This window comes from Afipia broomeae ATCC 49717 (assembly GCF_000314675.2).
Lineage (GTDB): Bacteria > Pseudomonadota > Alphaproteobacteria > Rhizobiales > Xanthobacteraceae > Afipia > Afipia broomeae.
Genome location: NZ_KB375284.1, coordinates 564,753 through 620,779 on the forward strand (window position 1 = coordinate 564,753; position 56,027 = coordinate 620,779).

Below are 56,027 nucleotides of genomic sequence, written 5' to 3' on the forward strand. Positions count from 1 at the left end.
GCAACAAGGTGCCCTGATGCTCTCGCCGCGTGGGGCTTGTTGGCTCGACGGCGCCGCAACAAGAGAAAAAAGTCCGAGGCGTCTCTATCCACCTTGATCCAATGCGAAGAGTCTCAACTCACAAGGGCGCGGACGGCCTCGCGTTCCTCAATCAGCTCTGCAACGGTTCGATCCAGCATCACGCGAGCATATCCACGGATCTTCAAGTCTGCCACGCGGGCATATTGCCCCTCGGCGCAAATGGCTGGACTGCCGCAAAAGAGACCTTCGGGAATTCCGTAAGAGCCGTCCGAGCATAGTCCCATCGAGACCCAGTCGCCGCCGCTGCCATTGATCCAGTCGCGCATGTGATCGATAGCGGCATTCGCCGCCGACGCCGCGGAGGAGGCGCCGCGCGCTTCGATGACGGCCGTCCCACGGCGGGCGACCTGTGGGATCAGTGTCTTGTGATACCAGTCATGGTCAGCGACGATGTCGGCAAGCGGTCGGCCGGCGACTGTCGCATGAGACCAATCCACGAACATGGTCGGTGAGTGATTGCCCCATACGACCAGTCCTTTGATCTCCTCCAGCCCGACCAGCGCTTTTCGCGCGAGCTGGGCCAGCGCGCGGTTATGATCGAGGCGGATCATCGATGTGATATTCTCGGAAGGAAATTCAGGCGCGTGCTCGCTCAGGATCATTGCATTGGTGTTTGCCGGATTGCCAACCACCAGCACCTTCGCGTCCAGTTTGGCGACGTCGTTCAGGGCCCGCCCTTGCAGTCTGAAGATCTCGGCGTTGGTGGCAAGCAGGTCGCGCCTTTCCATCCCCTTGGACCGCGGACGCGAACCCACCAGAATCGCAGCATCGATGTCGCGGAACGCAAGTCTCGCATCGTCGGTCACGGCGACGTCCGCAAGCAGGGGAAACGCGCCGTCCTCAAGTTCCATCACGACGCCGCGAAGCGCCGGCTGAACCTGGGGAAGGTCGAGCAGCCGCAGAGATATGGGCTGGCGCGGGCCGTAGAGCTCTCCCCTGGCAATGCGGAATAGCAGGGAATAACAGATCTGTCCCGCAGCTCCTGTCACGGCGATCTGTTTTACGTGCCCGGTCATCAGTTTACTCCTTCCCATGGTCAGGTCTGGTCTCAAATTCCCGCCCAAACGGCGCACAGGATGATGGCAGTGCCGCCGATTGCGAGCGCCACCGGCATCATGGCGATCTGCATCATGGCCTCGCGGCCGGTTATCCGTCCGGTGGCAATCTCAACCTCGCCGTCAAGAAACTCTCGAACGCTGCGATCCTGCTGGCGTTCGGGGGTCATGTTTCGCCCCATGACGGCGCCGCCGACGAGCAGCCCGAAATACATCACGCTGAGCACGAAAATGACCGCGAGGATCAGGGATGTCTCGCCGCCGGCAAAAGCAAGCCACGCGGCAACACCCAGCCAGGCATAGGCAAGAAGCGGGATCGCGATCGCGATGGGATGGACGCGCGTCGCCGGTAGCAGATAGGGGGTCGGATCCGTCTTTGCATATTCGGGGGTCCCGACCGATGCGGTTCGTGGTGTTTCAGCCGGGAAAGTTGTTGTCGTTCGAAGTGCAATGGTAGCCATGATCGGTCTCCTTCCGAGGGCAGCGGCTCTCGCGAGCCGCTGCGTTTCGTTCTTGGGAGAAGATGGATGAGTCCGATCAATCGATCCAACGCATTAGTTTCGTCGTTCCGTTCGGCAAAAGCGAACGATTAGCAACTATTGGAGTTTCTGAACTTGCACAATTGCGCCCGGCTTGGCGCCCGCGCCCTCCGCAATCACAAGATATCGCCGCGCAGAGGCATCGCCGGTCTCGACAGACGTGCGCAGCGGGCCAACCGCATTGACGATCGCCGCGCCGGCGGGATTGCTCATGAAATTGGCGAGCGGCTCAAGAGCGCCCTGTCCCTCGGCGTCACGCGAAAGGGCCAGAACATAGGGCTTCTTCGGCTCCAGGCCGGTCGCCGCCGCCTGGAGAACCTGAACGAGCCCCTGGTCAAACAGCGAAACCTGGGTCACACCCTTTCCATTGATCCCGGTCAAGACCAGTTGCGTCGGCTTGTTGGCTGCGGCGAGCGGCTGGAGGTTGGCGCGGCCATCGCCCTTCTCGACCGCGTTGGGAACATAGGCGACGCCCTGCGGCGCCTGACCTATCGGGATCGTGGCGATCACTTTGTTGGTCGCCGTATCGATGACTGTGGCAGCGTCGGCATTCTCGAGACCAACATAGACGCGGCTGCCATCCCCCGACGGCCACAAGCCGTGTGGCAGCGACCCGACCGGGATGGTCGCAACCTGCTTGTAGTCCGAGGTGTCGAATACCTTGATTTCGTTCAGGCCGCCAATCGTGACATAGGCGAATTGGCCCTTGGGATTGCGAACAATGTTGACATGATTGGTGATCGGTCCCGTATCGATGACCTTGAACACGGAGAACGGAGGCTTGGCGTCAAACACCATGACCTTGCCGACATCCTTCAGGGTCAGCCAAACTTGGCGCCCGTCGGGCGTGGCTGCGATGTCCGGGCAAAACGGACTTTCCTGCTTGACCCGTCCGACGATCTCCTTGGTCGCCGTGTCGATGACGACCGTTTCAGGGCTGAAACTCGAGCAGACATAGCCATAGCGTCCGTCAGGAGAAAAGATCGTCATGCCCGGACCGTTCGGAACCGTGATCCGGCCGGTTTCGGTGAAGCTCTGTCCGTCGAGAACCGAGATATAGTTTTCCCCGCGAACGCTCACCCAGACTTCCTTGCCGTCCGGGCGGAAGAACGCTTCGTGCGGCGAGCGCCCAACATAGGTCACGTGTTTGACCGCATTCGACTCGGTATCGATAAAGCTGACCGAATTGGAGCCGATCGAGATGACGGCGAGGGTCTTGTGATCGGGGGAGAAGCCCATGCCGTGGACGAGGAGTTGCCCGCGATAAAGCGGGCTCAAATTGGCCGGGGTCTGCTCGCCCAGCTTGATCACACCGAGAACCTCGTTGGTGGAGGGATCGACAACCGAGACGGTGTTGGAGAATTGGTCGGAGGTGTAGAACCGGTCGCGGCTGCTGACCGCGATGTCGGGCGCTTCGGCGGATCCGGGCGCCTGACCGGCAAAGGCCGGGATCGCGGTCGACGCCAGAATGGCAAGTGTGAGAAGTGACTTCATGACCGTTTCCTTCGTTTTAGGATTGAGTTTTGGGAATGGTGCGATCAGGGCTTTGCGGTCGATGCTGAGGTCGGCTCGCTGAGGATCTTCCGCATCACCGCAATTTCTTGACGCTGTTCGACGATGATTCCCTGCGCCAGCCGACGCAGCCGTTCATCCGTACCGAAGCGGAGCTCGATCTCGGCCATATCGATCGCGCCCTGATGATGAGGAATCATCATCGCCGCGAAATCGCGGTCCGGATTGCCCGTCGGTTTTACGGCCATCATGGCGTCGTGCATTCTCGCCATCGCGGCATCCATTACGGCGCTGAAGGTTGTTTCGTCTGCATGTGAGGTCGCGCCATGCTGGTGTAAGTCGGCAGCAGCAGCCCCGGCAATGGCGCTCGCCGCGACAAGGCCGAGGAGAAATGTTCGAATTGGTTTCATGCCAGTGTCTCCTTTGAACGAGAGGGAGACAGTGCCGGCACGCGATTATTCCCTCGCGCGCAATCTTCGTGAACACGAGACCGTGAGCGGGAAGGAGATTTTTTGCTCGGTCATGGAATATGCCGGCGGCGGAGCTGTCTCTAGAGCGTCAACCCCGTTCAAGGAGAACTCTTCATGCGCCTACCCACTCTCGCCGTTGCGGCCGCAGCCCTGGCAATCGCCGCATCCCCGGCCTTTGCCGGTCCCGCTGAAGACATGGCCAAGGCCCGAATCGCCAGCATCGCCAAGGGCGACGTCGCGGCGGTCGTCGGCGCCTATGCGCCGTCCGCCACCCTTCACTGGGTCGGCGGACCTCTCGACGGGACATACGCGAGCCCCGACAAGCTCAAGGAGGTCTGGACGAAGTTTGCCGGAGCGCAGGGCGATCAGAAAACCACGATTGCGGCGCTCAGTGAGGCGGCGAATCCCAAAGGAGCCACCGTGACCGCCGATGTGGTCTTTACGGGCAAGAATACCGTGAAGGTGCGGTATATTCTTCTTTACAGGGACGGGAAACTCGCTGACGAGATCTGGCAGGTCAATCCGAACGCGAGCTACTGACCCCGATTCACGATGATCTGTTCGGCGAGGTATGCCGTGCCGGCGTCCTCGCCGAATGGATGAGGAGCTCAAGGGTTGGACGAGATCGCCAAGCTGATCGAACCGCAGATTCCTGCCTTGCGCAGGTACGCCTACGCGCTCGTCCGTGACCATGACGCCGCCGACGACCTGGTGCAGGACTGTCTTGAGCGGGCCGTGTCGCGCTGGTATCTGCGCCGCGACGACGGTCACCTGCGGGCCTGGCTGTTCACGATGCTTCGAAATCTCTACATCAATTCCTATCATCGACAGAAGCGTCGGGGCACTCGCGTTCGTCTCGACGAGTCGATAATGCCGAGCGTGGCACCAAACCAGACCGATCAGCTGGAGATGAACGACGTTCTATCGGCGCTCGAAAGGCTGCCCGAGGATCATAAGTCGATCCTTCTGCTGATCGGGGTCGAGGACCTGTCCTATGAGGAGACGGCGAGAGTGCTTTCGGTGCCGGTCGGCACCGTCATGTCTCGCCTGTCTCGTGCGCGACAAGGACTGCGCGCATTGCTGAGCGGTTCGCGCGTAACCCCGCTTCGGAGGGTCAAATGACGAATACGCCCCTTCCGATCGGCGAAGACGATCTGCAGGCCTATGTCGACGACCGCCAGAGCGAGGTCCGGCGATCAGAAGTCGATGCCTACCTTGCGGATCATCCGGAACTCGCGGCCCGGCTGGCGGAGGACCGTGATCAGCGCGAGACGCTGCGCCGTCAGCTTGCAGGCAAATTTACCGAGCCAATCCCGTCCCGCTTGAGGGTCGCTAATATCCGCCTTTCGCGTCGGCACAAACGCGGCGTTTGGCTGCGAAACGGTATCGCGGCCGCCTTCTTACTGACCCTGGGTGGCGGGGCGGGATGGATTGCGCGGGGCACGGCGCCCGTTGAGATGCCACCGACGGTCGCCGTTACCCGCGACGCCGTTGCCGCCTACCGCACCTTTGTCGTCGAGGTGAACCATCCCGTCGAGGTGCGTGCGTCGGACGAAGCTCACCTCGTCCAATGGTTGTCAAAGCGGCTGGGGCGGCCGCTTCGTGTTCCGGATCTTTCAAGGTTCGGCTTTCGTCTGATGGGCGGCCGGGTCCTCCCGGCGGCGAGCGAAGCTGCGGCGATGCTGATGTATGACGATGACAACGGCACGCGTCTGACCGTTTATGTGCGCGCCGCGGCGACTGGGGAGACCGCTTTCCGGTTCTGGAAAGAAGGCGACGTTTCTACCTTCGCCTGGCTTGACCAGGGCTACGGATTTGCGGTTTCGGCAGCTTCGGATCGCGACCGTTTGTTCCCGATCGCCGAGGCGGTTTATAAGACCCTCGATGGTGGGGTCTCTGTTCCGCGGCGAGACGGGTGATGGCCAATCGTTCGACACAGGCGAACAAAACGACAAAAACAATGCGTTGGATCGATTGATCCGCTCGTGTGATTGCTCCCGGGCCATTAGGGGACAACACAATGACCGCACTCGCTCGACAGCAATATGAAGACCAACCGGAACTGCTGCCACCGGGCCGCCTTCATCCTCACAGGATCGAAGGTAAGCCGCCGCGCGCAGCCTCGGTCTGGCCGGGGCTTTTCTTGACCGCCGCGGTCGCCGGAGCCGCGTTCGCTCTTCGGCAGGTGCCAGGCGTTGCCGCTTTCAGCCCGATGATCCTGGCGATCCTGATCGGGATCTTCTTTAACAATGTCGTCGGCACGCCGGTGCGCGCGAAAAGCGGAGTGACCTTCTCGCTGCGCAAGATCCTGCGTCTCGCCATCATCCTGCTCGGGCTCCAGTTGACCGCAACGCAGGTGGCGGAAGTCGGCTCGACCGGCATCGCTGTCATTGTGCTGACTCTGATTGCAACCTTTGTCTTCACGACGTGGCTTGGCCGGCTAATCGGGGTGGAGCGCAAGCTCGCGCAGCTGATCGCGGCCGGCACGTCTATCTGCGGCGCGTCGGCGGTTATTGCCACCAATACGGTCACTCAGGCTCATGACGAGGACGTTGCCTACGCCGTCGCCTGCGTCACGGTTTTTGGTTCGATCGCGATGTTTGTCTATCCGCTGTTGCCGGCGCTGCTCCATCTCAACCCACACGGCTACGGTCTGTGGGCGGGCGCGTCGATACACGAGATCGCGCAAGTCGTCGCCGCGGCATTCCAGGACGGCAAGCAGGCCGGTGATTTCGGCACGATCGCCAAATTGTCGCGCGTCATGATGCTGGCGCCGGTGGTTATCGCCTTGGGTTTATTGGCGGCGCGTAGGGCAGAACAGCATGGCCATGGCTACGTGCGCGCCAAGCCGCCGATGCCCTGGTTCGTTCTCGGCTTCATCGCGCTCGTTGGTGTCAATAGCGTGGTGACCGTTCCCGTAGAGGCAAAGACGATCATTGTGATGGTGACGACCTTCCTGCTCTCGATGGCGCTCGCCGCCATGGGTTTGGAGACTGACCTTCGCAAGCTGCGTGCTAAAGGCGTTCGGCCCTTCCTGCTCGGTCTTGCATCCTTCCTGTTCATCGCGAGCTTCAGCTTGATGCTTGTGAAGATGACGAGTTGAGAGCCTTCCGATGACCCTCGAACAACTGCGGATCTTCGTCGCCGTCGCCGAGCGGGAGCACGTCACGCAGGGCGCGCGCGATCTGAACTTAACGCAATCGGCCACGAGCGCGGCGATCGCCGCGCTCGAGGCTCGTTATGCAACCAAGCTTTTCGATCGCGTTGGACGCCGCATCGTTCTGACCGAGGCCGGGCGACTGTTTCTCAGCGAAGCGAAGGCGGTGCTCGCCCGTGTCCATGCTGCCGAGAAGGTCCTGACGGATCTTGCCGATCTGACCCGCGGCTCGCTCGTCATCGCAGCCAGTCAGACCATTGCGAATTACTGGCTTCCGCCGTTCATCAAACGCTTTCGGTCGCAGTTTCCTGGCGTGGCCATCACTCTCACCATCGACAATACCGATGGCGTCGCCCGACGGATCAATGAAGGCTTGGCTGATTTAGGGCTGGTCGAGGGCGAGATCGACGACCCGTCTGTCTCGGTCGCGCCATTCGCCGAGGATGAGCTGGTTCTCGTCGTGCCGCCGGATCACGCGTGGGCCCATGATCCCCGGCGACAGCCGGCCGAGCTCGGTGTCGGCCCCTGGGTTCTGCGCGAGCATGGCTCCGGCACGCGCGCCATCTTCGAAACCACCTTGTCACAATTCGGACTAGCACCACGAGACCTCGCGATATCTCTCGAACTGCCCTCCAATGAAGCCGTCCGCTCCGCCGTCGAGGCCGGCGCTGGCGTCACCGTCGTGTCCGGCCTGGTGGTCAGCAACGCACTGAAGGCAGGAAGCCTCGTGCAGGTGAAGCTCGATTTGCCCAAACGGCGCTTCTTTGCCTTGCGCCACAAGGAATTCTCCATGACGCGCGCCCAGCGCGCCTTCCTGGATTTGATCGCGCCCAAGCCATCTTTGACGCAACGTCATGTGCCAGTTCCGTCAAGAGGGCGAAATGACCAGCTATCTTGATCCGGTAATTCTCGCTCGCGCGCAATTCGCGTTTCCGGTGTCGTTCCATTTCATCTTCCCTGCCTTTTCGATCGGCCTGGCGAGCTATCTGATGGTCCTGGAAGCCTTGTGGCTGACGACCGGACGGGGAGTATATGCCAATCTCTATCGTTACTGGATCAAGATCTTTGCGGTCGTGTTCGGCGCCCGCAAGCTTCGGGCGCTGGAAGATGAGAACGTCAAGCTGAAGAAGCTGTTGGGCGAGGCGATGCTCGACAACGCGATCCTGAAGGATGTTGCCGCAAAAAATGTATGACCCGCCCCATCCTTGCAAGAGCCTTTAAGCCGATGTCGAACAGTTTGCATAAATGTATCCGGCCTCTCGCGAGTGGGCCGCTGTTGCGGCCAGGCCATGATGAGATGCGCACGCCGTTCCCGAATAACTGGCTTCGGGCTGGAGGCCCGTTTTTTTGCCCAGGGCTTACGGTGCGCCGATCAACTGTCTCGTCATCAATTTCCCGAACCTCGCAATTGGTCGAGGACGGTCGTCAGGCCGAGGCCGGCGCCCGCCGCTCGTAGATTGTGCCCGGCTTGGTGATCACCACCCAGGCGACTCGGGCCATCTTGGCGGCAAGCGCCACGACGGCCTTGTTGTTGTGCATTCGCTTCTGCAACCCGTCGAGCCAGCCGCCGAGGCGGTCCCGGGTGCGGTCGAGATGAAGCAGGCATGATCTCGCACCATGAACGAAGAGGCGACGCAGATACGAGCTGCCCCGCTTGCTGATCCCCAGCATCGTCGTTTTCCCGCCGGTGGAGTACTCACGAGGTACAAGCCCGAGCCAGGCGGCCATGTGGCGCCCTTTGCGGAACTGCGTTCCCTTGCCGGCCGCCGCGAGAAGCCCTGTGGCCGCAAGAGGGCCGATGCCCGGGATTGTCATCAGGCGCCTTGCGGTGTCGTCCGTGGCCGCGACGTCCTCTATCTCACGCGTCACCTCGGCGATGCGGGCTTCGAGCCCCCTGACATCCTCGAACAGGCTTGCCAGCAGACGCCGCATCGCTGGCGTCAGGTCGTTGCTCTCGTCCGCCAGCACGGCGGGAAAGTCAGACTTGAACCGGCCAGCACCCTGATGCATCGCGATCCCGTACTCGAGGCAGAAGGCCCGCATCTGGCAGATCACGCGGGTCCGTTGCGCGACAAGACGGTCACGGACCCGGTGGAGGGCCTGGAGGTCGACCTGCTCGGGTGATTTCACCTCGACGAAGCGCATCGTCGGACGCGAAACCGCCTCAGCGATAGCCTCGGCATCGATCTGATCGTTCTTGTTGCTCTTGATGTAGGGCTTCACGAACTTCGCCGGCACGATGCGAACCGTGTGCCCAATCGCCTGGAGCTTACGCGCCAGCCATTGCGAACCGGGGCACGCCTCCATCCCGACGACGGTTGGAGCTGCGCGCTCGAAAAATTGCACGAGCGTCTCGCGCCGGAAGGTTGCTCGCTGGACTGGTGTGCCGGCGGCGTCGAGGCCGCAGTCGTGAAAGAGGTTCTTGCCCAGATCGATGCCGAACACAGCGGCATCGTGTGGCTTGTTGCGGATGGCCATTTGCTGCTCCCTTCTATCGGACTCTGCCTCATCAGAATGAGGCGGGGAGACGGGGCGGACCATCCCATTAATGCTGACGCCCGCCGCGAAGCGGGAGGCCGTGGCGCATGCCTGCACGGAGCACGGTGTGAGCCAGCGGCGGGCGTGTGAAGTCCTTGCGGTGGACCGCTCGAGCGTGCGCTACAGGTCCGTTCGCTCTGACGACGCCAGTCTGCGGGAAGCGATGAAGATGATGGCGTCGGAACGCCGCCGCTTCGGCTACAGGCGCATCCATGTGATGCTCCAGCGCCAGGGTATCTCGATGAACCTCAAGAAGCTCAGACGGCTCTATCGTGGGCTTTGGCGCCGCGACTTAATCGCGGAAGCGGACGCCGCGCTGATCAAGGCGAGGACGCTTGGCCCATCGGTTTCGCGCATTTTGCCGGCCCAGTTGTAGCGCACCTGGTGCTCGCGGCGGGGTCTGAAGGAACCGCCGCCCTGGGCAGCCGTTCTGTCGCTACGATCAGCTTCTGGAACTGCGCGACGACCTGATCGTGCGGCTGAACCGAGCGGTCGACCGGCCGAGATCGTAAGCGCCGCTGCCGCACTGTGCGAAGTCGAATCGCTCGCGTCACAATCTCTTGAAAACTTTCTTCCCTATCACGCGGTACGGGCCGATCTTTTCGCCCGCACTGGCCGAACTGACGCGGCGCTGGTCGCATACCGCAAAGCCCTTGCGCTCGAGCCGAGCGTCGCCGAAGCGCGCTGGCTTGAACGCAAGGCGCCAGCGCTCAAGAGGATTTAAGGAAAGGCTATTGTGTCGTCCATCACATCGCCACAAGACTTGAAAACATCACCCTCATCGTCGTCAGTCTACGATTTGAATTTTCGGTCCAAATCTCGGTTTGAGAACAGTGACTGATGTGTGTTCGGCGCTGATGCCCCCCATCGGTCATGCCCGACCATGGTGCCCTTGCGCGACGGTGGGCGTCTCTTCTTTCCGTTGCGCTGCGAACGCTTCTTTCCCCTTTTCGGCCCAGAGCATGCGGGCCTGTTCGCCATGATCGCTTTGCAGCTTGTCGGCCATCCAGAGCAGCGCGCCGTAGATCATGGCGCGGTCGTTGCCTGTCAGGTCGACGATCCCGGCCTTGACGACGAGGCCGCCGAGTTCGATCAGATGTCGCGTGCGCTTTCGGCGCTCCACCTGCCAGGCGCGCATGTCATGCCGCGCCCGCGCCGCCAGATGCCGGTTGCGCGCGGCCCGGTTGCGGTTGAGCGCTGCCCGCGTCGCGGTCAGACGCTGATGCAGCTCGCCGCGACCGGCCCTGAAAGAACGCGGCGCCACGCTTGGCCCATGCCTCCCTCTTTCCGGCGTCTTTGGTTTCGGCCAGCACGATCAGCGCGCCCGCCAGTTCGTCGGCGCTGAGGGCGTCGGCGCCGGTCGAGATGACCAGTTCGCCAAGCTGCTGCACCTTGCGGGCTTTCAGGTCTCGCGCCTTGTCTTCAAGCGACTTCAGTTCCGCGTCGAAGTCCCGTGGCTTGCGCATCATGTCCTCCATAAGCTGTTGATGGAGCGATGATAGTTGAGGGCCTGCCAGAATGCTGTAAGGTTGCCGGGACGGGCTGGAACGGCGCGAGCAGTCCCGAGAAATTAGTTTCGAGGGCGCGCTTATACGTCGTTCCGACGTGCGCTTCGCCGTGGTGATGTTCGGATCGCAATGGCGATCTTTCATCTTCACGTCAAGGTCATCGGCCGCAAGTCCGGCTCCAGCGCGGTGGCCTCCGCCGCCTACCGCTCGGCCTCGCGGTTGCGCGACGACCGGCTTGAGCGAAGCCATGACTTCTCCAACAAGCGCGGCGTCATCCATTCCGAGGTCATGCTGCCGGAAGATGCGCCCGAACAATGGCGCGACCGCGAGCGGCTTTGGAACGATGTCGAGGCGTTCGAGGTCAGGAAGGACGCCCAGCTTGCCCGCGAGGTGGAGTTCGCCTTGCCACGCGAGATGACGCAAGCACAGGGCATCGAACTGGCCCGCGACTTCGTGCAGTCCGAATTTGTCGATCAGGGCATGATCGCCGACCTCAATGTGCATTGGGACATGGCCGAGGATGGGACGGCCAAGCCTCACGCCCATGTCATGCTGAACATGCGATCCGTGGACGAGGACGGCTTCGGCCCGAAGGTGCGGGAGTGGAACCGCACCGAGATGGTCGAGCGTTGGCGCGAACGCTGGGCCGAACTGGCCAACGAGCGGCTGGCCGAACTCGACATCGACGCGCGCATCGACCATCGCAGCCTTGAGGCGCAGGGCATCGCGCTGGAGCCGCAAAGCCAGATCGGCGCGCCCGCGCAACGGATCGAAGGCGAAGGGATCGAGGCCGCCGACCGCGCGGAAATGCACCGCGAGATCGCGCACAACAACGGCGCCCGCATCATCGCCGATCCTTCCATCGCGCTGGACGCCATCACGCACCAGCAATCCACCTTCACGCGGCGCGACATGGCGATGTTCGCGCACCGGCACAGTGACGGGATCGACCAGTTCAACGAGGTCATGGGCGCGATGCGTGGCGCTCCCGATCTGGTCGAACTTGGCAGGGACGAACGGGGCGAGGACCGCTTCACCACCCGCGACATGATCGAGACCGAACAGCGCCTGCACCGCGCCGCCGAAGTCATGGCGGAGAAGGAGCGCCATGAGGTCGGCGACAGAGACCGCGAAACGGCGCTGGCGCGTGCGGAAGCGCGCGGCCTTGTCCTTTCGGGAGAGCAGGCCGAGGCGCTGGCGCATATCACGGACGGGCGCGATCTGGGCGTTGTGGTCGGTTATGCCGGGACGGGGAAGAGCGCGATGCTGGGCGTGGCGCGCGAAGCCTGGGAAGCGGCTGGCTATGAAGTCCGGGGCGTGGCGCTGTCCGGCATCGCCGCCGAGAATCTGGAAAGCGGATCGGGCATCGCATCACGCACCATCGCCAGCTTGGAACATGGTTGGGGACAGGGCCGCGACGTGCTCACTTCCCGCGATGTGCTTGTCATCGACGAGGCGGGCATGGTCGGCACGCGCCAGTTGGAGCGCGTGCTGTCCCATGCCGCCGAGGCTGGCGCCAAGGTGGTGCTGGTCGGCGATCCCCAGCAGTTGCAATCCATCGAGGCCGGCGCGGCGTTCCGCTCGATCTTCGAGCGCCACGGCGGGGCGGAGATCGGCGAGGTGCGCCGCCAGCGGGAGGACTGGCAGCGCGACGCCACGCGCGATCTGGCGACCGGCCGAACCGGCGATGCGATCCATGCCTATGACAGTCACGGCATGTTGCATGAGGCCGCGTCACGCGAACGGGCGCGCGATGATCTGATCGACCGCTGGGATCGCGACCGGCAGGCGTCGCCTGACCGCAGCCGCATCATACTCACCCACACCAACGACGAGGTTCGCGCCCTCAACGAGGCCGCGCGCGAACGGATGCGGGAAGCCGGCGATCTCGGCGATGACGTGCGCTTGGTGGTCGAACGCGGTGAGCGCGGCTTCGCCAGCGGAGATCGCGTCATGTTCCTTCAGAACGAGCGCGGCCTTGGCGTCAAGAACGGCACGCTCGGCACCATCGAACAGGTCAGCACGCAGAGCATAACCGTGCTCACCGATGATGGCCGTTCCGTTGGCTTCGACCTCAAGGATTACGACCGCATCGACCACGGCTATGCCGCGACCATCCACAAGGCGCAGGGCATGACCGTGGACCGCACGCATGTTCTGGCGACACCGGGCCTGGATGCTCACGGCAGCTATGTCGCCCTGTCGCGCCATCGCGACAGCATGGACCTGCACTATGGCCGCGATGACTTCGCTGACGAGAATAGGCTTGTCCGCACCCTGTCGCGCGACCGCGCCAAGGACATGGCGTCAGATTACGAGCCGGCACAGAGCTACGCCGAGCGGCGCGGCATCACCTTCCGCGGGCGCGTGGAGCGGGTGGTCGAGATCGTCAAGCAGGTTCCCAAGAAGGTGCGCGGCATGTTCGATGGCCTGCGCCTGCCTGCCGATGGCGGGCAGGAGCCGGAACGGGCGGCGCTGGAAAGGGAGAATGCGGCAGACCCGGAGAAGGCTTTGCGCCGCGCCCGGACCAAGGCGCTCATCCGCCATGCCCGCGCCGTGGATGCGATCTTCGAGGTGCAGGAGCGGGGCGGCAATGCCAGCCCGGAGCAGGTGAAGGAATTGCAAGAAGCCCGCAAGGTCTTCGAGGAGGTGCGGCCCCATGGCTCGCACGATGCCGAGGCCGCCTACAAGAAGAGCCCGGAACTTGCCTCGGAAGCGGCCACGGGACGCACCGCCCGCGCGATCCGCGCCCTACAGCTCGAGACCGAGCTGCGCACCGATCCGCAGCGCCGCGCCGACCGCTTCGTGGAGCGTTGGCGGAGCCTCGACCGCGCCAGCCAGCACCAGTACCAAGCGGGCGACATGTCCGGCTACAAGGCCACGCGGTCGGCGATGGGCGACATGGCAAAGAGTCTCGAACGCGATCCGCAGCTTGAATCCATCCTCGAAGGCCGCAAGAGAGACCTCGGCATCGGGATCGACTCGGGCCGCAGCCTTGGTCGGGAACTCGCCTTCAGCCACGGCATCGACCTCGGCATAGGCCGGGGCATCGGACTCTAACACCGCCTATTTTCCGCCGCCTATACCCCACAGCCCTACGACGCCTAAATCACTCTTGCACAACAAGAAATCCTTGGTCTGTCTGGTCTCTGCAATCGTCAGTAAAACCCGGCAGGAGGCAGCGAAGCCATGCCCGCACCAGACCGTATCGTCCGCATGAAAACCATTCTCGCCCGCACCGGCCTGTCCCGGTCCACCATCTACCGCAAGATCGCCGAGGGCACGTTCCCGCCCCGGATTAAGATCAGCATCAACGGCGCCGGCTGGAGGGAATCCGACATCGACCGCTGGGTCGCCGATCCCGTGGCGTGGCGACCGCGAAGCGGGTCTGACTTCAATGACTGATCGGGCAGACACCGCGCCGCATCGCAGAGGCGCCAAGCCGCCGACAGCATCGGAGCAGCTTGAAGCGCTGTTAGGCTATCCGTGGCCGTTCCCCGGCAGGCCGCCCAAACACGACCTCTCCACATGGACCGTCACCGACGATTGGCCCGATCCCGTTCCGGTGACGGAAGCCGAGATCGAGGTCTTCGAGCGATGGTTCGGCGATTTGTTCGACGAACTGTTTGGGCCGGACGCTTGAACATCCCCTATTGCGGAATGAGTTATAGTGTGGTACATACTCCCATCGTTGGAGTGAGCCTGTGATCGTAGGCTTTCGGGATGACTGGTTGCGGGCCTTCTTTGTGGATGATGTCCGCTCCCGCAACATCCCGGCCGATCTCGAAGCCCGGTTGTTCAGAAAGCTCCAGATGATCGACGACGCCGTGACCGATCAGGACTTGCGCGTACCGCCCAGCAATCACTTCGAGAAGCTGCGCGGCAATCTGGCGGGGTTGCATTCGATCCGCGTCAACCAGCAATGGCGGTTGATCTTCCGCTGGGATGGCGTGCGCGGCGAGGCGGACGGAATTTATCTGGACGATCACAGCTACCGATGAAAGCGAGGCAAAGATGCTGACCACCAAGCGCAAGCCGGCGACTGTCGGCGAAATCCTCACCGAAGAGTTCATGCAGCCGATGGGGTTGACGCAGGGTGCGCTCGCCGAGGCGATGGGCGTTCAGCGCAAGCATGTCAACGAACTGTGCGGCAACCGCAGAAACGTGACGGCGGCGACGGCCCTGATCCTGGCCCGTGTGTTCGGCAACAGCCCCGACTTCTGGCTCAACGTGCAGCGGCGCAGCGATCTTTGGGAGGTGATGAACACGCCGAAGGAGCGCGAGCGGATCAAGCGCGCACGCCCGTTGCAGAGCGCGGCCTGAGTCATGCGACCTCACCGCTCGGGCCGGAACAACAGTTGAGAAGGAGGCATTGCCCATGACCGTACCGCAGCGCGCCGCTCTCTATCTGCGCGTCTCGACGGCGCGGCAGGCCGAGCATGATGTCTCCATCCCCGATCAGAAGCGCCAGGGCGAAGCCTATTGCGCCTCGCGCGGCTATCAGCTCGTCGAAACCTATGTGGAGCCGGGCGCATCGGCGACCAACGACCGTCGCCCCGAGTTCCAGCGTATGATCGAGGCGGGCACGTCGAAGCCCGCGCCCTTCGATGTGGTCGTGGTGCACTCGTTCAGCCGTTTCTTCCGCGACCATTTCGAGCTGGAGTTCTATGTCAGGAAGCTGGCGAAGAACGGGGTGAAGCTCGTCTCGATCACGCAGGAGATGGGCGACGATCCGATGCACGTCATGATGCGGCAGATCATGGCGCTGTTCGACGAATATCAGTCGAAGGAAAACGCCAAGCACGTCATCCGCGCCTTGAAGGAGAATGCACGGCAAGGTTTCTGGAACGGTTCGCTGCCGCCCATCGGCTACCGCGTCGTCGCGGCCGAGCAGCGCGGCGCGAAGACCAAGAAGAAGCTGGAGATCGACCCGCTCCACGCGGAGACGGTGCGGCTTATCTACCGGCTTGCGCTCCACGGCGATGGCGACCACGGCCAGATGGGCGTGAAGAACATCGTCAGCCATCTGAACCGCAACCGCATCTTCACCCGCGACGGCGGGCGCTGGGGCATCGGCCAAGTCCACCGCATCCTGACCCGCCGCACCTACATGGGCGAGCACGAGTTCAACAAACGGTCCAAGAGCAAGGAATTGAAACCCATCAGCGAGATCGTCGTCGTGCCGGTGCCGCCAATCATCGACCGAGAGACCTTTGACGCGGTGCAGGCGCTGCTCAAGGCCCGCCATCCCGCAGTGACGCCATCCGCCGTCATCAGCGGCCCAACCCTTCTTACCGGCCTGATCCACTGCGCCAAGTGCGGTGGGGCCATGACCATCCGCACCGGCAAGGGCGGGCGCTATCGGTATTACGCCTGCTCCATGAAAGCCCGGCAGGGGCCGACCGCTTGCGAGGGCATGGCGGTGCCGATGGACAAGCTGGACGATCTGGTCGCCAGCCATCTCGAAGACCGTCTGCTCCAGCCCGAGCGGCTGGAAACGATCCTCGCCGCCGTGCTCGACCGGAGGCAGGAGCGCAGCGAGCGTCAGCGCGAGCACATTGCCGAACTGAACAAGCGAGCGGCAGAGTCCGAAGCGCGCCTCAAGCGGCTCTACGACGCTATCGAGGCGGGCGTCGCCGACCTGGACGACCCGGCGCTCAAGGACCGCATCGACGGCCTCAAGGCCATCCGCGATCAGGCGAAGGCCGATGCCGAGCGCGCCCAGGCCATGCTCCAGAACTCAGGGAGCAAGGCGGTCACGCCGCAGATGCTCAGCAAGTTTGCCCGCGCCGCGCGCCAGCGCATCCGGCTTGAAGGCGGCGGCTACCGCCGCGACCATCTCCGCGCGCTCGCCCAGCGCGTCGAGGTCGCCGATGGCGAGGTCCGCATCATGGGATCGAAGTCTCGGCTGCTTCAGGCGCTTGTGGCGAACGGTAGCGTAAACTCAGTGCCCATTCAGGGACTGAAGTGGCGGAGAGGGAGGGATTCGAACCCCCGATAGGCTTGCACCTATGCCGCATTTCGAGTGCGGTGCATTCGACCACTCTGCCACCTCTCCAGGTACCAAAACGGCGGTTTACGCCGGGTCGCGGGGCGAGTTCTATGCGAGGATGCCGGTCCAGACAAGGCGCTGTCTGCTTTTTCAAGCGTGAGAATGGGAGACGGCCATGCCGAAGGTCCCGGCTTCCGTTCTCATCCCTGCTCACGCCATCCGGATTCCGACGCGCCGCCACGATGGCGCTACCGTGTCAGCCTGCTCCAAATCCCCGCCGAGCGAGCCTCACCCTTTCTTCTTTTCCTTCGGATTTCGCATGGTGAAGCGCGCGTTGCCGAGGCCGGTGCCGATGGTGAGAATTCCCCAGCGCTTGTAGTCCTGCATGAAGGGAATTTCGCTCAGGCCCTGCACCACGCCATCGTTATGCATCAGAATTGCGGTGTCGTGATCGCCGATGCTGGGGATCGCCTCGATCAGGCTGGCTGGCAGGTTGAACTTGCTGCTCTCCCAATTGCCCGGCAGGTTTTGCGCGCCCTTCTCGATGGACCCGTCCGCATTGATCGCACCGGGACACGAGACGCCGATAAAGGGCGCCAGTTTCAGGCCCTCATTCTCGGCCTCTTTCAGCAATTCTTTCAGCATTCCGGCCAGCTTTTTCACCGCTCCCTCACGGGTCGGCTCATCATCGGCGTGACGCCAGAGTTCGGACTTCCAGACCGACGCCTTCGACAGATCCGGCGTTTTCTTCTGGCGGGTTTCGACCACGCCGCACCGGATGTTGGTACCGCCGATATCAACCGCAAGAAGGCTATCGTGGCCCTCGAAAATCCATGACGGAGCAAGGTGCGCGCAGCCGATCAACGCCGCTTCATCTGGATGAAAGCGGATCGGGATCAGGCTCACCTTCGCGCCCTCCGCCTTGAGAATGATGTCGGCCCGCGCGATCGACAGTTCGCCGATCCGGCTTTGCCGGAAGCCGCCGCCAACGATGATCGCCTCAGTCTTGTCCCAGGCTTTGGTTTTTAGGAAGCGCCCCGTGACGTAAGCCAGTTCCTGCGCAAATTCCTCGATGGCGCTATGCACCAGCGCGGCCGCCTCGGCGTCATCGCCGCCGAGAATCTCGTCGAGTTGCTTTTTGCTGATATCTTCGGAGGCCTTGCCGCCGAACGGATCGCCGCCGTTCTTCTTCAAGGGCTTACGCCATTTGTCGAGGATGTCCTGAAACGCGCCCTTGCTGGCGCGGTCCCCCAGAAAGCCATCCTCGTCCTTGAGTTCGATATTGTAGCTGTCGATGTCCACGGACGGCAGGCGCGCCGCCCCATGTTTACCAATGCCGGCGGTCGTCAGCGTGTCTTCAGCCATATCCGGAAGCCCCTTAACTGTTGCGAGGTATAACCACCGGGGAACCGGATTGTTTCGGGGTCGGGTTGCCGCAGCGCTCGCGGAGGCTCAAAACACCGGAAAATCGAGCCAAATAGCTCAGAAAAGGCCCATTTTCGGGCTGCTTTTTCTTGACTCGTGGTCTTCTGCGGCTATAACACCCGCAACCCGGCGCGGGATTTCTCGCGCCGTTTGTTTTTGTGCGACCGGCCGGACCGCTCCGATACGAGAGCAGCCCCGATCGCGCAGAGATTTCGCGATGATCACATGATGATCGCGGTGAACCCATAGCGACTGAATAAGAAGCCGGGCCGGATTTCATCCGAGCATCGGAATCGAACACGAAGGAAAAAAACGATGTTCGCAGTCATCAAAACCGGCGGCCGGCAGTTCCGTGTCGTTCCGGATGATGTGCTCGAGATTGGCAAGATCGCCGGCGATGTCGGAACGATCGTGCAACTTGGCGAAGTAATGGTGGTGGGCGGCGATACGCCGGTTCTCGGAGCTCCGTTCGTTAGCGGCGCATCCGTGGCGGCCGAAGTGCTCGACCACAAGCGCGGCCCGAAGGTGATTTCCTTCAAGAAGCGCCGCCGCAAGAATTCGAAGCGCAAGCGCGGCTATCGCGATGAAATCACGGTGATCCGCGTCACCGAGATTCTGACCGACGGCAAGGCCCCAAGCGTCGGCCCGCGCCCGAAGAAGGAAAAGAAGGTCGAAGCACCATCCGCCGAGGGTGATGCTCCCGCCAAGGCTGCGAAGAAGGCTCCGGCCAAAAAGGCAGCTCCGAAAGCTGCCGCAAAGGCCCCCGCCAAGAAGGCAGCACCGAAGGCAAAGAGCGACAAAGAGTGAAATGATTCCGTCAAGGAATCGGTCTATACACTAGACACAAGTTTGGAGACGGAGCGATGGCTCACAAAAAAGCAGGCGGTTCTTCGCGCAACGGACGCGACTCAGCTGGCAAGCGCCTTGGCGTCAAGGCGTTCGGTGGCGAGCACGTGATTCCGGGCAACATCATTGCCCGTCAGCGCGGCACGACCTGGCATCCCGGCCTTAACGTGGGCATGGGCACGGACCATACCCTTTTCGCCAAGATCGAAGGCAAGGTCGAATTCCGCGCCAAAGCCAACGGCCGCACTTTCGTCTCGGTTATTCCGATGGCGGAAGCGGCTGAATAAACGGTAGACACATCGCGTCTGCCGGGTCTCGTTGAACCGGCAGAGCGCCAGAAGGCTCGAAAGGGGAGACGGGTAAACCGGCCTCCCCTTTTCGTTTGCGCCTGTTGGGGACGGGCACATGAAGGAGCCTTGTCATGTTGCTGGAAAAGCCAACGCCCATCTTGCTGGAATCAAGAGCCGTCGTCCTCGAGACCGATCGGCTGGTGTTGCGTCAGCCGACGCTCGCGGACGTAAAAGCCATTGCGCATGTCGTCGGTGACAAGCGTGTGGCCGTTAATTTGCGCCGCGTGCCGCATCCCTACTCGCTGGACGATGCCATCAGCTTCGTGAACACCGTCGCAGGCACTGTCGATACCGTTTTCCTTGTCGAGCGCGAGCGTACCGCGATCGGGCTTGTCGGCGTGAGTTGGGAAGACGAGAACGCGCCGGAACTGGGTTACTGTTTTGGCGTCGATCACTGGGGCAAGGGCTTTGCCACGGAAGCCGCGCGCGCCGTGATCGATTACGCCTTCGAGGAATTTGCCATCGACGAACTGCTGGCTGGCGCGCGCGTGCTGAACCCGGCCTCGCGTCACGTGCTGGAGAAGTGCGGCTTCCAGTGGACCGGCGTCGAACTGCACCGCTTCCTGGCGCTCGGATCTTCGACACCGGTCGATCGCTTCAAGCTCGAGCGCGCCGTGTGGTCGTCGATCAAGAACTGGCACAACTCAACGCGGCGGTGAGCCGACAAGGCATGATCCTCTCCGGAGCGCCGGGAGGATCATGCACTAAACCGCCGTGGGCGGATTGGGCTCAGGCTCGCGATGCATGACCGCGCGCTCACGCAGGAAGATATAGATTCCCGCACAGGCCACGACGGTCGCCCCTATTATGGTGTTCAGCGACGGCACGTCACCGAACACCAGAAATCCAAGCACAACCGCCCATACGATCATCGTGTACTGAAACGGCGCCACGACACTGGCCGGCGCCAGGATCAGCGACCGATTGAGGCAGAGCACGGCAACAACATTCACCGTGCCACTGATCAGTAGCAGGACAACGATCAGCCATGTCGGCGGAAGGAAGATGAACGCCGATACGATTCCGCCAAAGACAAACGAGCCCACAACCTGGGTCATGGCGAGAAAGAAGCTCGACGTACCGCGCACGTAACGCGTGACGATCATAAATACCGACTGGCACAGACAGCCGGCCAGCGCGATCAAGGCCGGCCACGAAATGGCTGCGCCAGTGGGGCGCAGCGCGATGATGACCCCCACAAATCCCACGACAACGGCGGTCCAGCGCCGCCAGCCGACCTGCTCGCGCAGAAAAATCGCGGAGAATGCCGTGACGAAAATCGGCGCTGCCAGATAGCAGGTTGTGGCATCCGCCAGCGGGATATACTTGATCGCCGTGAAGAACAGCATGCCGTCGGCGACGGACATCGCCATGCGCAGCACCTGCAAGCCGGGCCGCGGCACGTGGCGTACGGCCGCGAAATTGTCGCGCGCGAGAAATGGCATCAGCGTCGCGATGGCGGCAAATCCGCGTATGAAGAAGAGCTGCGCCGGCGGATAGGTCGCAACCATCACCTTGCTGAAGACATTCACCAGCGAGAATATCGTGATGGCCGCGAGCATGAACAAAATGCCCGCCAGCGTGGATGATCGCGGCGCGGCCCCTCGCAGGCTTTGCAATGAAAAGCTCATCCGGGCGGAGGCACCACGACCGGCTCCTCGCGAACGAGGTCGCGTTCGCGCAGGAAAATATAGAGCCCGGCCAGGATGATGACCGCCGCGCCCACCAGCATCGCGATGGAGGGCACATCGCCGAACACGACGTAGCCGAAGATCACGGCCCAAATGATCATCGTGTACTGGTAGGGGACGACCACGCTTGCGGGAGCGAGCTTGAGCGAGCGGTTGACGCCGAGCGCGGCCACAATGGAAATGCAGCCCGCCAGCGCAAAAAGCCCAAGATCCGGCAGGGTCGGCGTGATCCAGCCGAACGGCGCCACGATCACGCCGAACAGAAGCGTTCCGCAGAACTGCGCCGTTGTCAGCACGACATCGGGCGTGCCGCGCAGCGAACGCGTGATGATCATGAGCGCTGCGAAGGATGAACTGCCCGCCAGCGCAATCATCGCCGGCCAGCTAAACGCCTGCGTGGACGGACGCAGCGCGATGACGACGCCAATGAAGCCAACGACGATGGCGCTCCAGCGCCGCCACCCGACCTTCTCGCCGAGGAAGATCGCGGAGGCAGCGGTCACAAAGATCGGCGCCGCAAGATAGTAGGTGATGACATCCGCAAGCGGCAGATAGACCGACGCGGCGAAAAACGCCGCAACCTCCAGCGTCGAAAGCGCCACCCGGATGACTTGCAGTCCGGGCCTCTGAATGGTCCGGAAGGCGTTGCGGTGGCGCCAGATCACCGGCGACAGCAGCGCGAGACTCGCTAGCGCACGCAGCAGCAAAAGCTGGCCGACCGAATAGGTCGCGACAATGAACTTGCCGATGGCGTCGCCGAACGAAAACATCCAGACCGCCAGCAGCATCAGCGCGATGCCCGCGAGCGCGGCCGAGCGGTTGCCGGCGTCTGCCGAGATTTTTGCGAACATGCTGCGTCGCAGGGCGTGATTGGGACCAAAATGCGGCTGGACGGGTTGTTTAGGAGGCCGGGACGTTTACCGCAACCGCCGCAAATGCAGCCTTTGGTGCGATATTACGCATGAATCGGTTGCCGCTCGCGCACCCATGGCGCATACATTGCCGCATATGCCCGGGACGCGATTGGACGCGGCAAACCGGGCCTTTTGCCGATTGCGGCGCAATGGAAAAACGATGAAATTTCTCGACGAAGCCAAGGTCTACATCCGCTCCGGCGACGGCGGAAACGGCTGCGTGGCATTTCGTCGCGAGAAGTTCATCGAGTTCGGCGGCCCATCGGGTGGCAACGGCGGACGCGGCGGCGACGTCATCGTCGAGGTCGCCGACGGCCTCAATACGCTGATCGACTATCGTTACCAGCAGCACTTCAAGGCGCCGAAGGGCGTGAACGGCATGGGCTCGGACCGCCATGGCGCCAACGGCAAGAACATCGTGATGAAGGTTCCGCTCGGCACACAGATCTTCGACGAGGACCGCGAGACGCTGATCCATGACTTCACCGAGGTCGGCGAGACGTTTGTACTGGCGAAGGGCGGCAATGGCGGTTTCGGCAACGCGCATTTCAAGACCTCGACGAACCGTGCGCCGCGCAATGCCAATCCCGGCCTGCCGGGCGAGGAGCGCTGGATCTGGCTGCGGCTGAAATTGATCGCGGACGCTGGTCTGGTCGGATTGCCCAACGCCGGTAAATCCACATTTCTCTCCGTCGTCAGCGCGGCGAAGCCGAAGATCGCAGACTATCCGTTCACCACCCTGCATCCGCAGCTGGGCGTCGTCGGCATCGACGGGCGCGAATTCGTGCTGGCCGACATTCCGGGACTGATCGAGGGCGCGCATGAAGGTGCGGGCCTCGGCGACAGATTCCTCGGTCACGTCGAGCGCTGCCGTGTGCTGCTGCATCTGGTGGATGCGACATCGGAGCATGCGGGCAAAGAGTACAAGACCGTGCGCACAGAACTGGAAGCGTATGACGCGAATCTCGCCGACAAGATCGAGATCGTTGCGCTGAGCAAGATTGATGCGGTCACGCCTGAGCATCTCAAGGACCAGAAGGCGCGGCTGAAGCGGGCGGCTAAGAAGACGCCGCTGCTGCTCTCGAGCGTGTCGCGCGAAGGCGTGCCGGAAGCATTGCGCGCGCTGTTGTCCGTGATCGGCGAAGCGCCGGTATCGGCGAAAGCGAAGAAGGCGACTGAGAGCCCGGCGGACCCGGAGCCGGAGCAGCCGTCAGGCTGGACACCGCTCGGCCGCTGACGCTCTCATTCGCAATTCAACTTAAGCCCATCACACGCTGATTTTCCGATGTCGAATCCCGAACTCAAGAATTTTCGCCGCATCGTCGTCAAGGTCGGATCGTCGCTGCTGATCGATTCCAGCGCCGGCGAAGTCCGCGCGTCATGGCTGGCCGCGCTCGCCGCCGACATCTCCAAGCTGCATCAGGCCGGCAAGGATGTGCTGGTCGTCTCGTCGGGGTCGATCGCGCTCGGGCGGAGCCGCCTGAAGCTGCCGAGCGGCCTGCTCAAGCTTGAGGAAAGCCAGGCCGCCGCGGCCGTCGGCCAGATCGAACTCGCCCGCATCTGGTCCGGCGTGCTCGGCCATTACGGGATTGGCGCCGGACAGATTCTGGTCACGTTGCAGGACACCGAGGAGCGGCGGCGTTATCTCAATGCGCGCTCGACCATCTCGAAACTTCTCGAGTGGCGCGCGGTGCCTGTGATCAACGAGAACGACACCGTCGCCACCAACGAAATCCGTTATGGCGACAACGACCGTCTCGCCGCACGCGTCGCCACCATGACCAGCGCAGATCTTCTCATCCTGCTATCGGACATCGACGGTCTCTACACTGCGCCGCCGTCAGCTAATCCGAACGCGAAACTGATTCCTGTCGTCGAATCCGTCACTGCCGATATCGAGGCGATGGCCGGCGCGGCCGAGTCCGAACTGTCACGCGGCGGCATGCGCACCAAGATCGAGGCCGCGAAGATCGCAACCTCCGCCGGCACGCACATGCTGATCGCATCGGGCAAGATCGAGCATCCGTTGCAGGCCATCGCCGACGGCGGGCCATGCACGTGGTTTCTCACCCCGGCCAATCCCGTCACCGCGCGCAAGCGCTGGATCGCCGGTTCGCTCGAGCCAAAGGGAACGCTCACCATCGACGCTGGGGCCGTCGCGGCACTCCGCGCCGGCAAGAGCCTGCTGCCGGCCGGCGTGATCCGGGTCGAAGGGCAGTTCGCACGCGGCGACGCCGTGGTGGTGCGCGGCCCCGATACCCATGAGATCGGCCGCGGCCTGATCGCCTACGACGCTGAGGATGCAGACAGGATCAAGGGCCGCTCGTCCTCGGACGCAGCACAAATCCTCGGCATCAGCGGGCGTGCGGAAATGATCCATCGCGACGACCTCGTGGTCGGCGGCCCGCGCGGCACCGACAGCGCCAAGTAACGACGCTCGGGTAAAGCCCCAGCACGGCCAATGGCCTAGCGTGCTGTCCCTCGGCCATTGGCCTATCCCGCCGGGCAGCCATGTTCCCGGCGGCTCGCCGGGTCCGAATTTCTGTGCTAGGGCATAGCCTTAACCCGCATTCAACCCCACATAGACCACCATGTCCGCTCCGCTCAAAGCTCTTGATGGCGCACCTGACCTGACCGCGCTGATGGCCGATCTCGGCGCCGGTGCCTCCCGCGCCGCGCGCACGCTGGCGCTTGCCCCAGGCGAGCAGAAGGACGCTGCGCTGGCTGCCATGGCCGCAGCCATTCGCGCCAATGCCAAAGAGATTCTGGCCGCCAACGCTGAAGACGTCGCCGAGGCGAAAGCCGGTGGAATGAGCAGCGCGTTCGTGGATCGTCTCGCGCTCAATGAGGCGCGCATCAAGGCGATGGCCGACGGCATCGATGTGGTGCGGGCGATTCCCGATCCCGTCGGCATTGTCACCGAAAGCTGGACACGGCCCAACGGGATGACCATCGAACGCGTGCGCGTGCCGCTCGGGGTCGTCGGCGTGATCTTCGAGAGCCGCCCCAATGTCGCGGCCGATGCCGGCGCGTTGTGCCTCAAGTCCGGCAACGCCGTCATTCTGCGCGGCGGCTCGGACAGTTTCCGGTCGTGCCGTGCAATCCATCAATGCCTCGTGGAGGGCCTGCGCAAGGCCGAACTTCCCGAACAATCAATTTCGCTGGTGCCGACCCGCGACCGTGCGGCAGTCGGCCTGATGCTCGGCGGCCTCAATGGCGCGATTGATGTGATCGTGCCGCGCGGCGGCAAGAATCTCGTCGCCCGCGTGCAGGACGAAGCACGCGTGCCCGTATTCGCCCATCTCGAAGGCGTCAATCACGTCTATGTCGACAAGGCGGCATCGCCCGACATGGCGAAGACCGTTGTGCTCAATGCCAAGATGCGCCGTCCCGGTGTCTGCGGCGCAGCCGAAACACTGTTGATCGACAAGGCCGCTGCGAACACGCAGCTCAAGCCGCTGGTGACGATGCTGCTCGACGCCGGTTGCGAGGTGCGCGGCGACGCAGACATTCAGCGCGCCGATGCACGCGTGAAACCTGTGTCCGACGAAGACTGGGCCACCGAATACGAAGACGCCATCATTTCGGCGAAACTCGTGAACGGCCTCGACGACGCCATCGCACATATCGAGCGCTACGGCTCGCATCACACCGACGCCATTGTCACCGAAGACGCGAAGGCCGCCGAGAAATTCCTCAACGAGGTCGATTCCGCCATCGTGCTGCATAATGCCTCGACGCAGTTCGCCGACGGCGGCGAGTTTGGATTCGGCGCGGAGATCGGAATCGCCACCGGCAAATTCCACGCACGCGGCCCGGTCGGCGCCGAGCAACTGACCAGCTTCAAGTATCGCGTTCACGGCACGGGACAGACACGTCCGTGACTTGCGCGCCCGTGAGCGACGTGCCCGAGAACGCTGCAATCTCTTTGCCCCGCGCCCTTCCGCCTCATGCCGACGGCATGCGGATCGGCCTGCTCGGCGGATCGTTTAATCCGCCGCACGAGGCGCATCGCGCCATCAGCCTGTTCGCGATGAAACGGCTGCGGCTCGACCGCATCTGGTGGCTGGTGTCGCCCGGCAATCCGCTCAAGAACAACGGCTCGCTGCACGCGCTGCGCGAACGCATGATCGCCGCGCAGAAGGTCGCGAACCATCCGCGCATCGCCGTCAGTTGTCTCGAAACCGTCATCGGCACCCGCTACACTGCTGACACGATTTCGTATCTGCGGCGCCGCTGCTCCGGTGTACGCTTTGTATGGATCATGGGCGCTGACAATCTCGCGCAGTTCAACCGCTGGGAAAACTGGCAGCACATTGCCAGCATGGTTCCAATCGCCGTGGTCGACCGCCCGCCTGACAGCTTCCGCGCCCTTTCATCCACTGCCGCACAGACGCTGATGCCGTATCGCATCGACGAGCGAAGCGCGGGAACACTGGCGAGCCGACGGGCGCCGGCCTGGACATTCCTCACCGGCCTGAAATCCAGCCTGTCCTCGACCCGGCTGCGGAACCCGGACGGAAGCTGGAAGGACGCCAGTTCGCAATGACGTTTTCCGGCAACAGCAAAGCGCAAATTATCGGCTCGATATCTGGAAGATTGAAACCATTAACCCCACATGCGTATGATGAAGGTGGGCGCCGGGATTCGGCGCTCGCGATACAGTGAAAGGAATGGTCCCTGACCACATCTGTATTGTCCAAGGCAGCCTTGTCGAAGCCTCTTGCTGAAGCGACGCCTGCCCCCGTCTTGAAGGCGCGACCTGACGCCGACGAGACGCTGAGCCTGATCCTCTCCCGCCTTGACGACATGAAGGCGGAAGAAACGATCACCATCGACCTCCGCGGCAAATCCTCCATCACCGACTACATGATCGTGACCTCCGGGCGGGCCAACCGCCATGTCGGCGCGATCGCGGAGAATGTCGCGAAAGGCCTCAAGGAAAGCGGAATCGCAGCCCCTCATATCGAGGGATTGCCCAACTGCGACTGGGTGCTGATCGATTCCGGCGACGTGATCGTTCATGTGTTCAGGCCGGAAGTCCGCGAGTTCTACAATCTCGAAAAGATGTGGACCTCGGACAAACCGGCGGCAAGGGCCCGCTGATAAGCGGTGAGCCTGTGCGTGTTCATGTGCTTGCGCGCATGTTAGTTTGCGCGCCATGCGCATCGTCGTCATTGCCATTGGCCGCCTGAAGCAAGGCCCGGAACGGGAGCTCGCCGAACGTTACCGCGAGCGGTTCGACGACATCGGCCGCAAGCTCGGATTTCGCAGCCTTGAGATCCATGAAATTCCGGAAAGCCGCGCGCGTGACGCCGCCGCTCGCATGGCGGATGAGGCGGCGGCGATCTCGGCACTGATTCCTGACAAATCGTCCATCATTGCGCTCGACGAACGCGGCGAAACCATCGACAGCGCAACATTCGCGCGCCATCTTGGCCGCTGGCGCGACGAATCGGTTCCAACCGCTGTTTTTTTAATCGGCGGGGCGGACGGACTTTCGCCCGAATTGCGGCGCAAGGTGAAACTGAGCGTTGCGTTTGGCAAGGCGACCTGGCCGCACCAGATGGTGCGCGTCATGCTGCTGGAACAGATTTACCGGGCCGCGACGATTTTATCCGGCCACCCATATCATCGCCCATAGTATAACCTCGCGTGTATTCTGTTCGCAAAACCGGTGCCGACTTTTGCGAAATACGCGCATGAAAGACCCAACCGCACGTGACTGACGCGACAGGTTATGCAAGCTCGCCAACACTGCGCCGGCTGACGTGCGGAGCGGTTTTGCCGTTGTCGCTGGTGGCGTCCACTTTGCATATCGCAGGCATCGCGCCGGCCTTCGCGCAGGGCACAACCAAACAGGTTGCCGCGCCCGATCCTGAAGCAATCAAGCAGCGTACCCAGGAGCTGGAAGCTGCGCGCGAGCAGCAGAGGAAAGCCGCCGAACTTGAGAAGAAGCTCAAGGCCGACATTGCCGCCATCGGTCAGGACCGCTCCAAACTCAACCAGCAACTGATCGGCATTGCCTCGCAGGTGCGCGACGTTGAAGGCAAGATGGCCGACACCGAAGGCCGGCTGCGCCCGCTCGATGCGCGCGAGCTTCAGATTCGCGCCTCACTCGAATCGCGCCGCGATGAAATTTCCGAGGTGCTCGCCGCCCTCCAGCGCGCCGGACGCCGCGCACCGCCGGCGCTATTTGTAAGACCCGAAGACGCGCTGCAGTCGCTGCGCACCGCGATGTTGCTCGGCGCTGTGGTCCCGGAGATGCGCGCGCGCGCGGCCAAGCTTGCCAGCGATCTGGGCGAACTGGTCAGCTTGCGCAAAAATATTTCGGAAGAGCGCGACCGGCTCGCCAGCGATCGTGACAAGCTGAATGACGATCGCACACGGCTCGCGGCACTGGTGCAGGAACGGCAAAAGACACAGACAGAGGCCGAAAAGGATATGGAAGCTGAGCGGCAGCGCGCGATCGCGCTGTCCAGGCAAACCGAAAACCTTCAGGACCTGATCGCCAAGATGGAGCAGGATGTCAAAGCGGCCGCAAAGGCCGCCGCGACGGCCGAATTGAAAGGCACGCCGGCCTCTCTCAACGGCAAGCCCGATCTCGGGGCCTTGAAGGACCCGGGGCGGCTGAGCCCGGCCATAGCTTTCGGTTCCGCAAAGGGCTTATTGCGAATTCCGGTTAACGGCACCCGGATCCGCAATTTTGGCGGTTCTGACGGCACCGGAGGCCAGGAAAAGGGCATTTCCATCGCCACCCGGCCCGGCGCGCAGGTGACAACACCTTGTGATGGCTGGGTTGTTTACTCCGGCCCGTTCCGGAGCTACGGACAACTCTTGATCCTCAATGCGGGCGGCGGGTATCATGTGCTTATCGCCGGTATGGAACGTATTTCGGTCACGATCGGGCAGTTTGTTCTAACTGGAGAACCGGTCGCGACGATGGGGACCACGTCTCAGGTCGCGTCAATTCTGGCGGCTGCGTCCAGCCAGCCTGTGCTCTACATCGAGTTCCGTAAAGACGGCGCTCCAATCGATTCTGGTCCATGGTGGGCCGCAAGTGAAGGCCAAAAGGTTCGCGGATGATGCGCAAGACTTCCCTGGTTCTCCTCAGCGTCGCAGCAGGCGCAGCGGCAACACTCCTTCTCACCCAGCCGCGCTCGGCTCTGGTGGGATCGACGGCGCGTGCCGCGTCGTCAGACACCTACCGTCAGCTCAATCTGTTCGGCGATGTATTCGAGCGCGTCCGCAGCGACTATGTCGAGAAGCCGGACGACAGCAAGCTGGTCGAGACCGCGATCAGCGGCATGCTCACCGGCCTTGATCCGCACTCTAGCTACATGGACGCGAAGAGCTTCCGCGACATGCAGGTACAGACGCGCGGCGAATTCGGCGGCCTCGGCATCGAAGTTACGATGGAAGATGGCCTGATCAAGGTTGTGTCGCCGATCGACGAGACGCCGGCCTCCAAGGCCGGCATCATGGCCAACGACATCATTTCTCAACTCGACGATGAAGCGGTGCAGGGCCTGACCCTGAACCAGGCCGTCGAGAAGATGCGCGGTCCGGTCAACACCAAGATCAAGCTCAAGATCATTCGCAAGGGCCAGGACAAGCCGCTTGATATCACGCTGACGCGCGACAACATTCGCGTGCGTTCGGTGCGCGCGCGCGTCGAGAGCGACGATATCGCCTATATTCGCATCACTACCTTCAACGAGCAGACCACCGAAGGCCTGAAGCGCGAGATGGCGAACCTGACCACGCAGATCGGTTCGGACAAGCTCAAGGGCTACATTCTCGACCTGCGCAACAATCCGGGCGGCCTGCTTGAAGAAGCCGTGTCGGTGTCCGACGCATTCCTCGATCGCGGCGAAATCGTCTCGACCCGGGGCCGCAACGCCGAGGAAACCCAGCGCCGCACCGCCAAGCCCGGCGATCTCGCCAAGGGCAAGCCTGTGATCGTGCTGATCAACGGCGGCTCAGCATCGGCGTCGGAAATCGTTGCCGGTGCGCTGCAGGACCACAAGCGCGCGACCCTGCTCGGCACCCGCTCGTTCGGCAAGGGATCGGTGCAGACCATCATTCCGCTCGGCTCCGGTAACGGCGCGCTGCGGCTGACCACTGCGCGTTACTTCACGCCGTCGGGCAAGTCGATTCAGGCCAAGGGCATCATCCCGGATATCGAAGTCCTGCAGGATGTGCCGGAGGATCTGAAGTCGAAGACCGACACCAAGGGCGAAGCCTCGCTGCGCGGCCATCTCAAGGCCGAAGGTCAGGAAGAGACCGGATCGCAATCCTACGTGCCGCCGGATGCGAAGGACGACAAGGCGCTGAAGATGGCTGCGGACCTCCTGCACGGCATCAAGCAGACCACCTCGGCTCCTGCTCCGATCGACAAGGCCACCAACAAGGCCGCGAACTAAAGCGCAGGCGAACATCTCAATTCGATCAGGGCGGCCTTCCGGGCCGCCCTTTTTGCTGGCTGTCCGCCGTCTGATCGCTGCGGAACCCAAGCCTTTGCGGCCCGCCGTACCGGGGCCGTGATAGGATTCGGCGATTGATTCGCGAGGGTTGAGGGCAGTGACCACCGACGATCTGAGCGCCCCGCTCGGACAGGACCGGCCGCGCAAGCGGCGATACCGGCTTCCGTTCACGGCACCGCAGGCGATTGCGGGGCTGTTCGGGCTGTTTCTCGTGGTCTTTCTCGGCTTCGCAATTTTCAACCAGAATCCGATGGGCGGCGAGCCGCTGGCGAAGGTGTCCTACGATCCCGCCAAGCTTCCCGCAGAGACCGCCGCGAAACCGGCCAGCGCTAACCCCACAGCACCCAAGGAAGCCGCTAAGGAACCTGCCGCAGGACAGCAGACCGTGACCATCATCGACGGCTCCAGCGGCGCCCGGCAAAGCGTGATTGTGGGGGGCGGCACGGAGACCGCAGCGGCGGCAGATGCGCCGCCGGCCATGATCGCGGGCGTCAATCCGAAGCTGCTGGAAAGCTCGCGCTACGGCATGATCCCGGTCGCCGCCGATGGGCTGAAATCCTTCCGCGCCTATGCGGCAGGCGGCGACGCCGAGCGCGCCGTCGCCGCGAAGAAGCCCGTGGTCGCAATCGTTATCTCCGGCCTTGGCGTCGGCGCCGCGAAAACCGCCGATGCCATCACCAAGCTTCCCGGTGCCGTGACGCTCGCTTTCACACCCTACGGCTCAGACCCCGGCAAGCTGGTGGAACGCGCCCGCGCACAGAAGCACGAGGTTCTGTTGCAGGTTCCGATGGAGCCGTTCGACTATCCGGATAACGATCCCGGCCCGCAGACGCTGCTGACGACATTGTCCGCCGAGCAGAACGTTGACCGCCTCGCCTGGCATATGAGCCGGTTTCAGGGCTACGTCGGCATCGCCAATTTCATGGGATCGCGTTTTGTCGCAACCGATACGGCGATGCAGCCGATCGTCAAGGAAGCCGCAAAGCGCGGCCTCGCCTGGCTCGACGACGGCAGCGCGCCGCGCAGCGTCGCTGGCGTGATCGCGGAAGGCCAGTCGATGCCCTTCGCGAAAGCCGATGTCGGCATCGACACCGTGCCGACGCCGGCGGAGATTGACCGGGCACTGGCGCGGCTGGAAACACTGGCGAAAGAGCGCGGAACAGCCGTGGGGGTCGCATCGGCGCTGCCGATTTCAATCGAGCGCATCGGAACCTGGGCCAAACAACTGGAGGGCCGCGGGATCGCGCTGGTGCCGTTGACAACGGCCATGCTGAAACCAAAATCAAGCTAAGTGGCCGCCGTGATCGGAACTGATCGCCCGGCATGGTCACGCAAACAAGAGAACAAGGCGCGATTGGTGCTGATACCGGTCGGGGATCAAAGGCTTTAGCAGTATGGCGCGTTACGACGATCTGCCCTACCGGACCTGCGTAGGGATTACCCTGATCAACCCAGAAGGACTTGTATTCATCGGCCGCCGCATCAGCGGCCCGGAACATGTCGACCAGACTCATGTCTGGCAGATGCCGCAAGGCGGCGTCGACAGTGGTGAAGATACCTGGGCCGCCGCCAAGCGCGAGCTCTACGAAGAGACCAACGCCCAATCGGTCGAAAAGCTTGGCGAAGTTTCCGAATGGCTCACCTACGACATCCCGCGCACGGTGGCCGGACGGGCCTGGAAGGGCCGCTTCCGCGGCCAGAAGCAGAAGTGGTACGCGATGCGTTTCACCGGCAAGGACAGCGAGATCAATGTCGCATCACCCGCCGGTCACAAGGCGGAGTTCATCGACTGGCGCTGGGAGCCGATGAAGAATCTTCCAGAGCTGATCGTGCCGTTCAAGCGCCCGGTTTATGAGCGCGTGGTTCAGGAATTCACGAAATTCGCGGGAAAATAATCTGTCGCCCGAATCAAAAAAAGCCCTGCGTTGCAGGGCTTTTTACGTTTCCGATCAACCAGACGTTCAATGCATCGCGGTTGAATTGACGACCTGCCGCTGAATGGTCTTGAAGTGGTCGAGCCGCTCGATCGCCTGATCGAGGACCGTGCCTTCCTTCTCCTTCAGATCCTCTTCCATCTGAGCGATGCTGTCGGCGAAAGCCGCCAGGTCCAGCTCAGCCACCGCCGTCGCGGTGTCCGCAAGAACCGTGAGGCCCTTGTCGGAGATTTCCGCAAGGCCGCCGAGCACGATGACCTTCTCGTGCTTGCCGCCAGCGGTAATCGTCATGACGCCAGGACGGATCGTCGTGACCAGCGGCGAATGCCCGGCCATCACGCCGATATCGCCCTCGACGCCGGGAATATCGACCTGCTCGACTTCGCCCGAGAAGGCGATTCGTTCAGGCGATACGAGATTGAAGTGGAAGGTCGCCATCGTGATTACGCCGCTTCCGCTGCGAGCTTCTTGCCCTTCTCAACGGCTTCTTCGATGGTGCCGACCATGTAGAACGCAGCTTCCGGCAGGTGATCGTACTTGCCGTTGCAGAGATCCTTGAAGCCCTTGATGGTATCGGCGAGATCGACGAACTTGCCCGGCGAGCCGGTGAAGATTTCAGCGACGTGGAACGGCTGCGACAGGAAGCGCTCGACCTTGCGGGCGCGAGCCACGGTCAGCTTGTCCTCTTCCGACAGTTCATCCATGCCCAGAATCGCGATGATGTCCTGCAGCGACTTGTAGCGCTGCAGCACCTGCTGGACGAGACGCGCGGTCTGGTAGTGATCTTCGCCGACGATCAGCGGCGAGAGCATGCGCGAGGTCGAGTCGAGCGGGTCCACCGCCGGATAAATACCCTTTTCAGAGATCGCACGGTTCAACACGGTCGTTGCGTCCAAGTGGGCGAACGAGGTTGCCGGCGCAGGGTCGGTCAAGTCGTCGGCCGGAACGTAAATGGCCTGCACCGAGGTGATCGAACCCTTGTTGGTGGTGGTGATGCGCTCCTGCAGCGCGCCCATGTCGGTGGCGAGCGTCGGCTGATAACCCACCGCCGAAGGAATACGGCCGAGCAGAGCGGACACTTCCGAGCCTGCCTGGGTGAAGCGGAAGATGTTGTCGACGAAGAACAGCACGTCCTGGCCCTGATCGCGGAAGTGTTCTGCGACGGTCAGGCCGGTGAGGCCGACGCGGGCGCGCGCGCCCGGAGGCTCGTTCATCTGGCCGTACACGAGGGCGCACTTCGAGCCTTCGCCGCCGCCCTTCTTGTTGACGCCCGATTCGATGAACTCGTGATAGAGGTCGTTGCCTTCACGGGTACGCTCGCCGACGCCTGCGAACACCGAGTAACCGCCGTGCGCCTTCGCGACGTTGTTGATCAGCTCCTGAATCAGCACGGTCTTGCCGACGCCGGCGCCGCCGAACAGGCCGATCTTGCCGCCCTTGGCGTAAGGCGCCAGCAGATCGACGACCTTGATGCCGGTGACGAGAATTTCGGCTTCAGTCGACTGGTCGGTGTAGAGCGGCGCTTCCTGATGGATGGCGCGGTCGCCTTCGGCCTTGATCGGGCCCTGCTCGTCGACCGGCTCGCCGACGACGTTCATGATGCGGCCCAGCGTGCCGGCACCCACCGGTACCTTGATCGGCGCGCCGGTGTCTTTCACTTCCTGGCCACGGACCAGACCTTCGGTGGTGTCCATCGCGATCGCGCGCACGGTGGATTCACCGAGATGCTGTGCGACCTCGAGCACCAGACGGTTGCCCTGGTTGGTGGTTTCGATGGCGTTGAGAATGGCCGGCAGATAGCCGTCGAACTTCACGTCGACGACGGCGCCGATAACCTGCGAAATGCGTCCGGTCTGATTGGCGGGTGATGCCATGGGATAGTCTCCTTAAAACTCGGTCTGGGCGGCGGTCGGCTCAGATGGCTTCGGCGCCGGAGATGATTTCGATCAGTTCCTTGGTAATCATCGCCTGGCGGGTGCGGTTATAGATCAGCGTCTGCTTGCGGATCATGTCGCCGGCGTTGCGGGTCGCGTTGTCCATCGCGCTCATCTGCGCGCCGTAGAACGACGCGTTGTTTTCGAGCAGCGCGCGGAAAATCTGCACCGCGAGATTGCGCGGCAGCAGGCTCGAAAGAATTTCGTCTTCGGCAGGCTCGTAGTCGTAGATCGCGGCCGCGCCGGAGGTTTCCTTTTCCTCGAGCACCAGCGGAATGATCTGCTGCGCGGTCGGAACCTGAGCGATCACCGACTTGAAGCGCGAATAGAACAGCGTGCAGACATCGAAGTCGCCCGCCTCGAACATCGCGATCACCTGCTTGGCGATGTCCTCGGCATTCTTGAAGCCGAGCACCTTCACCGAGCGCAGCTCGACATGCTCGACGATCTGCTTGTCGAACTGACGGCGGAGCTGCTCATAGCCCTTGCGGCCGACGCAGAAGAACTTGACGTCCTTGCCCTGGTTCATCAGCGACAGCGCCCGTTCACGCGCCAGGCGCACGATGGACGAGTTGAACGCGCCGGAGAGACCACGCTCGCCGGTGCAGACCAGCAGCAGGTGGACCTTGTCGTTGCCGGTGCCGGTCAGCAGCGCCGGTGCAGAGCCCGAGCCGGAAGCTGCGCCCGCGATATTGCTGATCACGGCGTCCATGCGCTCGGCATAGGGACGCGCCGCTTCGGCCGCGGTCTGGGCACGGCGCAATTTCGACGCCGCAACCATCTGCATGGCCTTGGTGATCTTCTGCGTCGCCTTGGTGGAGGCGATGCGGACACGCATGTCCTTGAGAGACGCCATTCTTTATCTCACCCTGACGATCCAGCCGAACGCCGGATCGCAACCCCGAATTCGCCGCGCACGATAAGGATCGGCGCGGCGATGATTTCTTAAGCGAACGTCTTGGCGAAGCCTTCGACCGCGGCCTTGAGCTTGCCGGCGCTATCGTCGGACAGGTCCTTCGAGTCGCGAATCGCGTTGAGAAGATCGACGTGCTTGCCGCGCAGCAGCGACAGCAGGCCTTCTTCGAACTCACGCACCTTGGCGACCGGAATAGCGTCGAGGTAACCGTTGACGCCGGCGTAGATCACCACGACCTGCTCTTCCATCTTCAGCGGCGAGAACTGCGGCTGCTTCAGAAGTTCGGTCAGGCGCGAACCGCGCGCCAGCAGGCGCTGGGTCGACGCGTCGAGGTCGGAGCCGAACTGCGCGAAGGCCGCCATTTCGCGGTACTGCGCGAGCTCGCCCTTGATCTTGCCGGCGACCTTCTTCATCGCCTTGGTCTGGGCCGACGATCCGACGCGCGACACCGACAGACCGACGTTCACCGCGGGACGGATGCCCTGGAAGAACAGATCGGTTTCAAGGAAGATCTGGCCATCGGTGATCGAAATCACGTTGGTCGGAATGTAGGCCGACACGTCGTTGGCCTGGGTCTCGATGACCGGCAGCGCGGTCAGCGAGCCGTTGCCGTGGTCGTCGTTGAGCTTCGCAGCGCGCTCGAGCAGGCGGGAGTGCAGGTAGAACACGTCGCCCGGATAAGCTTCGCGGCCCGGCGGACGGCGCAGCAGCAGCGACATCTGGCGGTAGGCGACGGCCTGCTTGGACAAGTCGTCATAGATGATAACGGCGTGCATGCCGTTGTCGCGGAAGTACTCGCCCATGGTGCAGCCGGTGAACGGCGCGAGGTACTGCATCGGCGCGGGGTCCGACGCGGTCGCTGCGACGACGATGGAATATTCCAGCGCGCCCTGCTCTTCGAGCACCTTCACGAACTGTGCGACGGTGGAGCGCTTCTGGCCGATCGCGACGTACACGCAATACAGCTTCTGGCCTTCCGAAGCGCCGGCAACGTTGAGCGGCTTCTGGTTGAGAATGGTGTCGAGCGCGATCGCGGTCTTGCCGGTCTGACGGTCGCCGATGATCAGCTCGCGCTGGCCGCGGCCGACGGGGATCAGGGCGTCGATCGCCTTGAGGCCGGTGGCCATCGGCTCGTGCACCGACTTGCGTGGAATGATGCCGGGCGCCTTGACGTCAACGCGCTTGCGCTCCGTCGCCTGGATCGGGCCCTTGCCGTCGATCGGGTTGCCGAGCGCGTCGACGACGCGGCCGAGAAGCCCCTTGCCGACCGGCGCATCGACGATGGCGCGGGTGCGCTTGACGGTCTGGCCTTCCTTGATCTCGCGGTCGGCGCCGAAAATAACGATACCGACGTTGTCGCTTTCAAGGTTCAGCGCCATGCCGCGCGTGCCGTTCTCGAACTCAACCATTTCACCGGCCTGGACGTTGTCCAGACCATAGACGCGGGCAATGCCGTCGCCGACCGAGAGAACCTGACCGACTTCAGAGACTTCGGCTTCCTGGCCGAAATTCTTGATCTGGTCCTTGAGGATTGCGGAAATTTCCGCGGCGCGGATGTCCATCAGCCTGCCTCTTTCATCGCGTGCTTGATCGAATTGAGTTTGGTGCGAAGCGAGCTATCGACCATGCGGCTGCCGAGCTTAACGACAAGCCCGCCGATGATTGACGGATCGATCTTCACGTTGAGATCGACGTCCTTGCCCGACACTGATTTCAGTGCGGCCTTGAGAGCGTCGAGATTGGTATCGCTGAGCGGCTCGGCGACGGTGACTTCCGCGGTGGCCTCGCCCTTGAATTTGGCGACCAGCGCGCGGAAAGCCCTGATGACATCGGCCACGGCGAACAGCCGGCGATTGGCAGTCAGGACTTTCAGGAAATTCGCGGCGACGCCGCTGATGCCGGCCTTGTCCAGCACGGCGCCAAGCGCTTTGGCCTGCGCATCGGCGGTAAACACCGGGCTGCGCACAAGCCGCAGAAGATCGGGGCTGTCGGCAAGCAGGGCGGAGAACTTGTCGAGGTCAGCCTTCACGGCATCGACCGACTTCTGGTCGCGCGCCAGTTCAAACAAGGCCGTCGCATAACGGCCGGACACGCCAGATACTGAGGGATCTTCAGCTGCCACAAAAATCTCTTCTAGCTATCGAATGACCAAGGAAACGACCATCGCTGGAGAACGGCGTCAGGCACGACACCAAGCGATCCAAGTCCTTGGAATTCAAGCGGGACTTCGATTTCTGGCCGGAGCGATCTACCCAGCAGCCCAAAATCGCGGTTTTGCTAACATAGGGCGCGCGCAGGTGCAACATGACGGCGATTGCGAACGCATTTTTGGTGGTGCCGGTTTGTCGCACGCCTCGCGTCACACTCGTTGCTGCGCGCGGACAGAATTCCTGAGCGTTTGTGCTTGCTACACAGCGCTCCACCCGGCCGCCGCAACGTCTGTGCCTCGTCCTCAGATATTGACGCTCTCATTGCGCCCGAACCCCGTGCATCCGGGATTGCCGCCGGTTGCCCAATTTTGAGTCCGGAAGCATAGAAAAGCAGCACAAACCGCGGCTAACCATTTGGAATAAATGAATAATTTATTGAATGCGCGATTGTACTTATATGACGATCCGTCATCATTGCGCATCGCACAACAGCGATTCGGACCGGCAATGGCGCCGGCCCGTCACGGCTTCGGCTCGTGAAGCAATACGTGGTGAGCAATGCCGCTTCCAAAAACAATATCAGCCGGCCCGCGCGCCGGCGAAAACCCCGTTTCCATTTCCGAACTCATTGAACTGACCAACGACCTGCGAACCAGCGCGGCCGACAAGATCAGCGGCATCCAGCGCGTCACCGGTTCGCTTCGCATGCTCGCATTGAATGCGATGATCGAAAGTGCCCGCGCCGGCACTCATGGCCGCGGATTCTCCGTGGTCGCAGCCGAGGTGCGCGAAATCGCCGCCAATGTCGGGCTGATTTCCGAGCAATTGCAAAAAGAGCTTACGGCGCAGATCGATTCATTGAGCGCTCACACCCAGTCCATGGCCAATGCAGCGATGGGAACGCGCATGGTCGATCTTGCGCTGAATGCCATCGAGATTATCGATCGCAATCTTTATGAGCGAACCTGCGATGTGCGGTGGTGGGCCACCGACAGCGCCGTCGTCGATTGCGCGGCGAACGTGACGCCGCAATCGGCCGCCTATGCGTCCAAGCGGCTCGGCGTGATCCTCAATGCCTATACCGTTTATCTTGATCTCTGGCTCTGCGATCTGCACGGCAAGGTGCTCGCGAATGGACGGCCGGATCGCTATTCGGTCGCGGGGCTCGATGTCTCGCAGGAGCCATGGTTCGTGCAGGCCTCTCGGCTGACGTCCGGTGACGAGTATGCTGTCGGCGACATCAGCGTCGCCCCCGGCCTGAAAGGCGCGCAGGTCGCGACCTATGCGGCATCCGTGCGGACCGGAGGCGAAAGCCATGGCGCTCCCCTCGGCGTTCTGGCGATTCACTTCGACTGGGCGCCTCAGGCTGAGACCATTGTCCGCGGCGTCCGCATCGAACCGGAAGAGAAGACCAGGACCGCCGTGCTGCTGGTGGACGCACATCGCAGGGTCATCGCGTCCTCGGAGGGGACAAGCACCCTGGACCAGCATTTTCAGATCGAGACCGGGAACCAGTCGCACGGGTTTTACACCCGGTCCGATGGCACGACCGTCGCGTTCCACGCCACCCCCGGCTACGAGACCTATCGCGGCCTCGGCTGGCACGGCGTGATTGTGCGCCGGCCTGACTGAATTCGCCCGGAAAGCCCGCTCACCGGCGATGAAGCTCCAAAATTAACAAGCCGCCCGTTTTACGCATGCAGCATTGCAAAATGTGCATGCGGGAAACCATTTGGGCAATTTTGCGTTTACTTCAGCTAGCCTACAATTTTGTGAACTCTACAGTATTGAAAAGTATATGTTACTTATACGCTTCTATATCTTCAGTAATGGAATAATGAAGAAGGCTATTTCTACGTATCAGACGAATACGCAAGGATTTAAGGAACAAAATCTCTCGCCGCGCTTATGCCTCATTATGGGATGATCCATCCGGCCACGTAAACGCTGGCTCGATTTAGCCAGACGTCGGATGGATATACCAGAACGAGGGACAACTATATGATCGACGCTATCAAGCGCGTGCCGGGGCAACCCGTGAAAAATCGGAATGCCTCCATCGCTTTGATCGCCGTCGGCATGCTGGCGCTCACAGCCTCAGCCAGCGAAGCCGGCCATCGCAAATCTTCTCATGAAAAGTCTTGGCGCGACGCCAACGCCTCAATCAGTTCCGGCCGCAGCTTTTCCGGCAAGGCCTCCTATTACGGCAACGAGTCCGGCAGCAAGACTGCCTCGGGCCAGCGCTTCAACCAGAACGCCATGACCGCCGCCCATCGCACCTTGCCGTTCGGGACCAAGCTCAAGGTCACCCATGGCGGCCGCAGTGTGGTTGTCACGGTCAATGACCGCGGCCCGTTCATCAAGGGCCGGGTGCTCGATCTGTCGAAGGGCGCGGCTCAGGCCGTCGGTCTCACCGGTCGCGGTGTCGGACACGTGGTCGCAGAAGTTCAGTAAGCGTTGCGTTGAGTACGTGTTGCGTTGAGTAGCGTGACTTTGAGTTGAAAAGGCCGGCGCCAGTTGCGCCGGCCTTTTTCATGGGGGTTACAAGAAGCTCTGCGGATCGATGTCGATCTCGAGCTTCAGATTGCCCTTCGTCTTCGGACCTGCCGCCAGCCATTCCCGCATATAGGCGGAGAGGTCGATGCTGCGCACCGACTTCACCAGAATCCGAAACCGGTAACGGCCCTTGATGACGGCGAGCGGGGCTTCGGCGGGGCCAAGCACCTGGACGCGCTCGTCAAGCGGCGCAGCTGATGCAAGTTTGCGCGCGAAACCTTCCGCAGTCGGACGATCACCTGCTGAAATGATCAGCGACGCCAATCGCCCGAACGGCGGATACAGCGCACGCTCGCGCGCGTCGATCTCGCTGGCATAAAATGCCTCGCGATCCGAAGCGACCAGCGCCTTCATCACCGGATGTTCCGGCTGATGGGTCTGCAAATACCCAACACCCCGGCCCTGCTCGCGCCCGGCGCGGCCGATCACCTGATTGAGCAGTTGAAACGTGCGCTCGGCGGCGCGCGGATCGCCGTTGCCAAGACCCAGATCCGCATCGACGACGCCAACGAGATTGAGACGCGGGAAGTTATGTCCCTTCGCCACCAGTTGCGTGCCGATAATGATATCGACACGCCCTTCCGCGATCTCGTTCAGTTCCGAGCGCATGGTCTCGATGTCTATGATGAGATCGCTCGACAGCACCATGGTGCGCGCGTCCGGAAAAAGATTCGCAGCTTCCTCCTGCAAACGCTCGACGCCGGGACCGATGGCGGCGAGGGATTCCTCGGCGCCGCAGTGCGGGCACTGATGCGGCCGCGGCATCGAGAAGCCGCAGTGATGGCAGACCAGTCGTTGGCGAAACCGGTGATCCACCAGCCAGGCATCGCAGATGGTGCAGGCGAAGCGATGTCCGCAGGCGCGGCACAACGTCAGCGGTGCATAGCCGCGGCGGTTCAGGAACAGCAGCGCCTGTTCCCTACGCTCGATTGCGATTTTTACTTCTTCTGCCAAACGCGGTGAAATGAACCGCCCGCGCGCAGGCCCCTCGCGTTTAAGATCGATGGCCTCGATCTGCGGCATGTGCTGACCACCGAACCGCGATGGCAACGCAACGCGGCGATAGCGGCCCTTGCGTGCGTTGACTTCGGACTCAACCGAGGGCGTCGCCGAACACAGCACGACCGGAATCTTCGCGATGGAGCCACGCACCACCGCCATGTCGCGTGCGTGATAGTGAGCGCCTTCGTCCTGTTTGTAGGCCTGGTCGTGCTCTTCGTCGACGATAATGAGCCCGAGATCGGCGTAAGGCAGAAACAGCGCGGACCGCGCACCCACCACCACCGGCGCATCGCCCGCCGCGACCGCAGCCCAGTTGCGCGCGCGGGTGCGCGGCGTCAGTTCCGAATGCCATTCGATCGGCCGCACCCCGAAGCGCGCGCTGAACCGATCGAGGAATTGGCCGGTCAGTGCGATCTCCGGCATCAGGATCATCGTCTGCCGGCCACGCCTGATATTTTCGGCGACCGCCTCGAAATAGACTTCGGTCTTGCCCGAACCCGTCACGCCGTCAAGCAACGCGACCTGAAACTCGTCCTTCGACACGAGGTCTTTCATCGCGTCCGCCGCGATGCGTTGCTCCGGCGAAAAATCCGGCTCAGCGAACGAGGGGTCCGGAGATGGCGGCGCCAGATCGCGCGGCAGCGGCTCGATAACCAGCGTTCCTTCGTCGACAAGGCCGTCGATCACGCCGGCGCTTACGCCGGCTTCTCTGACCGCATCGGATTTCGAATGCAGCAATCCGTCCGACAGCACGTCGATCAGACGGCGCCGCGCGACCGTCATACGTTGCGGTGGCGCGCCGACCAGCCGCACGCCCATGCGCACGCGCTCGGGCCCGAGATGCTCGCCCATGCGCAGCGTCATCCGCAGCACCATGCCGCGCGCGGACAGCGTGTAGTTGGCGACCCAGTCGACAAAGCTGCGCAGCTCGGGCTTGAGCGGCGGCACGTCGAGCTTTTCGCCGGTCTCCTTCAGGCGATTGTGCAGCCGGGGATCGGGGTTCGGATTGTCCGCCCAGACCACCGCCGTGACATCGCGCGCCCCCAGCGGAACACTGACCACGTCGCCGGGATTCAGCTCGACGCCGTCGGGAACGCGATAGGAATAGGTCTGGTTCAGGGCCACGGGGACGAGGACGTCGACAACTCGTCTTGCCATGGCCAAAGGGGTCCGGATTAAGGGGTGAATAAGGAAAAGGGTGCGATAAACCGATTCCTGTCAAGCGCAGGTATCTCAGACATGGGTATCGCGAGACATATGATGGTCAAAGCCGTCCCCGCAACCGAAGCCAGCCCGCAAGGCGCGCAGCTTACCTGCGTCGCTCCCGATCTGCTGGCCGAAATCACGCGCTGGCTGTCCCATTTGCGTGCCGAACGGCGGCTGTCGCCCAAAACGCTGGAAGCCTATGCGCGCGACCTGCGCCAGTGCCTCACCTTTCTGAGCGAGCACTGGGGCGGCCTCGTCACGCTGAAACAATTCGCCTCCATCGAGGCCACGGACGTGCGCGCGTTCATGTCGTCACGGCGGGCCGACGATATTGGCGGACGATCTTTAATGCGCGCACTGGCCGGCCTGCGCTCATTCGGACGCTTTCTCGAACGCGAAGGCAAGGGCAAGGTCGGCGCGTTGTCCGCGATCCGCGCGCCGAAGATCGGCAAGAGCTTGCCGAAACCAATCCAGATGACATCGGCGCGGCAGATGACCAACGCAGACATCCGCGCCGGCGAAAACCGCGAACCATGGATCTGGGCGCGTGACGCTGCGGTAATGGCGCTGCTCTACGGATCGGGCCTGCGCATCTCCGAAGCGCTCGGGCTCAAGCGGCGCGACGTGCCGTTGCCGGGCAAGGGCGATGTGATCGTCGTCACCGGCAAGGGCAACAAGACCCGCATGGTGCCCGTGCTGCAAAATGTACTCGCCTTGATTCAGGACTATGTCGCGATGTGCCCGCACATGATTGCACAGGATGGCGCGATCTTCGTCGGCGCACGCGGCGGCCCTCTCTCACCACGCATCATCCAGTTGACGATGGAGCGGCTGCGCGGCGCACTCGGACTGCCCGACAGCGCGACACCCCATGCGCTGCGACATTCCTTCGCTACCCATCTGCTGGCACGCGGCGGCGACCTGCGCGCGATCCAGGAATTGCTCGGCCACTCGTCGCTCTCGACCACGCAGATCTACACCGGCGTCGATGCCGACCGGTTGCTCGACGTCTACAAGACGGCCCATCCGAGAGCCTAGGTGATGGCCTGACACAAATTTGTCGCGCCAGATTTGTCCTGCCAGCTCATAACGATACCCTTGCGCGCAGACCGCAGTTCGGTCAATCGTTGCGCTCGTTTTGACCGGGAGGGATACCGAATATGGGCGCACATGAAAGCATGGAGCACGCGGAGCACGCCGAGCACGCCTCCGGCTCCAACAAGAAGATCGCATTGCTGATCGCGGTGATCGCGCTTTTCCTCGCGCTGTCCGAAACCCTCGGCAAGGGCGCCCAGACCGAATCCATCAGCAAGAACGTCGAAGCCTCGAACCTGTGGGCCTTTTTCCAGGCAAAAAGCATCCGCCGCACGGTGGTGCAGTCGGTGTCAGAGCATGCCAAGCTGAGCCTCGGCCTGTCCGGCGACGAAGCCCAGAAGGCCGCGCTGGCCAAGCAGATCGACGATTGGACCAAGACCGCCGCGCGCTATCGTTCCGAGCCGGAAACCGGCGAGGGATCCGAACAGCTCGCCGCTCGCGCCAAGGAGGCCGAGCATGCCCGCGATCTCGCCATGGCGCGTTATCACCACTACGAGGTGGCTTCCGCTGCATTCCAGATCGGAATCGTGCTCGCTTCGGCGACCATCATCACCGGCATGGTCGCACTGGCGTGGGTTTCAGGTCTGCTTGCAATCGCCGGACTTGCCTTCACCGCAATCGGCCTGTTCGCACCCCATGCCGTACACCTGATGTAGCACCGATGCAGTGCCTGGTTCTCGGTGCGACGGGACGTGTGGGCTGTCACATTGCGAATCGCCTCACGACGACGAACGCGACGCCTGTATCCGCCGGCGCAGACGTGCGATGAAGCCGGGCGAAACGCGGCGGCGAACGTGCCTTATCCAGTGCTGAATGGCGAGCTTGAACGGCGCGACGATAGCCAGCGCCCGCAAGCGCAGATCGAGCACAAGCTCATAGAGCCTGTGGAACCAGGCCATCTGCAACAGTTTCTCGCGCGTCACATCGAACACGAACGCGACGATGCCGACGCCAAGAACCTTCTGAAAAACAATCAGCGTGGTCGCACAAACAAAGTATTTGTGCGCCAGCAGCCATGCCGCGACGAAATTGAGCGGGAACAGAACGATGACCGGCACCGCGAACACGATCAGCGTCAGGCCCGGCGACAAATGCTCGATAAGATCGGCAAGCCATGCCTTGAGCCGAGGCAGCGGAATCAGCGCGACAACGCGCGCAATAACCGGCTCGACGCGATCCCACAGCCACGCTTCGACCAGGAAGATCAGCGCGAGCAGAACCCAGAGTGGACGAAGCAGCCGGCGCATGATGGATTCTCATCCCTCATGACCGGCTGAATGCCGGTCCACCATCACATATGGATAGCGCGCTTCCCGACCGCAAGCGCGGCTTCCTTGACCGCTTCCGAGCGCGTCGGATGAGCGTGGCAGGTGCGCGCGAGATCTTCCGCGGAACCGCCGAACTCCATCAACACCGCGGCTTCGTGAATCATTTCACCGGCTTCGGCGCCGACGATGTGGCAGCCGTAAACGCGATCGGTCTTCGCGTCCGCGAGGATTTTCACGAAGCCGTCCGTGGTCTGGTTAACCTTGGTGCGGGCGTTCGCGGTGAACGGAAACTTGCCGACATTGTAGGCGATGCCGGCCTGCTTCAACTCTTCTTCCGTCTTGCCGACGGACGCGACCTCCGGGAACGTGTAGATCACGCTCGGGATGACATCGTAATTGGTGTGACCGGCCTGCCCCGCGAGAATTTCAGCGATGGCAATGCCCTCGTCTTCAGCCTTGTGCGCCAGCATCGGTCCGGCGATCACGTCGCCGATGGCATAGATGCCCTTCACGTTGGTCTGGAAGTGACCGTCGGTCTGCACGCGGCCGCGCTGATCGAGCTCGACGCCAGCGTCCTTCAAACCAAGGCCTTCGGTGTAAGGCGTGCGCCCGATCGCCAGCAGCACGACATCGGCATCGATCACTTCCGCCGCGCCGCCCGCGGCCGGCTCAACGCTGGCCTTGAGCACCTTGCCGGACGTATCGACACCGGTGACCTTGGCGCCGAGCTTGAACGCAACGCCCTGCTTTTCCAAAATGCGCTGGAACGACTTGGCGACCTCGCCGTCCATGCCGGGAAGAATCCGGTCGAGGAATTCGACGACGGTGACCTGCGCGCCGAGGCGGCGCCACACCGAGCCGAGTTCGAGCCCGATCACGCCGGCGCCGATCACCAGCAGCTTCTCCGGCACCTTCTCAAGCACCAGAGCGCCGGTGGAAGATACGATGCGCTTCTCGTCGATCTCGACGCCCTTGAGCTTCGCGACATCGGAGCCGGTGGCGATGACGATGTTCTTCGTCTCCAGCACCTGCGTCTTGCCGTCGTTGCCGGTGACTTCGACCTTGCCAGCGCCCAGAATCTTGCCGGTGCCTTCATAGGGGTCGATCTTGTTCTTCTTGAACAGGAAGGCGACACCCTTGGTATTGCCGTCGACGCCGTCCGTCTTGAACTTCATCATGGTCGGCAAATCGAGCTTCGGCTTGCCGACATTGACGCCCATCTTCGGCAGCATGTGCGTGACTTCTTCGAAACGCTCCGAGGCCTGCAGCAGCGCCTTGGACGGAATGCAGCCGATGTTGAGGCAGGTGCCGCCGAAGGTCGCGCGCTTCTCGATCACCGCGACCTTCATGCCGAGCTGCGCCGCGCGGATCGCACAGACGTAACCGCCGGGACCGGTGCCGATAACGATGAGATCATAAGAAGCCATGAGAATTGTCCTGTACTCGGAAGTGAAAATTATCGGCCGCCGGAAACATCGACGATTGTGCCTGTGACATATGACGCCTCGTCCGACATCAGCCAGACAACGGCATTGGCGATTTCGTCCGCGGTACCGACGCGCTTCATCGGTATCGTATGGGCCAGCCGGTGCGCGCGATCCGGCTCGCCGCCGCTGGCGTGAATTTCGGTATCGATCAGCCCCGGGCGGATGCCGTTGACGCGAATGCCCTCGGCGCTGACTTCACGCGCGAGTCCGACCGTGAACGTATCGATCGCGCCCTTCGAGGCGGCGTAGTCGACATACTGCGCCGGCGAGCCGAGCGTCGCGGCCACGGACGAGAGATTGACGATCACACCGCCGCTGCCGCCGTGCTTGCTGGACATCCGCTTCACCGCCTCGCGCGCGCACAGAATGCTGCCGACGACATTGACATTCATCATGCGGGTGAGACGTGCCGCGGACATTTCATCGACGCGCGCCGTCGCATCGACCACGCCGGCATTGTTCACCAGGGCGCCGAGCTTGCCGAACGCGTCCGCCTGCCTGAAGAGATCGAGAATGTCGGCCTCATTGCCGACGTCGCATTTCACCGCGATGGCCTTGCCGTTGCTGGCTTCAATCTTCCCGACGACCTCGTCAGCAGCGGCCTTGTTGCTGGCATAGCCGACCACGACCTTGTAGCCGCGCTTCGCCGCAGCCAGCGAAGTCGCGCGGCCGATGCCGCGGCTTCCTCCGGTGACGATGGCGACGCTATCCATTAGAACCAATCCCCCGTACGAACGTCAGTTTGCTTTTTGAAGAGCGATTCGAACACCCAGTCCGATCAGAACCAGCCCCGTCGCACGGTCGATCCAGTGTCCGATCCGCTCATAACCCGCGCGCATCGAGCGCGTCGTTAAGAACACCGCGACAAAGCTGAACCACACCGCAAGAAATACGGCCAGTGCGGCTCCGTACGCGAACTGCGTCATCACAGGCGTCTCGTGCGAAACGATCGTGGCAAACAGCGAGACGAAAAACAGCGTCGCCTTGGGGTTCAGAAGATTGGTGAGGAAGCCCACGCCGTACGACGTGGCGATATTGCGCGCGCCGCCTGTGGGAGCGGTGGCAGTCCTGTCGAGCGTTTGAGGTGAGCGGCCGCTCGCCGTCAACGACCGGACGCCGAGATAAACCAGATAAGCCGCCCCGCACCACTTCACGATGGTGAAGATCAGGACCGACTGCGCAACGATCAGGCCCACACCGGTCACGGTATAGGCGACATGGACCATGATCGCTGACCCGACACCGATGGCCGACGCGATTCCCGCCCGCCGCCCAAAACTCACGCTCTCGCGAAGGACGCAGGCGAAGTCCGCGCCCGGCGCGATTGCCGCCAACACGAAGACACCGAACAACGCGAGGAATTCGGGCGGCAGATGCATCGGCTTACAGATCCAGCACGAGGCGCGCCGGATCCTCGAGGTTTTCCTTGACGCGAACGAGGAAGGTCACGGCTTCCTTGCCGTCGATAACGCGGTGGTCGTAGGAGACCGCGAGATACATCATCGGGCGGATTTCGACCTTTCCGCCGATGGCGACGGGCCGCTCCTGAATCTTGTGCATGCCGAGAATGCCGGACTGCGGCGCGTTCAGGATCGGCGTCGACATCAGCGAACCATAGATGCCGCCATTGGTGATCGTGAAAGTGCCGCCTTGCATCTCTTCGATCTTGAGCTGACCGTCGCGGGCGCGCCGGCCGTAGTCAGCAATGCTCTTTTCGATCTCAGCGATCGACTTGTGGTCGCAATCGCGCACCACCGGCACGACGAGGCCCTTGTCGGTGCCGACCGCGACGCCGATGTGATAGTAGTTCTTGTAGATCAGGTCGGAGCCGTCGATCTCGGCGTTGACGGCGGGCACGTCCTTGAGCGCCTGCACGACAGCCTTGGTGAAGAAGCCCATGAAGCCGAGCTTGGCGCCATGCTTCTTCTCGAATGCATCCTTATAGTGCGCACGCAGGGCCATGACGTTGGTCATGTCGACCTCATTGAAGGTCGTGAGCATGGCCGCGGTGTTCTGCACCTCCTTGAGGCGGCGCGCGATGGTCTGGCGCAGACGCGTCATCTTCACGCGCTCTTCACGCGCGGCATCGTCGGCAGGCGACGGCGCGCGCACCTGCACGGCGGCGGCGGGCTGATTGAGCGGCGTCGCCAGCGAGGCGGCCTTTTCGATCGCGGCCAGCATGTCGCCCTTGGTAACGCGGCCATCCTTGCCGGAGCCCGGAACGGTCGAGGCATCGATCCCGGATTCAGCGGAGAGCTTGCGCACCGACGGCGCCTGCGGCGCGTCGGCGGGTGGGGATTTCTGTGCGGGCGCGGGCGCGGCGGCGGGCGCGGCAGCCTTCGGCGGCTCAGCAGCCTTGGCCGGAGCCGCGGCGGGCTTGGCGCCGCCTGCGCCTGCCGTGATCTGTCCAAGCAGCGCGCCGACTGCGACGGTCTCACCGTCCTTGGCGATAATTTCATCGAGGGTGCCCGCGAACGGCGCCGGCACTTCGATGGTGACCTTGTCGGTTTCGAGCTCGACCAAGGGTTCGTCGACAGCGACAGCATCGCCGGCCTTCTTGAACCAGCGGCCGATAGTGGCCTCGGTGACGGACTCGCCCAATGTCGGAACGCGAATTTCAGCCATTTCTCTTTCCCCTTGCGTCGTGAACGGCTTCCTGTGCCGTCAGCGCCTCAAATCAAATCGTACTGGATGGAAATGCCCGCGATATGCGGGCATCCAATGGATCAACCGAGAGCTTCCTCGAGCAATGCTTTCAATTGCTGGAGATGCTTCGACATCAAACCGGTAGCAGTTGCGGCCGCGGCAGCGCGCCCGGCATAGCGCGGGCGCTTGTGCGCCGAGCCGACCTGGTTGAGCACCCACTCGAGATACGGCTCGATGAAATGCCAGCCGCCCATGTTGCGGGGTTCTTCCTGGCACCAGACCACTTCGGCCTTCTTGAAACGCTCAAGCACCTGCACCAGCGCCTTGAGCGGCACGGGATAGAGCTGCTCGATGCGCAGCAGATAGATGTCGTCGGTGCCGCGCTTCTCACGCTCTTCGAGCAGATCGTAATAGACCTTGCCCGAGCAGATGACGACGCGGCGGATCTTGCCGTCTTCGGCGAGCTTGAATTCGCCGCCCGCCTCTGCATCGTCCAGCAGGATGCGATGGAACGAGGTGTTCGTCGCGAACTCCTCGAGCTTCGACACCGCGCGCTTGTTACGCAGCAGCGACTTCGGGGTCATGATGATCAGCGGCTTGCGGATCTCACGCTTGAGCTGACGGCGCAAGGCGTGGAAGTAGTTCGCAGGCGTCGTGAGGTTGGTGACCTGCATGTTGTCCTCGGCGCACATCTGCAGGAAGCGCTCCAGACGCGCCGAAGAGTGCTCCGGTCCCTGGCCCTCATAGCCGTGAGGCAGCAGGCAGACGAGACCCGACATACGAAGCCACTTGCGTTCGGCCGATGAGATAAACTGGTCGAACACGACCTGCGCACCGTTGGCGAAGTCGCCGAACTGGGCCTCCCAGATCGTGAGCGCATTCGGCTCGGCGAGCGAGTAACCGTATTCAAAGCCGAGCACCGCTTCTTCGGACAACAGCGAATTGATGACCTCGTAGTGACCCTGATTGTCGCCGAGATGATTGAACGGCGTGTAACGGCTTTCATCTTCCTGATCGAACAGTACCGAGTGCCGCTGCGAGAACGTGCCGCGCTCGGAATCCTGCCCCGAGAGACGCACACGATGACCTTCCTTGAGCAGCGTGCAGAACGCCAGTGCTTCAGCGGTCGCCCAGTCGATGCCCTCGCCGTTCTCGATCGTCTTCAGACGATTTTCGAGGTAGCGCTGAACCGTGCGGTGAATGCGGAAACCGTCCGGCACCTTGGTGATCTTGCGGCCGATGTCCTTGAGTTCATCGATCGCAATGCCGGTATTGCCGCGGCGCGGATCTTCGCCGACCTCAGCCGACTTGAAGCCGGCCCACTTGCCGTCGAGCCAGTCGGCCTTGTTCGGCTTGTAGCCTGAACCGGCCTCAAGCTCCGCGTCGAGACGCGCACGCCAGTCGGCCTTGGCCTTCTCGACTTCGCCTTCGGTTATCACGCCGTCGGCAATCAGCCGCTTGGCATAAAGATCGAGCGTGGTGGGGTGGGTCGCAATCTTCTTGTACATCACCGGGTTGGTGAACCCCGGCTCGTCGCCCTCGTTGTGACCGTGGCGGCGATAGCAGAACATGTCGATGACGACAGGCTTGTGGAACTTCTGCCTGAATTCAATCGCGATCTTGGCCGCGAATACCACCGCTTCGGGATCGTCGCCGTTCACATGGAAGATCGGCGCGTCGATCATCTTGGCGACGTCGGACGGATACGGCGACGAGCGCGAGTAACGCGGATAGGTGGTGAAGCCGATCTGGTTGTTGACGATGAAGTGGATCGAACCGCCGGTGCGATAGCCCTTCAGGTCCGACAGCGCGAAACACTCGGCGACCACGCCCTGACCGGCGAAGGCCGCATCGCCATGCATCAGCAGCGGCAGCACCGAAATGCGCTGATCCGGCGGATCGCCGTTCTGGTCTTCCTTGGCGCGCGCCTTGCCGAGCACCACTGGATCGACGATCTCAAGGTGTGAAGGATTTGCGGTCAGCGACAGGTGAATCTTATTGCCGTCGAACTCGCGATCCGAGGAGGCGCCGAGGTGATACTTCACGTCGCCCGAGCCTTCGACTTCATCCGGATTGGCCGAACCGCCCTTGAACTCGTGGAACAGCGCGCGATGCGGCTTGCCCATCACCTGGGTGAGCACGTTGAGACGGCCGCGATGCGGCATCCCGACCACGATATCGCGGACGCCAAGATTGCCGCCGCGCTTGATGATCTGTTCGAGCGCAGGAATTAGCGATTCGCCGCCATCGAGACCGAAGCGCTTGGTGCCGGTGAACTTGATGTCGCAGAACTTCTCAAAACCTTCGGTTTCGATCAGCTTCATCAGAATGGCGCGGCGCCCTTCGCGGGTGAAGCTGATTTCCTTGTCCGGGCCTTCGATGCGCTCCTGAATCCAGCTCTTCTGCGCCGGATTCGAGATATGCATGAATTCGACGCCCAGCGTCTGGCAGTAGGTGCGCTGACAGATCGCGACGATCTCGCGCAGCGTTGCAGTCTCAAGGCCGAGCACGTGATCGAGGAAAATCTTGCGATCAAAATCGGCGTCGGTGAATCCGTACGAACGCGGATCGAGTTCTTCGTGATCCTTCTGGCCTTCAATGCCGAGCGGATCGAGATTGGCGTGGAAGTGACCGCGCATGCGGTAGGCGCGAATCAGCATCAGCGCGCGGACCGAATCGCGCGTCGCCTGATGAATATCCGCCGAAGTCAGGTTGCTGCCGGTGGCCTGCGCCTTGGCTGCGATCTTGTCGCCAACCACCTTCTCGACCCGCGCCCAATTGCCATCGAGGGCAGAGGTCAGATCGTCATTTGGGGTGGCCGGCCAGTTGGCTTTTTCCCAGGACGGGCCCTGCGCGTTCTTCACAACGTCCGACGGCTGGTCCTTCAGGCTTTTGAAGAATTCCACCCAGTCCGGATCGACCGAGGACGGGTCCTTCTCGTAGCGGGCGTAGAGGTCGTCGATGTAGGTGGCGTTGGCGCCGTCGAGGAAGGAAGTGAGAGCGAAATTGGCATTCGCGTCCTGGCGAGACATGATTGCGTCCTGATGATTGCTATCGCGCGGGGAAATCGGGAGAAATCGCCCGATTTGGTATCGGCATCGTATATGGGCCGCACCTTTTACCCTATTTAGGGCAAAACTTCGCGCTGAAAAGAACCAAGGACTGAACTAGGCTTTCAACCTTTCGAGAAGAGTCGTTCCAAGCCGTGCAGGTGACGGAGAGACCGTAATCCCGGCAGCTTCCATGGCTGCGATCTTCGATTCGGCATCGCCCTTGCCGCCGGAGACGATGGCGCCGGCATGGCCCATACGGCGGCCCGGAGGTGCTGTGCGGCCCGCGATAAATCCGACCATCGGTTTCGACCGGCCGCGCTTGGCCTCGTCCTTGAGAAACTGCGCGGCGTCTTCTTCGGCTGAGCCGCCGATTTCGCCGATCATGATGATCGACTTGGTCTTCTCGTCCGCCAGGAACAGTTCGAGCACGTCGATGAATTCGGTGCCCTTGACCGGGTCGCCGCCGATGCCGACAGCCGAGGTCTGGCCGAGCCCGGCCTGGGTGGTCTGGAACACCGCTTCATAGGTCAGCGTGCCGGAGCGCGAGACGATGCCGACATTGCCAGGCTTGAAGATGTTGGCGGGCATGATGCCGATCTTGGATTCGCCGGCAGTGACGACGCCCGGGCAGTTCGGCCCGATCAGCCGCGACTTCGAGCCTGACAGGGAGCGCTTCACGCGCACCATGTCGAGCACCGGAATGCCTTCGGTGATGCAGACGATCAGCGGCACTTCCGCATCGATCGCTTCGCAGATCGCGTCAGCCGCGCCCGGCGGCGGGACATAGATCACCGACGCGTCGGCGCCGGTCTTCTCGCGCGCTTCAGAGACGGTGTCGAACACCGGCAGACCGAGATGCGTTGTGCCGCCTTTGCCCGGCGAGGTGCCGCCGACCATCTTGGTGCCGTAGGCGATCGCGCCTTCGGAATGGAAGGTGCCGTTCTTGCCGGTGAAGCCTTGGCAGATGACCTTGGTGTTCTTGTCGATCAGGACGGACATCGGCTTACTTTCCCTTCACGGCGTTGACGATCTTCTGCGCGGCGTCGTCGAGATCATTGGCGGACAGAACGTTGAGGCCGGACTCGTTGATGATCTTCTTGCCTTCCTCGACATTGGTGCCTTCGAGACGCACCACCAGAGGCACCTGAAGGCCAACCGTCTTCACCGCGGCGATAACGCCGCGCGCGATGACGTCGCACTTCATGATGCCGCCGAAAATGTTGACCAGAATGCCCTTCACGTTCGGATCGGCGGTGATGATCTTGAACGCCGCCGTGACTTTCTCTTCCGACGCGCCGCCGCCGACGTCGAGGAAGTTCGCCGGGCTTTCACCATACAGCTTGATGATATCGAGGGTGGCCATCGCGAGGCCCGCACCGTTCACCATGCAGCCGATGGTGCCGTCGAGCGCGATATAGGCGAGGTCATACTTCGACGCCTCGATTTCCTTGGCGTCTTCTTCTGTGGTGTCGCGCAGCGCGACGATGTCCGGATGACGATAAAGCGAATTGGAATCGAACGACATCTTGGCGTCGAGGCACTTCAGCTCGCCCTGCTTGGAGACGATCAGCGGATTGATCTCCAGCATCTCCATGTCCTTGGCGAGAAACGCCGTGTAGAGCTGCACCACCAGCTTTTCCGCCTGCTTGGCGAGATCGCCCTTGAGGCCGAGCGCCTGCGCCACGGTGCGGCCGTGATGGCCCATGATGCCGGTGGCGGGATCGACCGAGAACGTCACAATCTTGTCGGGCGTATCGTGCGCAACCTTCTCGATGTCCATGCCGCCTTCGGTGGACACCACGAACGCCACCCGCGACGTTTCGCGATCGACCAGCAGCGACAGATAGAATTCCTTCTCGATGTCCGAGCCGTCTTCGAGATAAAGGCGGTTGACCTGCTTGCCGGACGGGCCGGTCTGGATGGTCACCAGCGTTGCGCCGAGCATCTGCTGGGAGAATTCCTTGACCTCATCGACCGACTTGGCGAGACGCACGCCGCCCTTGTCGCCGGCCGAGGCTTCCTTGAATTTTCCCTTGCCGCGGCCGCCGGCATGAATCTGGCTCTTCACCACCCACAACGGACCGCCAAGCTCCTTGGCTGCAGCTTCCGCTTCCGACGCCTTGAGAATCGGCACGCCGCGCGATACCGGCACACCGAATTCCTTCAGCACCGCCTTGGCTTGATATTCGTGGATATTCATGAATGGCCCCAGAGATCAAAGAAGGGATCGAAGAAGATACGGAAGAAATTTCAGCGTGTGACCCGAAGCAACGATCTGCGGATCACACGCTGATGACAGTGTGCTGCCTTACTTGCCGAGCAAATCCGGCGCGATCTTCTTGCAGGCGTCAACAAGACCCTGCACGGCGCCGACCGACTTGTCGAAACCTTCGCGGTCCTTGCCGGTCAGCTCGATCTCGACGATACGCTCGACACCCTTCGATCCGATGACAACCGGAACGCCGACATACATGTCCTTCACGCCGTATTCGCCGTTGAGATAGGCGGCACAGGGCAGCACGCGCTTCTTGTCGCGCAGATAGCTTTCCGCCATCGCGATTGCGGACGCAGCCGGCGCATAGAACGCCGATCCGGTCTTGAGCAGGTTGACGATTTCCGCGCCGCCGTTGCGGGTGCGATCGACGATCTCGTCGATACGGGCCTGCGAAGTCCAGCCCATCTTCACAAGATCAGGCAGCGGAATGCCGGCGACGGTGGAGTACTTGGTCAGCGGCACCATGGTGTCGCCGTGGCCGCCGAGCACGAAGGCGGTGACGTCTTCGACCGAAACGTTGAACTCGTCGGCGAGGAAATAGCGGAAACGCGCGGAGTCCAGTACGCCGGCCATGCCGACGACCTTCTTCTGCGGCAGGCCGCAGGCCTTCTGCAGCGCCCAGACCATCGCGTCGAGCGGGTTGGTGATGCAGATCACGAAGGCGTCGGGGGCATACTTCTTGATGCCGGCGCCGACCTGCTCCATGACCTTCAGATTGATGCTGAGAAGATCATCGCGGCTCATGCCAGGCTTGCGCGGCACGCCGGCGGTGACGATCACCACGCTGGCGCCTTCGATCGCTTCGTAGGAGTTCGCGCCGGTGAAGTTGGCGTCGAAGCCGTCAACCGGCGAGGACTGTGCGATGTCGAGCGACTTGCCCTGGGGGATGCCTTCGGCGATGTCGAACATCACCACGTCACCCAGCTCCTTGAGCCCAACGAGGTGGGCGAGCGTGCCGCCGATCTGACCTGAACCAATCAAAGCAATCTTGTCACGCGCCATGGGAAATCTGTCCTTTGATGTCGACGGTATAGAGGGTGGGAAAACTCTGGGAGGCTGGTTAGACCTTTCGCGGCAAGCGTTCAAGTCGCCGTTCGCTCAATCGCGCACCACCGCCCAATACGAGGGCAATATCGGCTGCTTTCTTGTTGGGCTTTCGAAAGGTCTTGAGCCGAAACATAAAGCGAACCCTTTTCAGGTCTCCACCAGGCCGGTGGTCGAACCGCTGGCGGACGAGTCGCTGCGGCCATGAGGCAGCGCGAGGTAGGATTCCGAGCCCATCTCAATTAGCCGCGACGAGGTACGTTTGAATTCGTTGGCCTCGACCCCCTCGGTCGCGGTGTAAAGCGACAGGGGATCGGTCTCCGCCGACGCCATCAGTTTCACGGCATTGTCGTAAAGCGTGTCGATCAGCGTGATAAAGCGCTTGGCGTAATTGCGCTGCGGGTACTGCATCGCCGGAATCCGGTCGATGATCAGCGTGTGATAATCATGCGCAAGGCGCAGATAGTCCGATGCGCCAAGCGGCTTCTCGCACAGGTCCGCGAACGTAAATCGCGCGACGCCGTGCGCCGAATGCGGAACGTGCAGCACGTGACCCTTGATGGTGATGTCGCGCGGATGATCCGAGGCGCCGCCGGTGAGTTTGGTCCAGGCTTTGTCGAGTGCGGCGTCCGCGCTCGCATCGGCAGGCACCAGCCACATCTTGATGCCGGCGAGTTTTTCCAGGCGGAAATCGGTGCGCGCATCGAGCCGCAACACCTCCATCCGATCCGTCAGTTGCGCGATAAACGGCAGAAACAATGCGCGGTTCAAACCGCCCTTGTAGAGATCGTCCGGCGCGACATTCGATGTCGCCACGACCACGGTCCCCAGTTCAAACAGCCGGCTGAACAGGCGCCCGAGGATCATGGCGTCGGCGATGTCGGTGACGTGAAATTC

At 62.4% G+C, this 56,027-nt stretch carries 55 protein-coding genes, 1 tRNA gene and 2 pseudogenes (2 of these 58 cut by a window edge); 31 read left to right on the forward strand and 27 right to left on the reverse strand.

From position 1 onward, the window contains the following. Window positions 1-17 carry the end of a c-type cytochrome gene (locus HMPREF9695_RS22255; protein ID WP_006023168.1) on the forward strand. It extends 367 nt beyond the left edge of the window, so only the last 17 of its 384 coding nucleotides appear in the window; its start codon lies beyond the left edge, outside the window; it ends in the stop codon at window positions 15-17. 96 nt (window positions 18-113) lie between these two features. Here HMPREF9695_RS22255 and HMPREF9695_RS22260 read toward each other — a convergent pair whose 3' ends face one another. From HMPREF9695_RS22260 to copM, 4 genes are all read right to left on the reverse strand, one after another. Then, window positions 114-1,097 carry a malate dehydrogenase gene (locus HMPREF9695_RS22260; protein ID WP_006023169.1) on the reverse strand — a complete coding sequence of 328 codons (984 nt, stop codon included), beginning with the start codon at window positions 1,095-1,097 and terminating at the stop codon, window positions 114-116. A 32-nt stretch (window positions 1,098-1,129) separates the two neighbouring features. Continuing rightward, window positions 1,130-1,597: a hypothetical protein gene (locus HMPREF9695_RS22265; protein WP_006023170.1), complete on the reverse strand. Its 468-nt coding sequence runs from the start codon at window positions 1,595-1,597 to the stop codon at window positions 1,130-1,132. A 135-nt stretch (window positions 1,598-1,732) separates the two neighbouring features. Beyond that, complete coding sequence (locus HMPREF9695_RS22270; RefSeq protein ID WP_006023171.1) at window positions 1,733-3,169, reverse strand: YVTN family beta-propeller repeat protein; 1,437 nt, start codon at window positions 3,167-3,169, stop codon at window positions 1,733-1,735. Window positions 3,170-3,213: 44 nt separating this feature from the next. Continuing rightward, on the reverse strand, window positions 3,214-3,597 hold the full coding sequence (gene copM / locus HMPREF9695_RS22275) for a CopM family metallochaperone (RefSeq protein ID WP_006023172.1): 384 nt from the start codon (window positions 3,595-3,597) through the stop codon (window positions 3,214-3,216). A gap of 174 nt (window positions 3,598-3,771) precedes the next feature. Between copM and HMPREF9695_RS22280 the strand changes: the two genes are divergently transcribed. The 6 genes and pseudogenes from HMPREF9695_RS22280 to HMPREF9695_RS27035 all read left to right on the forward strand — a co-directional run. Further along, window positions 3,772-4,197, forward strand: coding sequence for a nuclear transport factor 2 family protein (locus HMPREF9695_RS22280; protein WP_006023173.1), 426 nt, complete (start codon window positions 3,772-3,774; stop codon window positions 4,195-4,197). Window positions 4,198-4,272: 75 nt separating this feature from the next. Continuing rightward, window positions 4,273-4,779, forward strand: a complete 507-nt coding sequence (locus tag HMPREF9695_RS22285; RefSeq protein ID WP_006023174.1) for an RNA polymerase sigma factor — start codon at window positions 4,273-4,275, stop codon at window positions 4,777-4,779. Further along, entirely contained in the window at window positions 4,776-5,576 is an 801-nt protein-coding gene (locus HMPREF9695_RS22290; protein WP_006023175.1) for an anti-sigma factor family protein, read from the forward strand. The genes HMPREF9695_RS22285 and HMPREF9695_RS22290 overlap by 4 nt, the downstream gene beginning before the upstream one ends. Before the next feature lie 101 nt (window positions 5,577-5,677). Beyond that, entirely contained in the window at window positions 5,678-6,760 is a 1,083-nt protein-coding gene (locus HMPREF9695_RS22295) for a YeiH family protein (protein ID WP_006023176.1), read from the forward strand. Between the two features lie 10 nt (window positions 6,761-6,770). Further along, window positions 6,771-7,712, forward strand: a complete 942-nt coding sequence (locus HMPREF9695_RS22300; protein WP_006023177.1) for a LysR family transcriptional regulator — start codon at window positions 6,771-6,773, stop codon at window positions 7,710-7,712. After that, a pseudogene (locus tag HMPREF9695_RS27035) lies at window positions 7,696-7,896 on the forward strand (cytochrome ubiquinol oxidase subunit I); the annotation flags it as partial. The gene HMPREF9695_RS22300 and the pseudogene HMPREF9695_RS27035, both read left to right, overlap by 17 nt. A 343-nt stretch (window positions 7,897-8,239) precedes the next feature. Here HMPREF9695_RS27035 and HMPREF9695_RS22310 read toward each other — a convergent pair. Then, complete coding sequence (locus tag HMPREF9695_RS22310) at window positions 8,240-9,292, reverse strand: IS110 family RNA-guided transposase (protein WP_006023179.1); 1,053 nt, start codon at window positions 9,290-9,292, stop codon at window positions 8,240-8,242. A 70-nt stretch (window positions 9,293-9,362) separates the two neighbouring features. On the opposite strand from HMPREF9695_RS22310, the pseudogene HMPREF9695_RS22315 reads away from it, so the two are divergent. Then, window positions 9,363-9,626: pseudogene (locus HMPREF9695_RS22315) on the forward strand (IS3 family transposase); the annotation flags it as partial. Between the two features lie 597 nt (window positions 9,627-10,223). On the opposite strand, the gene HMPREF9695_RS22320 reads toward HMPREF9695_RS22315, so the two are convergent. Together HMPREF9695_RS22320 and HMPREF9695_RS22325 are read right to left on the reverse strand one after the other, a co-directional pair. Further along, window positions 10,224-10,490: a conjugal transfer protein TraD gene (locus HMPREF9695_RS22320; protein ID WP_011995933.1), complete on the reverse strand. Its 267-nt coding sequence runs from the start codon at window positions 10,488-10,490 to the stop codon at window positions 10,224-10,226. A 1-nt stretch (window position 10,491) separates the two neighbouring features. After that, window positions 10,492-10,818, reverse strand: a complete 327-nt coding sequence (locus HMPREF9695_RS22325; protein WP_024920243.1) for a conjugal transfer protein TraD — start codon at window positions 10,816-10,818, stop codon at window positions 10,492-10,494. A gap of 171 nt (window positions 10,819-10,989) precedes the next feature. Between HMPREF9695_RS22325 and traA the strand changes: the two genes are divergently transcribed. From traA to HMPREF9695_RS26025, 6 genes are all read left to right on the forward strand, one after another. Further along, window positions 10,990-13,920, forward strand: a complete 2,931-nt coding sequence (gene traA / locus HMPREF9695_RS22330; protein ID WP_006023182.1) for a Ti-type conjugative transfer relaxase TraA — start codon at window positions 10,990-10,992, stop codon at window positions 13,918-13,920. 129 nt (window positions 13,921-14,049) lie between these two features. Next, a complete protein-coding gene (locus tag HMPREF9695_RS22335) occupies window positions 14,050-14,265 on the forward strand; it encodes a helix-turn-helix transcriptional regulator (protein ID WP_006023183.1) in 216 nt (71 codons plus the stop codon). Continuing rightward, entirely contained in the window at window positions 14,258-14,503 is a 246-nt protein-coding gene (locus HMPREF9695_RS22340; RefSeq protein WP_006023184.1) for a hypothetical protein, read from the forward strand. Before HMPREF9695_RS22335 ends, HMPREF9695_RS22340 begins: the two co-directional genes overlap by 8 nt. 61 nt (window positions 14,504-14,564) lie before the next feature. Beyond that, entirely contained in the window at window positions 14,565-14,861 is a 297-nt protein-coding gene (locus tag HMPREF9695_RS22345; protein ID WP_006023185.1) for a type II toxin-antitoxin system RelE/ParE family toxin, read from the forward strand. A 13-nt stretch (window positions 14,862-14,874) separates the two neighbouring features. Further along, window positions 14,875-15,183, forward strand: a complete 309-nt coding sequence (locus HMPREF9695_RS22350) for a HigA family addiction module antitoxin (RefSeq protein ID WP_006023186.1) — start codon at window positions 14,875-14,877, stop codon at window positions 15,181-15,183. Window positions 15,184-15,238: 55 nt separating this feature from the next. Then, window positions 15,239-16,861, forward strand: coding sequence for a recombinase family protein (locus HMPREF9695_RS26025; RefSeq protein WP_006023187.1), 1,623 nt, complete (start codon window positions 15,239-15,241; stop codon window positions 16,859-16,861). On the opposite strand, the gene HMPREF9695_RS22360 is transcribed toward HMPREF9695_RS26025, so the two are convergent. Continuing rightward, a tRNA-Ser gene (locus tag HMPREF9695_RS22360) sits at window positions 16,829-16,918 on the reverse strand. The genes HMPREF9695_RS26025 and HMPREF9695_RS22360 overlap by 33 nt on opposite strands. A gap of 222 nt (window positions 16,919-17,140) precedes the next feature. Further along, a complete protein-coding gene (locus HMPREF9695_RS22365) occupies window positions 17,141-18,217 on the reverse strand; it encodes an ROK family protein (RefSeq protein WP_006023189.1) in 1,077 nt (358 codons plus the stop codon). Between the two features lie 375 nt (window positions 18,218-18,592). Here HMPREF9695_RS22365 and rplU point away from each other — a divergent pair, with 375 nt between their 5' ends. The 3 genes from rplU to HMPREF9695_RS22380 all read left to right on the forward strand — a co-directional run bounded on the left by rplU (window position 18,593) and on the right by HMPREF9695_RS22380 (window position 20,132). Next, on the forward strand, window positions 18,593-19,084 hold the full coding sequence (rplU, locus tag HMPREF9695_RS22370) for a 50S ribosomal protein L21 (protein ID WP_006023190.1): 492 nt from the start codon (window positions 18,593-18,595) through the stop codon (window positions 19,082-19,084). A 56-nt stretch (window positions 19,085-19,140) separates the two neighbouring features. Then, window positions 19,141-19,410, forward strand: coding sequence for a 50S ribosomal protein L27 (gene rpmA / locus HMPREF9695_RS22375; protein ID WP_006023191.1), 270 nt, complete (start codon window positions 19,141-19,143; stop codon window positions 19,408-19,410). Window positions 19,411-19,544: 134 nt separating this feature from the next. Further along, window positions 19,545-20,132, forward strand: coding sequence for a GNAT family N-acetyltransferase (locus HMPREF9695_RS22380; RefSeq protein WP_006023192.1), 588 nt, complete (start codon window positions 19,545-19,547; stop codon window positions 20,130-20,132). Between the two features lie 45 nt (window positions 20,133-20,177). Here the strand turns inward: HMPREF9695_RS22380 and HMPREF9695_RS22385 are convergent, their stop codons facing one another. Both HMPREF9695_RS22385 and HMPREF9695_RS22390 read right to left on the reverse strand, forming a co-directional pair. Continuing rightward, entirely contained in the window at window positions 20,178-21,104 is a 927-nt protein-coding gene (locus tag HMPREF9695_RS22385) for a DMT family transporter (protein WP_006023193.1), read from the reverse strand. Continuing rightward, window positions 21,101-22,015, reverse strand: coding sequence for a DMT family transporter (locus HMPREF9695_RS22390; protein ID WP_006023194.1), 915 nt, complete (start codon window positions 22,013-22,015; stop codon window positions 21,101-21,103). The genes HMPREF9695_RS22385 and HMPREF9695_RS22390 overlap by 4 nt, the downstream gene beginning before the upstream one ends. Window positions 22,016-22,238: 223 nt before the next feature. On the opposite strand from HMPREF9695_RS22390, the gene obgE reads away from it, so the two are divergent. The 10 genes from obgE to HMPREF9695_RS22440 all read left to right on the forward strand — a co-directional run bounded on the left by obgE (window position 22,239) and on the right by HMPREF9695_RS22440 (window position 32,459). After that, window positions 22,239-23,315: a GTPase ObgE gene (gene obgE, locus HMPREF9695_RS22395; RefSeq protein ID WP_006023195.1), complete on the forward strand. Its 1,077-nt coding sequence runs from the start codon at window positions 22,239-22,241 to the stop codon at window positions 23,313-23,315. A gap of 48 nt (window positions 23,316-23,363) precedes the next feature. Further along, window positions 23,364-24,509 (forward strand): glutamate 5-kinase, encoded by a 1,146-nt coding sequence (proB, locus tag HMPREF9695_RS22400; protein ID WP_006023196.1) that lies wholly within the window; start codon window positions 23,364-23,366, stop codon window positions 24,507-24,509. A gap of 160 nt (window positions 24,510-24,669) precedes the next feature. Further along, complete coding sequence (locus tag HMPREF9695_RS22405; RefSeq protein WP_006023197.1) at window positions 24,670-25,962, forward strand: glutamate-5-semialdehyde dehydrogenase; 1,293 nt, start codon at window positions 24,670-24,672, stop codon at window positions 25,960-25,962. A gap of 44 nt (window positions 25,963-26,006) precedes the next feature. After that, complete coding sequence (locus HMPREF9695_RS22410) at window positions 26,007-26,627, forward strand: nicotinate-nucleotide adenylyltransferase (protein ID WP_275451136.1); 621 nt, start codon at window positions 26,007-26,009, stop codon at window positions 26,625-26,627. Between the two features lie 200 nt (window positions 26,628-26,827). Continuing rightward, window positions 26,828-27,184, forward strand: a complete 357-nt coding sequence (gene rsfS / locus HMPREF9695_RS22415; RefSeq protein WP_024920221.1) for a ribosome silencing factor — start codon at window positions 26,828-26,830, stop codon at window positions 27,182-27,184. A 55-nt stretch (window positions 27,185-27,239) separates the two neighbouring features. Further along, on the forward strand, window positions 27,240-27,722 hold the full coding sequence (gene rlmH / locus HMPREF9695_RS22420; protein WP_006023201.1) for a 23S rRNA (pseudouridine(1915)-N(3))-methyltransferase RlmH: 483 nt from the start codon (window positions 27,240-27,242) through the stop codon (window positions 27,720-27,722). Window positions 27,723-27,799: 77 nt separating this feature from the next. Further along, window positions 27,800-29,164 (forward strand): murein hydrolase activator EnvC family protein, encoded by a 1,365-nt coding sequence (locus HMPREF9695_RS22425; RefSeq protein ID WP_041713074.1) that lies wholly within the window; start codon window positions 27,800-27,802, stop codon window positions 29,162-29,164. Beyond that, the gene (locus HMPREF9695_RS22430; RefSeq protein ID WP_006023203.1) at window positions 29,161-30,504 is read left to right on the forward strand and encodes a S41 family peptidase; all 1,344 of its coding nucleotides are present in this window, start codon (window positions 29,161-29,163) and stop codon (window positions 30,502-30,504) included. Before HMPREF9695_RS22425 ends, HMPREF9695_RS22430 begins: the two co-directional genes overlap by 4 nt. Window positions 30,505-30,661: 157 nt before the next feature. Further along, window positions 30,662-31,855: a divergent polysaccharide deacetylase family protein gene (locus tag HMPREF9695_RS22435; RefSeq protein WP_006023204.1), complete on the forward strand. Its 1,194-nt coding sequence runs from the start codon at window positions 30,662-30,664 to the stop codon at window positions 31,853-31,855. Between the two features lie 103 nt (window positions 31,856-31,958). Then, on the forward strand, window positions 31,959-32,459 hold the full coding sequence (locus HMPREF9695_RS22440; RefSeq protein WP_006023205.1) for an RNA pyrophosphohydrolase: 501 nt from the start codon (window positions 31,959-31,961) through the stop codon (window positions 32,457-32,459). A gap of 66 nt (window positions 32,460-32,525) precedes the next feature. On the opposite strand, the gene HMPREF9695_RS22445 is transcribed toward HMPREF9695_RS22440, so the two are convergent. From HMPREF9695_RS22445 to HMPREF9695_RS22465, 5 genes are all read right to left on the reverse strand, one after another. Next, window positions 32,526-32,936, reverse strand: coding sequence for a F0F1 ATP synthase subunit epsilon (locus tag HMPREF9695_RS22445; protein WP_006023206.1), 411 nt, complete (start codon window positions 32,934-32,936; stop codon window positions 32,526-32,528). A gap of 5 nt (window positions 32,937-32,941) precedes the next feature. Beyond that, window positions 32,942-34,372, reverse strand: a complete 1,431-nt coding sequence (atpD, locus tag HMPREF9695_RS22450) for a F0F1 ATP synthase subunit beta (RefSeq protein WP_006023207.1) — start codon at window positions 34,370-34,372, stop codon at window positions 32,942-32,944. Window positions 34,373-34,412: 40 nt separating this feature from the next. Continuing rightward, window positions 34,413-35,288 carry a F0F1 ATP synthase subunit gamma gene (locus HMPREF9695_RS22455; RefSeq protein ID WP_006023208.1) on the reverse strand — a complete coding sequence of 292 codons (876 nt, stop codon included), beginning with the start codon at window positions 35,286-35,288 and terminating at the stop codon, window positions 34,413-34,415. Window positions 35,289-35,377: 89 nt separating this feature from the next. Continuing rightward, complete coding sequence (atpA, locus tag HMPREF9695_RS22460; protein ID WP_006023209.1) at window positions 35,378-36,910, reverse strand: F0F1 ATP synthase subunit alpha; 1,533 nt, start codon at window positions 36,908-36,910, stop codon at window positions 35,378-35,380. Further along, entirely contained in the window at window positions 36,910-37,470 is a 561-nt protein-coding gene (locus HMPREF9695_RS22465) for a F0F1 ATP synthase subunit delta (RefSeq protein ID WP_006023210.1), read from the reverse strand. Before HMPREF9695_RS22465 ends, atpA begins: the two co-directional genes overlap by 1 nt. A 586-nt stretch (window positions 37,471-38,056) precedes the next feature. Here HMPREF9695_RS22465 and HMPREF9695_RS22470 point away from each other — a divergent pair. Together HMPREF9695_RS22470 and HMPREF9695_RS22475 are read left to right on the forward strand one after the other, a co-directional pair. Then, window positions 38,057-39,130 (forward strand): methyl-accepting chemotaxis protein, encoded by a 1,074-nt coding sequence (locus HMPREF9695_RS22470; protein ID WP_006023211.1) that lies wholly within the window; start codon window positions 38,057-38,059, stop codon window positions 39,128-39,130. A gap of 369 nt (window positions 39,131-39,499) precedes the next feature. Next, window positions 39,500-39,952 carry a septal ring lytic transglycosylase RlpA family protein gene (locus tag HMPREF9695_RS22475; protein WP_006023212.1) on the forward strand — a complete coding sequence of 151 codons (453 nt, stop codon included), beginning with the start codon at window positions 39,500-39,502 and terminating at the stop codon, window positions 39,950-39,952. Between the two features lie 87 nt (window positions 39,953-40,039). On the opposite strand, the gene HMPREF9695_RS22480 is transcribed toward HMPREF9695_RS22475, so the two are convergent. After that, window positions 40,040-42,214, reverse strand: a complete 2,175-nt coding sequence (locus HMPREF9695_RS22480) for a primosomal protein N' (protein WP_006023213.1) — start codon at window positions 42,212-42,214, stop codon at window positions 40,040-40,042. A gap of 99 nt (window positions 42,215-42,313) precedes the next feature. Here HMPREF9695_RS22480 and HMPREF9695_RS22485 point away from each other — a divergent pair, with 99 nt between their 5' ends. After that, window positions 42,314-43,300 (forward strand): tyrosine recombinase XerC, encoded by a 987-nt coding sequence (locus HMPREF9695_RS22485; RefSeq protein WP_041713077.1) that lies wholly within the window; start codon window positions 42,314-42,316, stop codon window positions 43,298-43,300. Between the two features lie 122 nt (window positions 43,301-43,422). Further along, a complete protein-coding gene (locus HMPREF9695_RS22490; RefSeq protein ID WP_006023215.1) occupies window positions 43,423-44,013 on the forward strand; it encodes a DUF4337 domain-containing protein in 591 nt (196 codons plus the stop codon). Window positions 44,014-44,076: 63 nt separating this feature from the next. Here HMPREF9695_RS22490 and HMPREF9695_RS22495 read toward each other — a convergent pair whose 3' ends face one another. The 10 genes from HMPREF9695_RS22495 to zapE all read right to left on the reverse strand — a co-directional run. Next, window positions 44,077-44,604 (reverse strand): hypothetical protein, encoded by a 528-nt coding sequence (locus HMPREF9695_RS22495; RefSeq protein WP_006023216.1) that lies wholly within the window; start codon window positions 44,602-44,604, stop codon window positions 44,077-44,079. A gap of 44 nt (window positions 44,605-44,648) precedes the next feature. After that, window positions 44,649-46,052: a dihydrolipoyl dehydrogenase gene (lpdA, locus tag HMPREF9695_RS22500; protein ID WP_006023217.1), complete on the reverse strand. Its 1,404-nt coding sequence runs from the start codon at window positions 46,050-46,052 to the stop codon at window positions 44,649-44,651. 29 nt (window positions 46,053-46,081) lie between these two features. Continuing rightward, entirely contained in the window at window positions 46,082-46,825 is a 744-nt protein-coding gene (locus HMPREF9695_RS22505) for an SDR family oxidoreductase (RefSeq protein ID WP_006023219.1), read from the reverse strand. Between the two features lie 24 nt (window positions 46,826-46,849). Next, entirely contained in the window at window positions 46,850-47,491 is a 642-nt protein-coding gene (locus tag HMPREF9695_RS22510; RefSeq protein ID WP_006023221.1) for a LysE family translocator, read from the reverse strand. 4 nt (window positions 47,492-47,495) lie between these two features. Beyond that, entirely contained in the window at window positions 47,496-48,737 is a 1,242-nt protein-coding gene (gene odhB, locus HMPREF9695_RS22515; RefSeq protein WP_006023222.1) for a 2-oxoglutarate dehydrogenase complex dihydrolipoyllysine-residue succinyltransferase, read from the reverse strand. 101 nt (window positions 48,738-48,838) lie between these two features. Further along, complete coding sequence (locus HMPREF9695_RS22520) at window positions 48,839-51,790, reverse strand: 2-oxoglutarate dehydrogenase E1 component (protein WP_006023223.1); 2,952 nt, start codon at window positions 51,788-51,790, stop codon at window positions 48,839-48,841. A 135-nt stretch (window positions 51,791-51,925) separates the two neighbouring features. Beyond that, on the reverse strand, window positions 51,926-52,810 hold the full coding sequence (gene sucD, locus HMPREF9695_RS22525) for a succinate--CoA ligase subunit alpha (protein WP_006023224.1): 885 nt from the start codon (window positions 52,808-52,810) through the stop codon (window positions 51,926-51,928). Window positions 52,811-52,814: 4 nt separating this feature from the next. Beyond that, window positions 52,815-54,011 (reverse strand): ADP-forming succinate--CoA ligase subunit beta, encoded by a 1,197-nt coding sequence (gene sucC, locus HMPREF9695_RS22530; protein ID WP_006023225.1) that lies wholly within the window; start codon window positions 54,009-54,011, stop codon window positions 52,815-52,817. A gap of 108 nt (window positions 54,012-54,119) precedes the next feature. Further along, window positions 54,120-55,088 carry a malate dehydrogenase gene (gene mdh / locus HMPREF9695_RS22535; RefSeq protein WP_006023226.1) on the reverse strand — a complete coding sequence of 323 codons (969 nt, stop codon included), beginning with the start codon at window positions 55,086-55,088 and terminating at the stop codon, window positions 54,120-54,122. Window positions 55,089-55,280: 192 nt separating this feature from the next. Next, on the reverse strand, window positions 55,281-56,027 hold the 3' portion of the coding sequence (gene zapE / locus HMPREF9695_RS22540; protein ID WP_006023227.1) for a cell division protein ZapE. The gene runs 438 nt beyond the window's last position; 747 of the gene's 1,185 nt are visible here — the last part of the coding sequence; its start codon lies off the right edge, out of view; its stop codon occupies window positions 55,281-55,283.

Bases quoted from the DNA above. Each gene is read 5' to 3' on its own strand.
- HMPREF9695_RS22260 (WP_006023169.1), bottom strand. From the start codon at position 1,097: ATGACCGGGCACGTAAAACAGATCGCCGTGACAGGAGCTGCGGGACAG.
- HMPREF9695_RS22265 (WP_006023170.1), bottom strand. From the start codon at position 1,597: ATGGCTACCATTGCACTTCGAACGACAACAACTTTCCCGGCTGAAACA.
- HMPREF9695_RS22270 (WP_006023171.1), bottom strand. From the start codon at position 3,169: ATGAAGTCACTTCTCACACTTGCCATTCTGGCGTCGACCGCGATCCCG.
- copM (WP_006023172.1), bottom strand. From the start codon at position 3,597: ATGAAACCAATTCGAACATTTCTCCTCGGCCTTGTCGCGGCGAGCGCC.
- HMPREF9695_RS22280 (WP_006023173.1), top strand. From the start codon at position 3,772: ATGCGCCTACCCACTCTCGCCGTTGCGGCCGCAGCCCTGGCAATCGCC.
- HMPREF9695_RS22290 (WP_006023175.1), top strand. From the start codon at position 4,776: ATGACGAATACGCCCCTTCCGATCGGCGAAGACGATCTGCAGGCCTAT.
- HMPREF9695_RS22295 (WP_006023176.1), top strand. From the start codon at position 5,678: ATGACCGCACTCGCTCGACAGCAATATGAAGACCAACCGGAACTGCTG.
- HMPREF9695_RS22300 (WP_006023177.1), top strand. From the start codon at position 6,771: ATGACCCTCGAACAACTGCGGATCTTCGTCGCCGTCGCCGAGCGGGAG.
- HMPREF9695_RS22310 (WP_006023179.1), bottom strand. From the start codon at position 9,292: ATGGCCATCCGCAACAAGCCACACGATGCCGCTGTGTTCGGCATCGAT.
- HMPREF9695_RS22320 (WP_011995933.1), bottom strand. From the start codon at position 10,490: ATGCGCGCCTGGCAGGTGGAGCGCCGAAAGCGCACGCGACATCTGATC.
- HMPREF9695_RS22325 (WP_024920243.1), bottom strand. From the start codon at position 10,818: ATGCGCAAGCCACGGGACTTCGACGCGGAACTGAAGTCGCTTGAAGAC.
- traA (WP_006023182.1), top strand. From the start codon at position 10,990: ATGGCGATCTTTCATCTTCACGTCAAGGTCATCGGCCGCAAGTCCGGC.
- HMPREF9695_RS22335 (WP_006023183.1), top strand. From the start codon at position 14,050: ATGCCCGCACCAGACCGTATCGTCCGCATGAAAACCATTCTCGCCCGC.
- HMPREF9695_RS22340 (WP_006023184.1), top strand. From the start codon at position 14,258: ATGACTGATCGGGCAGACACCGCGCCGCATCGCAGAGGCGCCAAGCCG.
- HMPREF9695_RS22350 (WP_006023186.1), top strand. From the start codon at position 14,875: ATGCTGACCACCAAGCGCAAGCCGGCGACTGTCGGCGAAATCCTCACC.
- HMPREF9695_RS26025 (WP_006023187.1), top strand. From the start codon at position 15,239: ATGACCGTACCGCAGCGCGCCGCTCTCTATCTGCGCGTCTCGACGGCG.
- HMPREF9695_RS22365 (WP_006023189.1), bottom strand. From the start codon at position 18,217: ATGGCTGAAGACACGCTGACGACCGCCGGCATTGGTAAACATGGGGCG.
- rplU (WP_006023190.1), top strand. From the start codon at position 18,593: ATGTTCGCAGTCATCAAAACCGGCGGCCGGCAGTTCCGTGTCGTTCCG.
- rpmA (WP_006023191.1), top strand. From the start codon at position 19,141: ATGGCTCACAAAAAAGCAGGCGGTTCTTCGCGCAACGGACGCGACTCA.
- HMPREF9695_RS22380 (WP_006023192.1), top strand. From the start codon at position 19,545: ATGTTGCTGGAAAAGCCAACGCCCATCTTGCTGGAATCAAGAGCCGTC.
- HMPREF9695_RS22385 (WP_006023193.1), bottom strand. From the start codon at position 21,104: ATGAGCTTTTCATTGCAAAGCCTGCGAGGGGCCGCGCCGCGATCATCC.
- HMPREF9695_RS22390 (WP_006023194.1), bottom strand. From the start codon at position 22,015: ATGTTCGCAAAAATCTCGGCAGACGCCGGCAACCGCTCGGCCGCGCTC.
- obgE (WP_006023195.1), top strand. From the start codon at position 22,239: ATGAAATTTCTCGACGAAGCCAAGGTCTACATCCGCTCCGGCGACGGC.
- proB (WP_006023196.1), top strand. From the start codon at position 23,364: ATGTCGAATCCCGAACTCAAGAATTTTCGCCGCATCGTCGTCAAGGTC.
- HMPREF9695_RS22405 (WP_006023197.1), top strand. From the start codon at position 24,670: ATGTCCGCTCCGCTCAAAGCTCTTGATGGCGCACCTGACCTGACCGCG.
- rlmH (WP_006023201.1), top strand. From the start codon at position 27,240: ATGCGCATCGTCGTCATTGCCATTGGCCGCCTGAAGCAAGGCCCGGAA.
- HMPREF9695_RS22430 (WP_006023203.1), top strand. From the start codon at position 29,161: ATGATGCGCAAGACTTCCCTGGTTCTCCTCAGCGTCGCAGCAGGCGCA.
- HMPREF9695_RS22440 (WP_006023205.1), top strand. From the start codon at position 31,959: ATGGCGCGTTACGACGATCTGCCCTACCGGACCTGCGTAGGGATTACC.
- HMPREF9695_RS22445 (WP_006023206.1), bottom strand. From the start codon at position 32,936: ATGGCGACCTTCCACTTCAATCTCGTATCGCCTGAACGAATCGCCTTC.
- atpD (WP_006023207.1), bottom strand. From the start codon at position 34,372: ATGGCATCACCCGCCAATCAGACCGGACGCATTTCGCAGGTTATCGGC.
- HMPREF9695_RS22455 (WP_006023208.1), bottom strand. From the start codon at position 35,288: ATGGCGTCTCTCAAGGACATGCGTGTCCGCATCGCCTCCACCAAGGCG.
- atpA (WP_006023209.1), bottom strand. From the start codon at position 36,910: ATGGACATCCGCGCCGCGGAAATTTCCGCAATCCTCAAGGACCAGATC.
- HMPREF9695_RS22470 (WP_006023211.1), top strand. From the start codon at position 38,057: ATGCCGCTTCCAAAAACAATATCAGCCGGCCCGCGCGCCGGCGAAAAC.
- HMPREF9695_RS22475 (WP_006023212.1), top strand. From the start codon at position 39,500: ATGATCGACGCTATCAAGCGCGTGCCGGGGCAACCCGTGAAAAATCGG.
- HMPREF9695_RS22480 (WP_006023213.1), bottom strand. From the start codon at position 42,214: ATGGCAAGACGAGTTGTCGACGTCCTCGTCCCCGTGGCCCTGAACCAG.
- HMPREF9695_RS22485 (WP_041713077.1), top strand. From the start codon at position 42,314: ATGATGGTCAAAGCCGTCCCCGCAACCGAAGCCAGCCCGCAAGGCGCG.
- HMPREF9695_RS22490 (WP_006023215.1), top strand. From the start codon at position 43,423: ATGGGCGCACATGAAAGCATGGAGCACGCGGAGCACGCCGAGCACGCC.
- HMPREF9695_RS22495 (WP_006023216.1), bottom strand. From the start codon at position 44,604: ATGCGCCGGCTGCTTCGTCCACTCTGGGTTCTGCTCGCGCTGATCTTC.
- lpdA (WP_006023217.1), bottom strand. From the start codon at position 46,052: ATGGCTTCTTATGATCTCATCGTTATCGGCACCGGTCCCGGCGGTTAC.
- HMPREF9695_RS22505 (WP_006023219.1), bottom strand. From the start codon at position 46,825: ATGGATAGCGTCGCCATCGTCACCGGAGGAAGCCGCGGCATCGGCCGC.
- HMPREF9695_RS22510 (WP_006023221.1), bottom strand. From the start codon at position 47,491: ATGCATCTGCCGCCCGAATTCCTCGCGTTGTTCGGTGTCTTCGTGTTG.
- odhB (WP_006023222.1), bottom strand. From the start codon at position 48,737: ATGGCTGAAATTCGCGTTCCGACATTGGGCGAGTCCGTCACCGAGGCC.
- HMPREF9695_RS22520 (WP_006023223.1), bottom strand. From the start codon at position 51,790: ATGTCTCGCCAGGACGCGAATGCCAATTTCGCTCTCACTTCCTTCCTC.
- sucD (WP_006023224.1), bottom strand. From the start codon at position 52,810: ATGTCCGTCCTGATCGACAAGAACACCAAGGTCATCTGCCAAGGCTTC.
- sucC (WP_006023225.1), bottom strand. From the start codon at position 54,011: ATGAATATCCACGAATATCAAGCCAAGGCGGTGCTGAAGGAATTCGGT.
- mdh (WP_006023226.1), bottom strand. From the start codon at position 55,088: ATGGCGCGTGACAAGATTGCTTTGATTGGTTCAGGTCAGATCGGCGGC.